This is a genomic window from Azospirillum sp. RU38E (genome assembly GCF_900188385.1).
Taxonomy (GTDB): domain Bacteria; phylum Pseudomonadota; class Alphaproteobacteria; order Azospirillales; family Azospirillaceae; genus Niveispirillum.
In genome coordinates this window covers 1-57671 of the sequence record NZ_FZOI01000024.1, presented here as the reverse complement: position 1 = coordinate 57671, position 57671 = coordinate 1, and the positions used below count along the sequence as shown (strand labels likewise).

The following is a 57671-nucleotide window of genomic DNA, read 5'->3' as shown; positions in this document are numbered from 1 at the left end:
GACCTTACCCGCATCCAGATAGGGTTTCAGCGTATTCTGTGCGATGTCGAAATGAACCTTGTCATAGCCAGTGCGTGCCTGGTTTGCGCGGTCAAAAAAGAAGTCGACATCAGGCTTGCCGACATAAACGGTGGCGTTCGTGAACACCGGCTGTCCACCTCTCACCAGCCCCCCTGCGTGGTCCGAATGGGCATGGGTGATGAGGATGTCGGTCACCTGTTCGGGCTGAAAGCCCATGGCCGACATGCTGCCGACGAGCTTGCCGCCATTGCCGGGACCGAACAGCTCACCGGAGCCGGTGTCGACGAGAATGAGATGCCCCGGCATTTCCAGCAGAAAGGCGTTGATCGATGCTTCCACGGGATTGGCCTGGAAGTTGCGCGTCAGGAGCGTATCGATGTTCTGCCGCGTCGTATGGCGCAGTAGCTTGTAAAGGTCTTGCGGGACACTGCCGTCAGTCAATGACGTGACCCTGACTTCACCGACACGGATGCTGTAGCCGCCGAGTTGCTGCGAAACAACGTGCTGCGGACCAGGGGCTTTGGCTTGCGCCGAAATGCTGACGGGGGAGGCTACCGCAAAAAGCATGGCGGCTGTAACGCGGGGGAGGAAAGCGTATTTCATCGACAGTCCTTTGATTGGAAGGCCGACATTATGACGTGCCCCAGGCAATCAATGGAGGGCACTCCCATAGATACCATCCATTCATGCCGTGGATTGCTTGTCGGTGTGACCGGGCGGCTAAATTCAGATATAAAAATTCTCTTACCGATTTTCTCGTGTCACGATGCCAGAACAAGGAATATTTCAGCGATAATTTTGTAGTTTTATCAGTTTAGCGTGAGATACTCAGCAGAAGAATGGCATTTTAAATTCTGTCAATTGGCTCGGCGGCTTTGATTTTGAGATCAAGGTTATCGCCAGAATTCCCGGCAAAGCCTGAGTTTGTTCGGAACGGCGGGTTGTCGCCGGCAGTGAGCGAGGAAGGCCGCCTTCTTCGCAAGCGGCCGATCATTTTCTGCCCCGTGCCCGCAATTTCGCGCAAGATCCCAACAGGTGGAGCAAAGGCCCGAGAGAATCCACGCTTACCGATCCCCAATTGCCCCTTGTCACGACCAAGCCGCCTTGCGGGCGGCGCTCAAGACAAGGAGAAAAGAAGATGGGCAATCTCATCGGAAAAATCGCTCTGGTTACCGGCGCATCCAGCGGCATTGGTGCCGCCACGGCTATGAAGCTTGCCGAAGCCGGTGCCAAGGTGGGCATTGCTGCCCGTCGTACCGGTAAGCTCAGTGATCTCAAGCAGCAGATCGAAACCCGCGGCGGCGACGCCCTCGTCCTGGAGATGGACGTGACAGACCAGACGTCTGTCGAGGCTGGTGTCAAAAAACTCGTCGACGCCCATGGCGCGATCAATATCCTGGTCAACAATGCCGGCGTGATGCCGCTTTCCGATATCGACCAGTTCAAGGTCGATGAATGGCACCGGATGGTGGACGTGAACGTCAAGGGACTCCTCAACACCACGGCCGCCGTCCTTCCGCAGATGATCGAGCAGCGTTCCGGGCATGTCTTCAACATTTCGTCGATCGCCGGTCGCAAGGTCTTCAAGGGCCTCTCGATTTATTGCGCCACCAAGCATGCGGTTGCGGCATTTTCCGACGGCCTGCGTATGGAGGTGGGACCGAAGCACAATATTCGCGTGACCTGCATCCAACCCGGCGCAGTTGCAACCGAACTTTATTCCCACATTACCGACCCGGGCTACTATCAGCAGATGGAGGATCTGTCCCGTCAAATGACGTTCCTCCAAGGTGAGGATATTGGCGACATGATCGTTTTCGCTGCCCAGGCCCCGGCGCATGTCGATATGGCCGAACTCTTTGTGCTGCCCGTGGAACAGGGCTGGTAACACCAAGCTGCGATCACCGCCGCGCGCCCCGTTTCGCATGTCGAAACGGGGCGCAATCAGCTGGCAATCGCGACCCAGCCACGGAATGAGAACGCGGCATAAAACAGCTTTGGTTCGATAAAACCGGCTTCCAGCAAAAGCGCCTCCTCTTCAGCCGGGGTGAGGAGGGGCAAGCGTTCAGCCATCGCTTTTGCTGAGTTCGCAGACTTTTGCGTGTTGGAGACGGTCTGATCGGCAAAGGTCGCAGAGCGCGCCAGCCAGGCCTCCGAATTGCCATCAGGAGAGGTATGATGCGCGATGACAAGTGCCCGGCCCGGCTTCATGCGGCCGCGGATTTCCCGCAAGGTGTGCAAGCGCTCCGATCTGTCCAGGAAATGCAGGGTGAGCAGACATACAGCACCGTCGAACGGGCCCCTCGGCACCTGGTCCACGGTGCCCAGCAAGAGCGTCGTTCGATCAGTATAGGACGCCACCGTTTCCCGAGCGATATCCAGCATCGCCGATGATGGATCGACACCGGTGAAGCACCAACCTGGTACCGCCTCGGCCATCGCTTTCAGTTCCAAACCGCCGCCTGCGCCAACGACAAGGATATGGGCGGCGGCTGGCGCGCGCTCTGCAAGTAGAATTGCCGTCATCCGATGGAGATCGGCAAGTCCAGGCACCTTTCTCGGTGTATCGTGAGTATAGGTCGCTACTGCGGCCGGATTCATAAATGGCGAGAGGTTGGCTGCCATTTCACTGCCTCCAATATTCTAACACCACGTTCCGATGGGTAGAGCTCGTTGCAACTTGGTACGGCGGCGACCGCCGTCGCGCTGCCCAAGCCGCCGGACATTGGGACACTTTTTCATGTAACTATAAAAGGTACATAACGGACAAGACCTCACGTATCAACATATATTGCGTAATTTTTTAGTCCCTGGTGATGATTTAACTGATTGAGCCAGACGGCCTATGAACAGCACGATATACAGATCCTGCAGCAGCTTCTTGTCCGACTGGTCGGATTGATCCGGTCAGATTTATCCGGTTTGGTGTTGGGCACCCTTTGTCTCCTTTGTCCCCGTCGGTCGGCCAGGATCACGGTCGGCAGCTGCCGGGGAAGGGCGCCAGGGCTGCAGCAGCCAGAATGCCATGCCCAGCAGGCTGGCATCGGTGAGCAGAACCGGGGGCCAGGCGGCCCCTGTCCAGGGCAACAGCCAATGCCGCCCGGCAATCAGCAGCATATAGGCTGCCGCCAGACCCCAGGACAAGGCGGGATGGCGCAACCAACCCGCCCACCTTGTGAGATTGAGCGCGACAAGGATCAGGATGGCACAGGCCATCAGCAGCCAGGGTGTGCAGCCGGCAACCAGATTGCCGGCCAGCAGCAGCAGGGGCAGAACCCCATAAAGCTGGTTGTTGGCCCGATAAAGGCGACGGGACACGCTGTCCGCCCCGTCACCGGCTTGGCGCAGCCACAGTAATTTCATGCCGCTGTCGATCGACCACAGACATAACAGGCTGAGCAGGATATAGGCTACCAGCACCGCGGTACTGTCGAAGCGGGCATAGTGGATGGGACGCAGCGCGCTTTCCAGCGCCCCCCAGATGCCACCGGAGGGGGCCGTCTGAATCAGCCGGACGGAACCGGCAGTCAGATCGCAAAGGGCGCGCACACTGCCCCCGCCTTCGCCCCACCATTGCAGGCTGCGCAGGCGCAGAAGCCTGATCTCCACCCGGTCGCCGCTCCGGTTGATTGCGGCAAAGCGTGTGTCCGGTGCGGCGGCCAAGGCGTCGCTGACGCAGCGATCCAACCTTGTCAGTTCCAGTGACCGGGTGAAGGTCGGCCTCTCCGGTACCTCCACGGCCACGCCCAAAGCCTGCGCGACCGGCGGTATGGCGATCTTTAACCCGAGAATGGCCCCTGTCAGGGCCATCAGCAGCAGGAACGGCGTCAACCAGAGCCCAACACGCTTGTGGCTTTCGCTGAGATCCAGCAACGGTGAACTGCGTCGCCAGCGCCAGGCATCGCGGATCTGCTTGCCATGGATGAACAGGCCGGTGCCCACCAGAATGGTGATCAGCGCCCCCGCCAGTCCCATGGCCAGCCGTCCCCAGGGTTTGGGTAGTAGCAGGTCCGTATGGATGCGACGGAACAACCCATCGGCTGCCAGGTTGTTCCACGGTTCCCGCAGCCCGGTTGCCGGATTGACCATCAGGACCTGTGGCGCCCCGCCGGGGGGAACGGGGCCGGCATAGACATGGAAAGGCCGGAGCGGCGTCGGGGCCAATAAATTCCAGCTCTCCCCCAAACTGCCGCCTTGCAGGATGAAGTCCAGCACCGCGGACGGTGAAGCTGCGGGGTTGTCGAATGCCGCCGCGACATCCGCCCGCAACCAGGGGCGTGCCAGATCAGCATAGACCGACAGGATGCCGGTCCAGATCGACCAGGAAATCAGCAACAGGAATACCAGGCTGATGGCCCCATGCATGGCCAGCAGCCGCTTGGCGATTTCCTTGCGGGTCATCGATCCTTTTCCTTCGCTATTTGCCACAAGGCGGCGAACAGCAGCACGATCCAGCCCAGATTGCCGGTGATCAGCACGGCAAAGCCCAGCGCGTCCCCCCGCAGCCCCGCCGTCCGCCCCAGCAGGGCGGCAAGTGCGATACAAACGGGCAGGCCCAGCACCAGGGCCAGTAAGGTGACGATCAGCGTGCGCATCAGCGCCGGTTCCCGCGATAAAGCCAACTGAGCAGCGTGCCACCGATGCCCAGCAGGAAGAGCGCCATGATGATACCGGGACCGGGGCCCAGCCGGGCAATGGCAACACCACCGGCCGCCAGTTCGAACAGGGCCAGCAGGCCCCAGGCCCGCGCCTGATCACGCACCGTCATGGTTCAGAACTCCGCCGCCAGACCGGCGAAGACGGTGCGTGGTGCCCCCACCGCGATACGGTAAGTGCCACCGGACGCCGTGTAATAGCGCTCATCCCACAGATTCTTGACCCCGCCCGTAAGGCGAACCTGTCGACCCGTGCCCAGCGGCAGATAATACCAAGCCGTTGCGTCGGCCACGATATAGTCACCGATTGAGAAACTGTGCTGGATATCGCCATAGCGCTTGGAGACATAGACGGCCCCCAGCCCCAGGCCCAGACCGCGCAGGGGGCTGTCCTCGTCCTTGATTTCATAGCTGACATAGGCGTTGGCGTTCCAGCGCGGCACATTGGTCGGCAGCTTGCCGTCGGTGGCGGTATCGCGGCTGACCACCTCCGCATCGGCATGCCCGACCCCGGCGCGGACATTCAATCCCCGCATGGGCGAGCCGATGACCGCCATTTCGACCCCGCGCGACGTTTGCCCACCCGACAGGAAGGGAACCCCGTTGGAAACCTCCACCAGATTGCTCTGCTTGATGTCGAAATAGGCGGCGGTCAGCAGCAGCCGGTTGCCGAACAGGGCTTTCTTGGCGCCAGCCTCATACATCCGGCCTTCCTGAGCGGGGAAAACCTGGGTGCTGTTCTCATAGAAATTCTGCGGCTGGAACGTGTCGGAATAATTGGCATAGAGCGTCCAGCTTTCCTCCGGCTTATAGGCCAGCGCGCCGGACTTGGTGAATTTGTAGCTGGTGGGATAGGAGAATGCCGTACGGCCCCCGCTGCCGACGATCACCTGATTGGCAAAGTTCCCCTTATAGGCTTCCCGCCGGGCGCCAAGGGTCAGGGTCAAGGGCTCGGCCAGTTGGATATCAGCCTGGACATAAGGCCCCCAATCCTCCTGCTTCACCGACCGCTGCGTCCGCTGCACCGGACTGGCCCCATCATTCACCAGTTTTTCCGATTGCGGATTGAAGGCGGTGCCGAAACTCTGGTTGGCGCCGACATAATTGATCCAGCTTTCCGTCTGCCGACGATATTCCACACCGGCCACCAGCTTGTAGGGTAGACCCAACTCCCCCTGACCGCGCATCTGCAGGCGACCGAACCGGGTTTCCAGGTCGCGGTCGTCATTGCCCTCTACCCGTCGCACCAGCGTGCCATTGCTGGCGATGGAGCGGACCTCGGTATGCACTTCGTCCGTCTTTTCCGTGTTGGACAACAGTTTCGCTTCCATCTGCCAATCCGGGGTCACCGGTATGGCCAGATCGGCTGATGCCAGATCGTAGCTTGAATCGCGTCGGGCAAAGGGAGCGTCAAGACGCTGCGAGCGGGGGAGGGAAGGCACCTCGCGCAGGCTGCCGCTGACAGGCAGGGTGATAGAGCCGCGATCCATCGGTCGATCGTCATCGCCATGCTCATAGGTTAGATTGGCGGTGGCGCCGCTGTCGCCGAACCAACTGAGGCTGCCATTGGCAAAGCTGCGCTTGGTCTTGCTGTCATTGCGGAATGTGTGGCCATTTTCGTAACTTCCGGTCAGCCGATAGGCGAAGCGGTCCCCGGCAAAGCCGCCGGTGATATCGGCATAGGCTTGGCGCTCCCCCTGATTGCCGGTATTCAGTTCAATCCGGCGGTATTCCTGCAACTGCGGCTTCTTGGTGATGATGTTGACCAACCCGCCCGGCGTCATCTGGCCGATGTCGGACGTGGGGCCTTTCAGGATTTCCACGCTGGCGACGGTGCTGGGATCGACGATGCTGTTAGTCTTCAGCCGCACGCCATCACGGTAGACATCATCGCGGCGGCGGAAACCACGGATAATGTAATCCTCCCGCGTGCCGCCATAGCCGTCATTGTTCACCACATTGACAGAATAGCGGTAGATCTCGCTCAACTCCCTTATATGCTGGTCGCGCAGCACCTGCTCCGGGATGGCATCGACCGAGCGGGGGGTGTCCAGGATGTCCTTTTCAATGCGGCTGCCGGCTTGTGGCGTGCGGCTGACATAGCGCGATTCCGGCGTGCCGATGACGACGATTTCCGTATCGGTTTCCGGGATCGAGCTGGCGATATTCCCACGGGTGGCAATGATGAAGCCACCGGTTCCATCTATTTTGGCTTGCCGGTCACTGCCGGCCAGCAACCGGTCCAGTGCGTCTGCCACGCTGTACCGACCGCGCAGCCCCTCGGTGCGGAGATTGCGCACCAGGGCGGGATCGACCGTTACCATCACGCCAGCCTGCCGCCCCAGGCGGGCGATGGCCGCCCCCAGGGAACTGGCGGGAATATTGAATTCCGTCATCGGCGCGGCGGCCACCCCTTCTGCCCCGGCAACGGGTGACACGGTACCGGCCAAGGCGATCATGGCAACGGCCCCGTGCAGGGTGGCTTTACGAAAACTGAACATCGGCATCGTCCTTGAAACTAACCCTCTCAGCAAGGGGGACGGACGAACCAGAAAAACGGCTCAGTTTTTTTGTGCAGCATTCCCTGGTCGAACAGCGACATGGCCATCGGTATCGCGGTCGACATGCAGACGGGCCGTGCGGGCCAGCCCCTGCAGCGCCTGATCCGTGTCGGTCAATGGGAAGCTGCCCGTCACCCGCAGGCCCCGCAGGGCAGACGGATCGAAACCGATGGGTTGATCCCGATAACGGTTCAACTCGATCAGTACATCCGCCACCTCCTGGTCATCTACCTCCAGCCATCCCTGTGTCCAGAGGGTGGCGCGGGCCGTATCCACGCGCTTTGGGGCCGTTACCATCCGGGCAGACAGATGCACGCTTTCCCCGGGACCGATATCGCGGCATGGCAGCACATGGGCCGGCGGTGCGGACGCACAGACCCGGACATGGGATTCCACCACTGTGACCAGCGTGCCACCCGCCTCCCGCCGCACAGTAAAGGACGTACCCAGGGCGGTTGCGGTGCCTTCCGGGGTTTCGACGATGAAGGGCCGGTCGCGGGCGGGGGCAACCTCTGCCAGGATTTGTCCCTGCCGCAATTGAACCAGGCGCTGCTTCTGCCCCAGTTCCACATCTATCGCACCATCCGTATCCAGCGTCAGGCGACTGCCGTCGGCCAGATCGACCACGCGCTGTTCGCCGGGGGCGGTGCGGTAATCGGCAAACAGGCTGTGTAGCGGCAGCACCTGCCATGCCGCCCAGATGCCGGCAACCAGCAGGGGAAGGGCGGCGGCACCAGCCAAGAGGGGCCGGCGTTGCCGCCGATGCAACAGCCGGTGCAATGCCGCCTTTTCAAATGGTGCTGCCGCCATCCGGTCGTTGAAACCCAGCATCCGGTCCAGAAGGGCCTGATGCTGCGGATCCGCCGCACACCAGGCCCGACAGGCGGCCATCTCGCTTTCCGTAACATCGCCGGCATCAATCATGGCAGCCCACTGGGCCGCCTGATGGATCAGGTCTGCCGATGGGGCGCCCGCCCCCGGCATGTTACGCCCCCTCCATGATCGACAGGCAACTTGCATAGGACAGGGCAATATGTCGCTTGACCGTGGCCAGTGATATGCCCAGCGCTGTCGCCACCTCCTGCTGGCTCAATCCCTCCACCCGGCGGAGCAGAAAGGCCGTGCGGGCCTGTTCCGGCAGGGTATCCAGCAGGCGGGCCACCATATCCAGGAACTGTGCTGCTTCTGCGATACGCTCCGGCGTCAGCAGATCGGCCTCTCCGTTCTGCAGGGCACAGATATCGGCAATGGCCCGCTCGATCTCCCGCCGGCGGATATCGTCGATCAGCAGACGGCGGGCCACCGTGACCAGATAGCCGCGCGGGCTGGCCAGTGGCGGCAGGCGGGGCTGTTCCAGCAGCCGGCAGAAAGTATCCTGTGTCAGATCGGCGGCCCGGCTGGCACAGCGTGTGCGCAGCCGCAGCCAGTCCTGCAGCCAATGGGCATGGGTGGTATAGAGTTTGCCGATCACCGCCGCCGCCGCGCCCTCCACCACCCCTCATCCCCATATCTACCGGAATCTACTGCCCTTCTGCTTAATGGAAATAGAAATTATTCGCAATATCGATGCGGTAGAGCTGACGGCTTTGCATAGCGCCAGCTCCAAAGGGAAATTGCCGTCAGGATAGCGTTCAATCACTGCTTAAACCCGCCAGCACACGTGAATTTTTCAGGTTAGGAGAGCAGGTCAGAGGCGGCTGACAGGTTATGAAGAAGTGTCAGCCATCATCCGCAATCCGCACCCGGATGCCGGCCAACTTTTCGGTCATCGGGATCTGGCAGGATAGTCTGGATCCGGCACTTCTATCGGGCGACCCCGCCAAGAGATCATCCTCATCAGGGCCAAGCTGGGGCAGGGCCCCCTCGACCGCCCCTTCCACATGCACATGGCAGGTCGCGCAGGACAGGCAGCCGCCGCACATGGCGATCAGGTCCTCAAATCCACTGTCATCGCGGACCACCTGCATCAGTGTCTTGCCGATCTCAGCGTCGACTTGCCGTTCCTCGCCGGTCCGGCTGATGACAATGATGGTGGGCATGGGGCTGGTTCCTCTTCATTTTGATTGGTGGGGAGCGGTGCTGTCGGCACCTCCATGTCGACGTGATTGCCGGTACAGACCGTGCCGGCAAGGGCAGGGTAGGTTTTGTCTAAACCGACCGCAGAACCGTGCCAAAACCCGCGATATTGCGCATTCCAAACCAAGTGCCCAGCGATCTAGCATAAGGGCACCTGATGCGGGTGAACCCGCCGGACAAAAATGACAGCCGCCCACCATTGCGACAGTGGCGGCGTTAGGGAGGTTACATGCGCTTTATCAAGATGAGCGCCAGCGCCATAGCGCTGGTGATGCCGACGGCTGGGCTGGCGCAGACCGCAGCACCTGCGGTCCTGGAAGAAATCATCGTGACGGCCCAGCGCCGTGAACAGACAATCACTGAGGTTCCGTTGGCGATTTCCGCCTTCACGGGCGACGCGCTGACTGAAAAGGGCGTGACCAATTCCGCCGATCTGGCCATGGCCGTGCCGAACCTGCAGGTCAACAGTCCCTATGGCAGCACGCAGCCGAATTTTGCCCTGCGCGGCATCAGCGTGGCCAATGAATATAATTCCAACCAGGCATCGCCCATCGGCGTCTATATCAACGATGTCTATCTGGCCAACCGCACCAGTCATGGCATGGGCCTGTTCGATCTGGAACGGGTGGAGGTGTTGCGCGGTCCGCAGGGTACCCTGTTCGGCCGCAACACCACCGGCGGTGCCATCAACTTCATCACCCGCGCCCCGCGCCTGAACGGCAATGATGGCTATGCGGAAATCGGATATGGCAATTTCAACACGCTGACGGCCCAAGGTGCGGCAGAGGCCACGCTGGCAGAGGATCATGTCGGCATGCGTGCCGCCGTGAACTACAAAAAGGGCGACGGCCAGATCAAGAATGTCTATCCCGGTGGCCGCGATCCCAACAGTACCGACACGCTGCAGGGCCGGTTCAGCCTGCGCGTCGTGCCCGGCGATGGGGATGTCGATATCAACCTCAAAGCCTATGCTGGCCGTGACCGGGGCACGCAGGCTGCCGTCCATGGCTTGTTGCCCTATCGGCAGGGGCTGGGCTTCTTCGAAGTGAATGAGGATAGTATCGGCGATAACAAGACGGATGCCTGGGGCACGTCTGCCAACATCGCCTGGAATGTCTCCGACAGCCTCAGCATCACCTCCATCACCTCCTATGATGGTGGCAAGCAGAACCTTCAGCAGGCGTCGGACGGATCGCCTCTGGTCGTCCTGAACATCAACTGGCAGTCCGACTACAAGCAGTTCAACCAGGAACTGCGTGCGAATTACGATGGTGACGGCTATACGCTGGTGGCCGGCGGCATCTATGGCCGCGACACGGTGGAAACCGACAATCTGTTCAATATCGGTTCCATGCTGGCGCCAGGTGTCGATGGCGGCTTCTTCCAGCATTACAAACAGGTCCGCAAATCCAAGGCCCTGTTCGGTCAGGTGGATTACGACCTGTCCGATCCCCTGACCCTGACCGTGGGGGCCCGCTATACCTGGGACACATCCCGTTATGAGGATGGTACCGCCTATCTGTTTGCCGGCAAGTTCCGTGGCACGCCCAGCCCGTTGGCCACCACCGTGCCGTGCGCCGGGGCGGCGGGTACCTGCGCCTATAACCCCAATGCCCGGTTCAATCTGGATGGTGATGGCAGCGCACTGACCGGCCGTGTGGCGCTCAGCTATAAGTTCGAGGACGGCACGCTGCTTTATGCCAGCTATAATCGCGGCTATCGGTCCGGCGCCTTCAATGGTGGCAGCTACACCTCCTCCAAAGGCATCAACTATGTCGATCCGGAGAAGGTGAACGCCTATGAGATCGGTGCCAAGGGCCGCTATCTGGATAACCGGCTGAGCCTGTCCGGCGCCCTGTTCTATTACGATTACCGCAATCAGCAGGTTCAGGATCTGCAGCCCGGCCCCACCAACATCCTGGTCAATGCGCCGAAATCGCGTGTGCTGGGGGCGGAGGCGGAGTTCAATCTGCGGGTCAGCGGCACTTTCTCCGTCAACGGTTCCATGGGTCTGCTGGATACGAAATACAAGGAACTGACGCTGCAGGGTGCCGATCTTAGTGGCAATGAACTGCCCTTCGCGCCGAAGGTCACGGCGCAGTTAGGTTTCGACTGGCAGGTGGCGGAACTGGCCGAGGGAGCCGTTACCTTCAGCCCCACCGCCAGCTATTTCAGCCGGCAATGGTTCTCGCCCTTCAATGATGTCAATCCGCTGGCAACCCAGGCGAACCAGGAATTGCAGCAGGGTGGCTACACGATGGTGAATGCCAATCTGGCCTGGGAGCGTGATGCCCTGCGCCTGTCGGTTTTCGCCAACAACCTGTTCAACACGAAGGCCTATGGCTACGGGCTCGACCTGCGCGGTGCAGGCTTCCCCTATCCCTTCCTGGTGCCCAAGTCGCCGCGCACCTTTGGTGCTTCCCTGCGTTACAGCTTCTGATCCAGGAGATATGCCATGGGCCATATCGGCAACGGATTTCCAGACCTGAAGGACCCCGACCTGTATGTTGAAGGGGTGCCGCATACGACATTTGCCCGGCTGCGCCGTGACTCCCCCGTCCATTGGAACCCGGAGGCCGATGGTACCGGCTTCTGGGCTGTCACCCGCTACAACGATATCGTGAGCGTTCTGGGCAAGCCCGAGCTGTTCTCGTCTGCGCGGGAGAATGGCGGGCACCGCATCTTCAACGAGAATGAGGTGGGCTTGACCAATTCGGGGGAGGCCGCCATCGGCACCCCCTTCATTTCCCAGGACCCGCCTGTCAGCACCCAATATCGCCGCGCCCTGATGCCCAGCCTGACGCCGAACCGGCTGGAGGATATCGAGGTGCGGATCAACAAACGCGTGTCCGACCTGCTGGAGCAGATCCCCAATGACAGTCCGGTGGATATGGTGCCCCTGCTGTCGGCACCGCTGCCGCTGCTGACGCTGGCGGAACTGCTGAACCTGCCCGGCGACATGTGGAAGCAGCTCTATCACTGGACCAACGCCTTCGTGGGGGAGGATGACCCCGATTTCCGGCAATCGCCCGAGGCGCTGGCCGCCACGATGGGGGAATTTCTGGCCTTTGCCCATGAGCTGTTCGTGGATCGCCGCGCCCGCCCGGGCAGCGATGTCGCCTCCCTGCTGGCCAATGCCAAGGTCGGCGACCAGCCGGTCAGCGAGGCGGATTTCGTCGGTAACCTGATCCTGGTGCTGGTCGGCGGCAATGAGACGACGCGCAATTCCCTGTCACATACCATCGCCGCCTTTGCCCAGTTTCCAGATGAATGGCGACGCCTGCGGGCCGATCCTGGCCTGATGAAGACAGCCGTGCGGGAGATGGTGCGTTACGCCACGCCGGTGATGCATATGCGTCGCACCGCCATGGCGGATACGGAGGTCGGCGGCCAGAAGATCGCCAAAGGCGACAAGATCGTCACCTGGTTCTCCGCCGCTAACCGTGATGAAAGCGAATTTGCCGACCCGGACCGGTTCGACATCACGCGCAGCAATATCCGCCATCTGGGCTTCGGCACGGGGCAGCATTCCTGCCTGGGTTTCCGGCTGGCGGAAATGCAGTTGCGGGTGGCTTTCGAACATCTGGCCCGCCGGGCGTCGGGGTTCGAAGTGGTTAGCAAACCGAAACGTTTCAGATCGAACTTTATCAACGGGCTGAAGGACCTTAATGTGGTGCTGCTGTCGTAATGGCGGCGGGGAGGTGCCCAATGAACCAGAATAAGATCCAGGGTAAGAAACTAACCTCAGAGGCCATCATTGCCGATCACCTGGGAAGGGGGCCCGACATGGTCCTTCAGCCGCCGGGTGACGGATGGTGTCTGTCGCGGTGGCGGCAGTTTGTCGGCAGCTATGACCTGCCGGCCCTGCCGACACCGTTATTCGTGGTCCATATAGGCGGCAAGCCACGGGTACGGACCTGGATGCAGGGCGGGTGGAGCGAGGCCTTCTCCGCCCCCAGTCAGGCCACCATCGTACCGGGTGGACTGCCCACGCGCTGGCTGGTCGATGGCGAACTGGACGTTGTGACCTTCAGCCCTGACATGAGCGCTATCCAGGGCACGCCTGGTCTGGAGAAGGCACGACGTATGCGTTTTGCCTTCTCCGACCCGCTGGGCACGGCGCTGACGCAGCAATTGCTGGCCGAATGCTATGAGGAGCGGACGCCGGAGCGGGCGATCTATATCGATACGCTGCTGGCGGCACTGAAGGCCCATGTCACCTATGGCTCGCGCCAGCGCCCGGCGGAAGCTATTCCGACGGCGGATTGCTCTGCCTATCGCGTGCATAATGTGATCAATTCCATCCAGCGCAATCCGGGTGCGGACCATTCGCTGGAGGATCTGGCGGCCCGTGCGGGGCTGACCTCATCGCATTTCTGCCGCGTCTTCAAGAAGGCGACGGGGGAGAGCCCGCATCAGTTCGTCATGCGGGTGCGCCTGGAACGGGCGCAGCAATTGCTGGTGCAGACCGATCTGGGCCTGGGCGAACTGTCCGATACGCTGGGTTTCGCCAGCCAGAGCCACTTCACCCGCATCTTCCGTCAGGCGACGGGCCGCACGCCCAGCGCTTATCGCCGGAACAAGGGGTCGGCGACGTTGCAGTAACCGCTTGCTGCTTGGATGGAAAAGGAACTGGCGGCAGGACATCCCTGCCGCCGGTTTCAGTTTGGGGGATTTTACCGCCCGATCCAGCGCGGCGGACGCTTTTCGGCAAAGGCGGCGGGGCCTTCGATGGCATCGGCTGACGCCAGCATGGTTTTCATGGCGGGATAATCCCATTCCTCCCGCATCCCCTGTTCGGTTGAAACCGTCAGGCCGCGTAGGATGGCTTCCTTGGTGGCGCGGACGGACAGGGGGCTGCAGGCCAGGATGTCCGCGGCCCAACGCCGGGCGGCCACCAGCACGTCGCCATCCGTGACCTCGTTGACGAAGCCAAGCGTCTGGCCCTCGCTGGCGGTGACGCGGCGGCCGGTCAGCATCATCCCCATGGCATGCTTCAAACCGACCTGACGCGGCAGGCGCTGCAATCCACCGGCCAGGGCGGCCAGCCCGACCCTGGGTTCCGGTAGGGCGAACACGGCCTTCGTATGGGCGACGATGATGTCGCAGGCCAGCGCCAGTTCGAACCCGCCACCCATGGCAACGCCGTTCACCGCCGCGATCACCGGCTTGTTCAGGTCGAACCGGCCGGTCAGCCCGCCAAAGCCGGTGGGCGGCGTGACCAGCCCGCCACCGGATGCCTGCTGTTTCAGGTCATGACCGGCGCAGAAGGCCTTTTCGCCGGCCCCGGTGATGATGGCGACCCATTGTTGTGGATCGGCGGCAAACCCGTCGAACACCGCCTGCAGCTCCTCATGCGCAGCGGCATTCAGGGCGTTGTGCGCATCCGGGCGGTTCAGGGTGATGATGGTCAGGGCGTCGTCGCGGTCGACCTTCACATAGCGATCGTCGTTCATCACGGGCCTTTTCAATGGACCAGTGCGGCCAGCCGGCCGCGGATGATGGTTTCCGCCTCGCCCACGATGCGGGCCAGCAACGCGGCGCAGGTGGGGATGTCGTGGATCAAACCCTGGACCTGTCCGGCCCAGATCAGGCCGGCATCCAGATCGCCCGTTTCCAGCGCCAGCCGCCCCTTGGCACCCGACACCAGATGCCGAATATCCTCGAACACCGCGTCGGGGCGGTTGGAAATGTCCACCACCTGATCCGACACGCTGTTGCGGGCGACACGACCGGTATTGTGGAATTTGCGGAAGATCAGGCGGGTGGCGCGTTCATCATTGGTCACGATGAATTGCTTCACCGCCTCATGGATGGGCGCTTCCACCGTGGCGCAGAAGCGGGTGCCCATATTGATGCCGTCGGCCCCCAGGGCCAAGGCTGCCGCCAGCCCGCGCCCGTCGCCAAAGCCGCCGCTGGCGATCATCGGCACGCGCACCTTGTCGGCAGCGGCAGGGATCAGGATCAGACCGGGGATGTCATCCTCTCCGGGATGGCCGGCACATTCGAACCCGTCGATGGAGATGGCATCCACGCCCATACGCTCGGCCGACAGGGCATGGCGCACGGCGGTGCATTTATGCAGGACGGTGATACCGTGGGCCTTGAAATCCTCCACATGTTCCTGCGGCTGGTGCCCCGCCGTCTCCACGATGCGCACACCGCTGTCGATGATGGCGCGGCGATATTCGGCATAGGGCGGCGGGTTGACGGACGGCAGGATGGTCAGGTTCACGCCGAAAGGCTTGTCGGTCATCGCCCGGCAGCGGTCGATCTCCCGCCGCAGATCGTCGGGCGTGGGCTGGGTCAGGGCGGTCAGGATGCCCAGGCCGCCGGCATTGGACACGGCGGCGGCCAGTTCCGCCCGCCCCACCCACATCATGCCGCCCTGCACGATGGGGTGTTCGATGCCCAGCAGATCCGTGATGCGGGTGCGGATGGCCATTACAGGGCCTCCAGGATCGTGACATTGGCGATGCCACCGCCCTCGCACATGGTCTGCAACCCATAGCGCAGGCCGCGCGCCCGCAGCGCATGGATCAGCGTGGCCATCAGTTTGGTGCCGCTGGCGCCCAGCGGGTGGCCCAGCGCGATGGCCCCGCCATTGACGTTCAGGCGATCCGGATCGGCCCCCAGCGCCTGGGTCCAGGCCAGCGGCACGGGTGCGAACGCCTCGTTCACCTCGTAAAGGTCGATATCGTCGATGGACAGGCCGGCGCGTTGCAGCGCCCGCCTTGTTGCGGGGATTGGCTCCTCCAGCATGATCACCGGATCGCCTGCCGTCACCGTCATGTTCACGATACGGGCGATGGGGGTCAAATTATGCTGCCGCAGGGCGCGTTCGCTGACCACCAGGGCGGCCGAGGCCCCGTCACAGACCTGGCTGGCATTGGCGGCGGAGATCACGCCGCCTTCCTGCAGCAGCTTCACCGAGGCGATGCCCTCCAGGCTGGCATCGAAGCGGATGCCTTCATCCACCCTATGCGGCACGCCATCCACGGACAGGGGCACGATCTCCAGCTCGAAGGCGCCGGCCTTGGTGGCGGCGGCGGCGCGGCGGTGGCTTTCCAGCGCGAACCGGTCCAGGTTCTCCCGGTCGAAACCATATTTGCGGGCGATCATCTCTGCGCCCTGGAACTGGCTGAAGGCCTTTACCCCGAACCGTTCCCGGATGCGCGGGCTGACGGGACCGGTGCCGATGCCTTCCTTCTCATGCAGCGACATGTTGGTGAACATGGGCACGCGCGTCATGCTCTCCGCCCCGGCGGCGATGACGATATCCTGTGTGCCCGACATCACGGCTTGCGCTGCGAACTGCACCGCCTGCTGGGAGGAGCCGCATTGCCGGTCGATGGTGACGGCCGGCACGCTCTGCGGCAGTTTGGAGGCCAGCACGGCGTTGCGGGCAAACGCGAAAGACTGCTCACCGGCCTGGGTGACGCAGCCGAGGATCACATCCTCCACCACCGCCGGGTCCAGCCCGGACCGGTCAAGGATGGCATTCAGCACCTCACCGGCCATATCGGCGGGATGCCAGCCGGCCAGCTTGCCATTGCGGCGACCGCCAGCGGTGCGCACGGCTTCGACGATATAAGCCTCTGCCATCTCAAGCTCCTGTGAAATCGGGTTTGCGGCGCGCGAGATAGGCGGCGACGCCCTCGCGGCAATCATGGGTGGCGCCGGATGCGGCGATGCGGCGGGTCTCGCGGTCCAGATGGGCCTCCAGCGGCCCATCAAAACTGTCCAGCAGCAGGTTGCGGGCGGCACCGACGGCGCGGGTGGGGCTGGCGGCCAGGGTGCGGGCGGCTTCATCGCCCGCCCCTGCCAGATCGGCATCCTCCACCATGCTGGTGACCAGACCGATGGAAGCGGCTTCCTGCGCCGATATGCGCTGGTTGGCGATGATCATCTGCTGCGCGCGGCGCATCCCCACCAGCCGGGGCAGCAGCCAGGACATGCCACCATCGGGCGACAGGCCGACGCTGCCATAGGCGGCGGTGAAATGGGCGGAGCGGGCGGCGATGACGATATCCCCGATCAGCGACAGCGACAGGCCCGCGCCCGCCGCCGGCCCATTGACCAGCACCAGCAGCGGCTTTGCCATGCGCTGCAACCGGCTGATGGCCATATGCAGCGTGCCCGCCAGCTCGCTGAGGAAGGCCGGCACCTGATCCCCCGCCGCTGCAAAGGCGGACAGGTCGCCACCGGCGCAGAACAGCCGCCCGGCCCCCGTCAGCACGACGCAGCGGATGCTCTCATCCTGGTCGCAGCGGATGGATGCCGTCAGCAGCGCCTGGGCCAGCGGCAGGTTGATGGCATTGCCGGCAGCGGGGCGGTTCAGGGTCAGGGTGGCGATGGCCCCGTTGATGGTAAACAGCAAGGGCGTGTCGGTCATCGGCACTTCTCCAATGACTGGCGGGCCAGGGATGCCAGACGCGGAAAGCTGGCGGCGCGATCGCGAGCATGGGCCGATGCGGCGGTGCCACGTGCCACGCGGCCTTTGATCCCGTGGAAGATGGCAGCCAGCCGGAAGAAATTGAACGCCACATAGAAATCCCAGGACGGGATGTCGCTACGCCCCGTGCGCCGGCAATAGGCCTGCACATAATCCGCCTCGACCGGGATGTTCAGCGCTGCCAGATCGGCGCCGGCCAGCCCGGCTACAATATCGGGCGGCATCTGGTACATCATGGCGTGATAGGCGAAATCGGCCAGCGGGTGGCCCAGGGTCGACAATTCCCAGTCCAGCACCGCTACCACGCGCGGTTCTGTGGGGTGGAAGATCATGTTGTCGCAACGGAAATCGCCATGGACGATGGCGCTTTCCTCTCCGGCCGGGATCAGGCCCGGCAACTGCTCCACCAGCATGTCCATGTCGGGATTGCGGCCCGCCGCCTCATCCTCCAGATATTGGCGTGACCAGCGGGCGATCTGGCGTTCGAAATAATTGCCGGCCCTGCCGTAATCGCCCAGCCCCAGCGCGTCGGCATCCAGCCGATGCAGCCGGGCCATGGTGTCGTTCATGGCATCGAAACAGGCGGGGCGTTCGGCGCGGTCCAGACCAGGGAAGGTGGCATCCCAGAAGATGCGGCCTTCCACCATCTCCATCACATAGAACCAACTGCCGATGACGCTATCGTCGGTACACATCCCATGCACATGGGGGACCGGAAATTCCGCACGGCCGAGGGCGGACAGCACGCGCGCCTCCCGCTCTACCGCGTGCGCGCCCTTCAGCAGGGGGCCGGGCGGCTTGCGCCGCATGACATAGCTACAACCAGGCGTCACCAGCTTGTAGGTCGGGTTGGATTGCCCGCCCTTGAACTGTTCCACCCGTAAGGGGCCCTTGAACCCATCGACGTTGGTTGCCATCCAGCGGGCCAGAGCCGGCTCATCGAAGCGCAAGCCCTCGCGCACCGCCGTGGTGCCGGCATTGGCATCCTGCCCCAGCGCGTTCATGATTGCCCCGCCTTCCAGTCGCGGCGGACCTTCTTGGCCAGGCTCCATTTATGCACCTCCGTCGGGCCGTCATAGATGCGGAAGGCGCGGACCTCGCGGAACACCTGTTCCACAATGCTGTCGCCGGTGACGCCCGACCCGCCCATCACCTGCACGCAGCGATCGGCCACGCGCATCAGCGCTTCCGATACGGCGACCTTGGCCATGGAGCTTTCGGCGACACCCAGGGAGCCCGTGTCCAGCACGCCGGCGCACCAGTCGATCATCAGTTCGGCCTGTTTCAGGTCGATCAGATTGTCGGCCAGTTGGAACCCCACGCCTTCATGCTCAATCAGCAGCTTGCCGAAGGCGTGGCGGCGGTTGGCATAGTCGGTGGCGATCTCGTTGGCGCGGATGCAGGCCCCCAGCCAACGCATGCAATGTGACAGGCGGGCGGGCGACAGGCGGACCTGGGCCAGGGTGAAGCCCTCACCGGGATTGCCCAGCATCTGGTCAGCGGGTACGCGCAGCCCCTCGATACGCACCACGGCATGGCCGCCGGGCATGGAACTGTCGATGGTGTTGGGCACACGCTCTATGCGGATCGCGGGGTCGGGCAGGTCGACCAGGAACATGCAGGCACCTTGCTCGGCCTTGGCCATGACGATGCCGATCTGCGCCCCCTGCGCCCCCGTGATGAAGGCCTTGCGCCCATCAATGACCCAATGATTGCCATCAGGCCGGCAGGTGGTGCGCATCATCGACGGGTCGGAGCCGGCCCCGTCATCTTCCGCCGGTTCGGTCATGAAGAAGGCGGAGCGCGCTCGACCCTGGATCAACGGTTCCAGGAACCGTTTCTTGATCTCCGGGCTGCCCACCTTGCCCAGAAGATACATGTTGCCCTCGTCCGGGGCCGCCGTGTTGCAGGCCAGCGGCCCCAGGGGCGACAGGCCTGTGCGGGCCAGCACGATGGCGGTTTCCCGCTGCGACAGGTGGCTGCCGTCGGGCAGGATATGCGGGGTCAGCACGCCTGCCGCCCGCGCCTTGTCCTTCAGGTCCGCCACCAGTTCTTCGGTGGGGCAGTCGTGGTGATCGCGCCGCGTATCCTGTTCATAGGGGACCACCACATCGCGGACGAACCGTTCCACCCGCGCGGCGATTTCCAGCGTTTTCGCCATGCCGACGCCGCTCATTTCGGGGCCATCCGGATGGCACCGTCCAGGCGGATGGTCTCGCCGTTCAGCATCGGGTTGCTGACGATGCTTTCCACCAGTTGCGCATATTCGTCCGGCTGACCCAGGCGTGAGGGGAAGGGAACCTGGCGGCCCAGCGATGCTTGCGCCTCTTCCGGCAGCGTGGCCAGCAGCGGGGTCCAGAAGATGCCGGGAGCAATGGTCATGACGCGGATGCCATAGCGGGCAAATTCGCGCGCAATCGGCAGGGTCATGCCGACGATGGCGCCCTTCGATGCCGAATAGGCGGCCTGACCGATCTGGCCGTCATAGGCGGCGACCGACGCGGTATTGATGATGACGCCGCGTTCTTCCGGTCCCACCGTGTCGGCATCATGAAGGCGGGCCGCAAACTTGGACAGGACGTTAAAGCTGCCATTCAGGTTGATATTCACGATTTTCGTGAAATCGGCCAGGGGGATGGCTTTGCCGTCGCGGCCGATCACCTTGGCCGGCGGACCGATACCGGCGCAGTTGACCAGGATGCGGGCCTTGCCATGCAGCCCCTCGGCTTCGGCCAGTGCTGCTTCAACCGCCGCTTCGTCGGTGACATCAACCTTGATGAAATGCCCGCCGATGGCGGCGGCATGGGCAGTCCCCAAATCGGCGTTCAGGTCGAAGATGGTAACCCTGGCCCCGGCCCTGGCCAGCCGCGCGGCGGTGCCGCCGCCCAGGCCCGATGCACCGCCCGTGACGATGGCGGCCTGTCCATTGATCTGCATGATTGGAAATTCCTTGATGCTGAGAGGCTTCAGGGCAGCAGCACGGCCTTGATGCAGCCACCACGATGCTGCGTGGCTACCGCCTCGTTGATGTCGGAAAGCGGGAAGGTTTGGATCAGCCGGTCGAAGGGGAAGCGGCCCTGGCGATGCAGGGTGATCAGTTCCGGGATGAACCGGTCGGGATCGCTGTCCCCTTCGATGATGCCGACGATGCGATGACCATAGGTGATCAGGGAGACGAGGTTGATGGACAGGCTGCTGTCCAGGCGCGGCGGCACGCCCACCAGGCCCAGCAAGCCATGGCTGGCCAGCGCCGCCAGGGCGGCGGCGACCACATCCTCCCGCCCGCTGGTCTCAAACCCGTAATCCACACCATCGGGCAGGATGGCGCGGATGGCGGCGGTGACATCGCCGGAGGCGGGATCGATGACATGCGTCGCCCCCAGTTCCAGCGCTATCTGCCGCCGGGCGGCCACGGGTTCCACCAGGATGATGGTGGCGCATTGCTGGATCACGGCACCCATCACGGCTGCCAGCCCCACTGGCCCGCCACCGAACACGGCGATGTTGCTGCCCGGATGGCAGGCCAGCGCGCGCATGACCCCGCCGGCCCCCGTCTGGAAGCCGCAGCCCAGGGGGCCCAGCAGTTCCAGCCGCAGGCCCGTTGCATCCACCTTCACGACATTGCGTTCATGGGCCAGCGCATGGCTGGCAAAGCTGGACTGGCCGAAGAAATGCGCGGAAAGCGGGCTGCCATCTTCCTGACTGAGGCCGCTGCTGCCATCGGGCCTTGTGCCCAGATAGTTCAGCATGGGGAAGTCGCGGCAATAGGAGGGCAGATCCTGACGACAGCGGGCGCAGGTGCCACAACTGTGGAAGCCCAGCACGACCGTATCACCCGGCCTCACCTTGGTGACCTCATCCCCCACCGCTTCCACCACGCCGGCCCCTTCATGGCCCAGCACAGCCGGCAGCGGGATGGGGATCAACTGGTCACGGGCGACAAGGTCGGTATGGCAAAGGCCGACGCCGGCGATGCGGACCCGCACTTCCTTGCCGCGCGGCTTTTCCATCCGCACGCGCTGCAGCCTGAAATCCGATTGCGGGGCGTGGGTGACGGCTGCTGTGATGTCCATGGGCGGCTCCTCAGGCAACGGTGTAGCCACCATCGGCGACGAATTCCGCGCCGGTGATGAAGGAGGCATTGTCGCTGGCCAGGAAGGCAATCAGCGGGGCGATGTCCCGCGCCTGTCCCAGCCGGCCCATCGGGATCATCGCCGCCCAGGCCGCCAGCGCCACATCCGGCGGGATCGGGGTGCCATCTGGCCCCTTCGGCGGTTCCCAGTCGGCACCCAGATTGGTCTGCACCGGCCCCGGCAGGACGCAATTGACGCGGATGCCGGTTTTCGCCAGTTCAAAGGCCACGGCACGCGACAGCGCCCGGACGGCCCCCTTGCTGGCGCTGTAGGCGGCGAACTGCGCGCCGGCGACCATGCCATAGACCGAGGCAATATTGATGATGGAAGCGCCCGCCGCGCCCGCCGCCAGCGCCTTGCGCATCAACGGCAGGGCCGTCTGCATACCGATATAGACGCTGTCGACATTGATCCGCTGCTGACGCTGCAACAGTTCCAGCGGTGCCAGTTCGAAGGGCCGCGACACCATGATACCGGCATTATTGACAAGGATATCCAGCCGGCCAAACCGTTCACCGATGCGGGCGGCACCGTCTGTCCATTGTTCCTGGCTGGTGACGTCATGAGCCAACATCAGATGGGGGCGGTCGCCCAGCAGCGAGGCCGTTTCCGCCAGTCCTGCGGGGTTGATATCGCTGACGACCAGGGCGGCCCCCTGGTCGGCCAATGTCAGGGCGGCGGTCCGGCCGATGCCCGATCCCGCCCCGGTGACCCAGGCGACCTTGCCGTCCAGTTGGAAAAGTCTGCTCATCATTCCTGTCCGATGTTGGAGCGCGGGTGCCGTTCGGCCGCCAGCACGGGCAGCCAGGGCAGGGCGGTGTCGCAATAGGCTTCGGCCATGGGCCGCCAGGGGGACGGATCGTCCAGCGTTCCCGCCTTGATGATGGTCAGGCCCGGCAGGATGCCGGCGACTGACAGGATGGGCGATCCGCAATGGGCGCAGAAATGGCGGTACACCGCCGCGCCGCTGTCGCCTTTGTCCTGGAAAACGCGGGTTTCACCCTGCTGCCGATACTGGTCATCCGTCACCACGCAGACCAGGGAAAAGGCGGTGCCGGATTGCCGTTGGCAATGCCGGCAATGGCAGGCCGCCACCATCAGCGGATCGCCGGTTAAATGATAGCGGACCCGGCCGCACAGACAGCCGCCGGAACGGGTCGGATCGTCGGTTGTGTGATCGGTCATAGCGCCACCACCACCGATTTGGGTTCCAGATAGGCATCCAGCACGGCGGCGCCGTTTTCCCGCCCCAGGCCGGATTTCTTCATCCCGCCGAAGGGCAGCGACGGGTCGGCCAGCAGCACGCAATTGACGAACACGGTTCCGGCCTGCAGGGCCGTACCCGCATGGTGGGCGGTGGCCAGATCGCGGGTGAAGATGTGCGCGGCCAGACCATATTCACTGTCATTGGCCAGCGCGATGGCCTCATCCAGATCGTCGAAGGCACTGGCGGCCAGCACGGGGCCGAACACCTCCTCCCGTGCCACCTCCGCATCCGGCGGCACATCGCGCAGCAGGGTGGGGGCGACATAATGGCCCTCGTCTGGAACGGGGATATCGGGGCCGACGGCATGGATACCGGCGGCGCGGGCCCGTTCCACGAAGCCGGCCACCTTTTCATGCTGACGGCGGCTGATCAGGGGGCCCAACTGGCTGGACCGGTCGCCGCTGGGGCCGATCTTCTGGCTGGCGGCGACGGCGGCGATACCGTCCAGCACCCGTTCATAGACGGAGCGGTGAACGTAAAGCCTTGTCCCGGCATAGCAAACCTGACCGGAATTGAAGAAACAGCCCATCGCCGCCTGCGGGATGGCGCGATCCAGATCGGCATCGGCGGTGATGATGGTGGGGGACTTGCCGCCCAGTTCCAGGGTCACCCGCTTGATGTCGGGAACAGAGGCTGCCAGGATCGCCTGACCGGTGCGGGTGGAACCGGTGAAGGCGACCTTGGCGATGCCCGGATGGGCGGCTAGCGCCGCGCCAGTGGCCCCATCGCCGGTGACGACGGAGAACACGCCCGGCGGCAGCCCCACCTCCCGCGCGATTTCCGCCAGGCGCAGGGCGGAAAGGGGTGTTTCCGCCGCCGGCTTCAGCACGATGGTGCAGCCGGCCGCCAGGGCCGGGGCAATCTTCCACATCGACAGCACGATGGGGAAGTTCCAGGGGGTGATGGCGGCGACCACGCCCACCGGCTCCCGCCGCGTGTAGGCATGGAACCGGCCCGGTGTGGCGGAAAGCGGGGCGGCATGGCCGGCGATCTTCGTCGGCCAGCCGGCATAGGTGCGCAACCAGCCAATCGCAGCGGGAATGTCGACAGCCTCGGCCAGGGTGACGGGCTTGCCGGTGTCCAGCGCCTCCAGTGCCGCCAGACGGGGCAGGTCGGCCTCAATAGCGTCGGCGAAACGGTGCAGCAGCCTTTCACGGGCCAGCGGCGTCAGGTCGCGCCATGCCGGGTCATGCAGCGCCCGGCTGGCCGCCTGCACAAAGGCATCGACGTCGGACGCGTCCGCCACGGGGATGGCGGTAAAGCTGTGACCCGTGCAAGGATCCTCGTCATCCAGCCAGTTCCGCACGGGCAGCAGGTCGGACCCCGCCATCAGCACAATTTCGGGCAGCCGGAGGCCGGTAAAGCCAGCCTGCATCGTCATCGGTTTCCTCCCTGACCTTGTCTCGGGCCTTTTGTCGGCCTCTGGTCACTGGAAGGTTGTACCGCGCCTACCCTTGAAAGGCTTTACACAGGCCTATCGCGCTTTTTGTCAATTCCTGCGCTTGCCTTGTCTTGGTCCCCTCCATCCGGTCAGGTGGCCCCAAGAACCGGGCCACAACCGCCCGGCAACAGGCAATATCCGGGAGGCTCAACGATCATGCATCCGCGCCATCACGCCCTGGCCACGCCAGCCAAACCCGCCTGCATCATGGCCGATCGTGGAGAGGTGCTTCACTATGACGAACTGGACCGGCGGGCCAATCAGGCCGCCCACCGGCTGCGGGCGCTGGGCCTGCACCGGGGCGACGTGCTGGCGGTGATGACCGACAATGAGGCGGCCTTGTTCCCGCTGGCCTGGGCGGCGCAGCGCACGGGGCTGTATTTGACCAGCATCTCCACCAAATCCAGCGTCGCGGACCTCGCCTATATCTTGGGCGATTGCGGCGCCAAGGTTCTAGTGGTGTCCGACCGGCTGGCCCCGGTCGCCGCGGCGGCAGTTGAGGCCTTGCCGCAGGTGCAGGCCTTCGCGGTTACCGGTACGGCCGACCTGCCATCCTGGGGGGAGGCCTGCGCGGCCCTGCCCGTGACCCCCGTCAAGGATGAAAGCCCGGGCACGGAAATGCTCTATTCATCGGGCACCACCGGACGGCCCAAAGGCGTGAAGCCGACGCTGCCCGCCGGTGCCATCGACCAGCCGACGCCGCTGGTCGGCATGGGGACCGCCCTTTATGGCATGGGCGCGGATATGGTCTATCTCTCCACCTCGCCGCTCTACCATGCCGCACCCCTGCGCTGGGCGATGAGTGTTCACCGGTTCGGCGGCACCGTGGTGATCATGGAGAGGTTCGATGCAGAGGAAGCGCTTGCCCTGATCGAGCGATACCGCATCACCCATTCCACCTGGGTACCGACGCATTTCGTGCGGTTGTTGCGCCTGCCGGAAGACGTGCGGGCGCGGTATGACCATTCCTCAATGCGGGCCGCGATCCACGCGGCTGCCCCCTGTCCCGTGCCGGTCAAGCAGGCGATGATCGACTGGTGGGGGCCTGTCATCTACGAATATTATTCAGGGACCGAGACATGTGGCATCACGGCCCTGTCGGCCCATGAATGGCTGGCAAAGCCAGGCTCTGTCGGCAAGGCGATCCTGGGGACGGTGAAGATCGTCGATGATGACGGCAATGAACTGCCCGTCGGGCAAGTTGGTAACGTCTATTTCGCGGACGGCCCCCGGTTCGAATATCACAATGATCCGGTCAAGACGGCCGCTGCCTATAATCATCGCGGCTGGGCGACGCTGGGTGATATCGGGCGGCTGGATGAGGACGGCTATCTCTACCTGACAGATCGCAAGAATTTCATGATCATTTCCGGCGGGGTGAATATCTATCCCCAAGAGATCGAAAACTGCCTGATCGAACATCCATCCGTTGCCGATTGCGCCGTGTTCGGCCTGCCCGACCTGGAAATGGGGCAGGTGGTGGTGGCCGTGGTGCAGCCATCGGAAGGGATGGCAGATGAAAAGGCGGCGGAAGCAACCCTGTCGGCCTTCCTGCGGGAACGGCTGGGCGGGGTCAAAGTGCCCCGCATCTTCCACTTCCGCCCGATCCTGCCGCGTGAACCAACGGGTAAATTACTGAAGCACAAGCTTGTCCGCGAATATCTGGACATGGTTGAAAAGGCGGGGTTTTAGATGGCCGCGCAGAACGACCCAGTTATCATTGTCGGGGCCGGTCAGGCCGGGGCACAAGCGGCGCAGTCTCTGCGCCAGGGCGGCTATGCGGGGCCGATCACCATGGTGGGGGAGGAAGCTTTCCTGCCCTATGAACGCCCGCCGCTGTCCAAGGATTATCTGGCTGGCAAGCGCGATGCGGAAAGACTGTTCCTGCGCAAGGCCGATTTCTGGACATCGCGCGGGGTGGAGGTGTTGACCGGTCGGCGGGTGGTCGCGGTGGATCGTCCGGCTGGTGCCGTCATGCTGGATGATGGCGCCCGCCTGTCCTATGGGCATCTGGTCTGGACAGCGGGTGGACGTCCGCGCCGTCTGGGCTGTAAAGGCGGCACATTGGAAGGTATCCACTACATCCGTTCCATCGCCGATATTGACCGATTGCGGGCGGAAGTGGAGGGCGGGGAACGTCGCATCGTCGTGATTGGCGGCGGCTATATCGGGTTGGAGATGGCGGCCGTCCTGCGCCTGTCCGGCCATGCGGTGACAGTGCTGGAGGCTCAGGACCGTCTGCTGGCCCGCGTCACATCTCCGCCGGTTTCAAGCTTCTTCCTGGCGATGCACCGGGCGCGCGGAGTCGATGTTCGCCTTAGTGCATCAGTCGCCGGCCTGGAAGAGGCCGGGGGCCGGGTTTGTGCCGTGCGGTTGGCCGGGGGTGAGGTATTTCCCACCGATCTGGTGATCGTCGGCATCGGCATCGTGCCGAACGTGCAGCCACTCGCCGATGCCGGCCTGCACTGTCCTGACGGGGTTGCCGTTGACGAATACTGCCGGACGGATGACCCACGCATCCTGGCTGCTGGAGATTGCGCCCTTCACCATAACCGCTTTGCGGACCGACCGATCCGCCTTGAATCCGTACAGAACGCCATCGACCAGTCCAAGATTTTGGCCGCAACGATCCTGGGAAATCCGGTACCCTATCGGGCCGTCCCCTGGTTCTGGTCCGACCAGTATGAGGTCAAGATCCAGTCGGTGGGGGTGTCCGGCGGCCACGACCGTGTGCTGCTGCGCGGGCGTCCGGAGGATGGCGCCTTCTCGGTTGCTTATCTCCGGGATGAAAGGCTTGTCGCGCTCGACTGCATCGGTGTCACGCGCGATTTCATCCAGGGTAAGGCCATTGTTGCGGCTGGGGGAAGGGTAGACCCTGTCAGGCTTCCGGACCCAGCGACGGAGTTGAGGGACGCTGTGATCGATTAGTCACGATTGAACCTGTTCAGGGTTGCGCAAGAGAGCTGGTCACCCGTGACCGGACAGTTTGATAAGCTTGGTTCGGCCTTTTTGAAGGACGAGCGACATGGCGGGACAGAGGAAGCGATATTCAGCTGATTTCAAGGCGAAGGTGGCGCTGGAGGCGATCCGTGGCGAGCGGTCGATGAGCGCCGGTCGGAGGCAGGAGATGGTGGATCGCTCCCATCCCGGCTTGTCGGTTGTGCGGCAATGCGCGCTGTTGTCGATCTGCCGGTCACTTTATTACGGGTCGGTACGGGGCAAGAGCGCGGAGAAACTGGCGCTGATACGGCTGATTGATGCCCAGTTCCTGGAGACACCCTGGTATGGCAGCTGGCAGATGTGTTCATCGAACGGCTCTGGCGGTCACTGAAATACGAATGTGTCTATCTCCACGCTTTCGAGACCGGCAGCGAGGCCAGGGCCGGGATCGGACGCTGGATCAATTACTACAATACCCAACGCCCACATTCCGCGCACGGGGGACAAACACCAGACGAGGCATACAGGCAAAGGGCGGACAGACTGTGTTGGGCGGCGTGAACTGAACAGGACCAAGCTTAATGCCGAACAAAAACTGTCCTGTCACGGGGGACCAGCTCTTCATCGGCGTCGGCCGCGTCACCGGCCCCGCCGTGCCGGCCAGCGGCTTATTTCTGCCGAACGATGCGGGCGAACCGGTGCCGGCGCTGGATGTGCTGACGGGTGCCGATTACCACCGGCACCTTGTCGATGATCTGGAAAAATGTGAATGGTTCGTGCCCATCGCCTGGGACGCCACGCTGCCGTTGAACCGCGCGGTGCGCGAAATCGGCTTGTTCGGCAACCAGAACACCGTTTGCCGCCCCACCACCCCGAAATGGCGCACCATGGTTGAACGGCTGAATCAGTCATTTAGAATGGTGATTTGTTGAATTTAATCATTCAATTTCAAACTTGCATCCCGCCATGTTGATGTTGCCCCAACACAAACCCCGGAAAACCGGGGAAATGGGGAGGTAAATATGAGATTGGGACGGCCGGATACGCCTGTGCCCTGAACCTCTGATGTCCCCCTTTGTGACAATGATCTCGAACCGCGCGCCCGCTGGCTGGCGCGTGCCGGGACAGTCTGCCCGCGTCGCGGGTCGATATGGGAGGCGGCTATGCGACACCTGTTTCATAATCTCTGGATTTTCGACGGCACCGGCACCCCGCGCTTTCAGGGTGAAGTGCTGGTGGAGGGCGATCGTATCGCCGCTGTGGCGCGGCTGGGCACCGACCCGGCCCTGCCGCGCGACGGCGCCATCCTGGTGGATGGTGGCGGGACCACCCTGATGCCGGGGCTGGTGGAAGCCCATGGCCATCTGACATGGCCGTCTTCCACCGAGCGCATCATCCATCATTTCGAATTGCCGCCGGAAGAAATGATGCTGGCGGCTGCGCGCAATGCGCGGGTGGTGCTGGATCATGGCTTCACCAGCGTCTATTCCGCTGGCGCTTTGGGTGAGCGGGTGGAAGTGGTGCTGCGCGATGAGATCAAGGGCGGCCACCTTCCGGGGCCGCGCCTGCGCGCCTCCACCATCGAACGCAGTCCGCCGGGTGCTGATGGGGTGGAAACCGGCCATGTTGACCATGGGCGCGGGGCCGAGGCGATGCGCGGCTTCATCGACCATTGCAAAGGGCTGGGCATCGACAGTGTGAAGCTGCTGCTGTCCGGCGAAGATGCGCTGCTGCCCGGTTCGTCGCAGCATATCCTTTATACGGATGCCGAGGTGCAGGCCGCCTGTCAGCGCGCCCGTGAACAGGGCCTGTGGGTCAATGCCCATACACAGGCATCGGACGCGGTGAAGATGGGCCTGCGCCATGGGGTGCGGGTGCTGTACCACTGCACCTATGCCGATGATGAAGCGGTGGACATGCTGGAGGCGGCCAAGGCCGACATCTTCATGGCCCCTGCCATCGGCATCATCGTGGCGACGCTGGAGGCCAAGCCGCCGCCGCATATCGATATGAGTTCGATGAAGGAAAGTGCGAAACCGGTCATCGAACGGGCCACCCGGCTGATCCCAGAACTGAAAAAGCGCGGGGTGCGGGTGCTGCCGGGGGGGGATTATGGTTTCCCCTTCAACCCCAATGGCCGCAACGGGCGCGATTTGGAACATTTCGTCACTCTGTTCGGCTATAGCCCGGCAGAGGCGCTGGCTGCCGCTACCGGGCTGGGCGGCCAGATCATGGATATGGAATTGGGGCTGGTGCGCGCCGGCTATCTAGCGGACCTGCTGCTGGTGACGGGTGATCCGACGCAGGATGTGCGCCTGTTGCAGGATAAGAACAATCTGGCCGCCATCATGCTGGGCGGGCGGTTCCACAAACAGCCGGCAGCATTGCGCGCGGTGGCGGCATGAGTGGGGAGTTGCTGACCTTCGGCCAGCATCCCGGCGGGCCGTTGGCGGGGCTGCTGTGGCGACCCACAACAGCGGGGCCGCATCCGGTGGTGCTGGCCGTGCCCGGCGGTGCCTGGCTGCGCGGGGACAAGGCAGCGCTTGCCGGTTGGGGGCGGTGGCTGGCGGGGCAGGGGATCGCCCTGTTTGCCGTGGATTACCGGCGGGCCACCCATGGCCCCGTCTTCCCCGGCAATGCGCAGGATGTACGGGCGGCGTTGCTGTTCCTGGCGGATCAGGCGGGTTCCCTGGGGCTGGATGCCGGCCGCATCGCCATCCTGGGCGCGTCCGCCGGGGCGCATCTGGCGGCGCTGGTGGCGCTGGCGGGTGATTGGGAGCCGTTGCGCGGGGCAGGGGAGCCGGCCCAGCCGCGCCTGCGCGCCCTGGTCGGCATCTATGGCGTCTATGATCTGTTCAGCCATTGGCAGGCCGATCTGGCCTTCAATGCCGGGCCTGGGCGGGATGCGGCCAGCCGGATGCTGGGCGCTGATCCGTTTGACGATCCGCCGCTTTATGCCGTCGCCTCGCCATTACGGCAGATCAGGCGATCGGGCAATGGGTTGCCGGTTCTGCTGTCCTGGGGCACGCATGATGCCGATGTGCTGCCGGCACAGAGCGAGGCTATGGCGCTGGCGCTGAAACAGGCCGGTTTCCATGTTCGCCAGCGCCCGGTGCTGGGGGCCACCCATTATTGGTTCAGCGATCAGGACCCGACGGAGCCCGGCAGCTTCAGCGCCGAACTGGCCCCGGACCTGCTGCGTTTCCTGCGGCTGCACTTACGCGGGGGAGAAGCATGACACAGCATTATGATGTTGCCATTGTCGGCTGCGGCCCGGTGGGCGCGCTGGCGGCCAATTTTCTGGGCCGGGCCGGTATCCGCACCCTGGTGATGGATCAGGCCGCCAGCCTGCACCCGCTGCCCCGCGCCGTGCATATCGATCATGAGATGATCCGCCTGTTCCAGGATGTGGGGCTGACCGACAGTATCCTGCCGCTGATGCGGGATACGGATGGGCATCTGCATGTCGGGGCCGATGGCGGGGTGATCCGCTATATGGGCACGGCGGGGCAGGCGCGGCGGTTCGGCTGGTCCAACGATTATTTCTTCTATCAGCCGGAACTGGAGGCCGCCTTGCGGGCCGGCTTTGCCCGTTTCCCGTCGGTTGAACTGCGGCTTGGCTGTCGCCTGACCGGGCTTTCCCAGGAAACGGGGCAGGCCCGCCTGACGCTGGCCACCGATACCGGCGAACAGACGGCGACAGCCCGTTACGTCATTGCCTGCGATGGGGCCAGCAGCCCCGTTCGCAAGCTGCTGGGCGTGCGGCTGGATGACCTGGATTTTGAGGAACCCTGGCTGGTGGTGGATGCGGAGGTCGATGGCCCCTTGTCCTTCCCGCCCATTGCCGGGTTGCCGCTGCAGGCCGACCTGCAGCGCCTGTCGGTGATGATGTGCGATCCCAAGCGCCCCGCCACCATTGTGCCGGGGCCGCGCAACCTGCGCCGCTGGGAATTCATGCTGCTGCCGGGCGAGGATGATCAGGCGATGATGCAGCCCGATCAGGTGGCCAAACTGCTGGCCCCCTGGGTGCAGGGGGTGCCGCATCGGATTGTGCGCGGGGCCACATATCGCTTCCATGGGCTGGTGGCGGAACGCTGGCGCGTCGGCAATGTGTTCCTGGCCGGTGATGCCGCGCACCAGACACCGCCCTTCTTCGGCCAAGGCATGTGCCATGGTTTCCGCGATGTGGCTAATCTGGTCTGGAAGCTGGATCTGGTGCTGCGCGGGCTGGCACCGGATCGGTTGCTGGACCTGTACCAGCCGGAACGCGAACCGCATGTGCGCGGTGTCATCGGCGCTGCGGTGGCGGCTGGTCGCTATATCTGCGTGCTGGACCCGGCGGAAGCGGCAGCGCGTGACCGGGAAATGCGGGCGCGCATGGCCGATGGCCCGCCCCGCACGGCGGCGGACCTGATCCCGGCAGTGGAAAGCGGCATTGTGCGGCCCGGTGCCGGGCAGCGCTTCATCCAGCCGCGTGTCGGCCTGCCGGACGGCACCACCGCGCTGCTGGATGACCTGACCGTTGCCGGCTGGCGGCTGATCCTGCGGCGCGATGTGGCCATCCCCGATCTGCCGACCTCATGGGCCACCCTGGGCGGGCGAGTCTGGGTGGAAGGGCAGGGCGGCACGACCGACCCGGATGGGCATCTGCGCGATTGGTTTGCCGGCAGTGGGGCCGCCGCCGTGCTGCTGCGGCCGGATTTCTACATCTATGGCACGGCCACCCATGCCGGCGATATCGCCCCGCTGGTGGGGGCGCTGACGGCGGACCTGGGATTGGTTGCAGCGGAGGGGACGACATGGGCAGCGTGACCGGTACGGCGGCGGCCTTGGGGCTGGCACAGGCGGAAATCATCATCCGCGTGGCCCTGGATCATGCGGCGGCGCAGAATATGGCCCCGCTGGCCGTGATCGTGCTGGATGCCGGCGGCCATCCGCTGGCCCTGGCGCGCCAGGATGGGGCCAGCCCCTTCCGCGTGGATATCGCAAGAGCCAAGGCGATGGGGGCCATCGGCATGGGCGTGGGGTCGCGCACGCTGGCCACCCGCGCCAGCCGCAACCCCACCTTCTTTGCGGCCTTGGGCCCGGTTCTGTCGGGTCAGCTGGTGCCGGCGGCGGGCGGTGTGCTGATCCGCACCGCCGATGGCGCGCTGCTGGGGGCCGTTGGGGTTTCCGGTGATACGTCCGATCTGGATGAAGCCTGTGCGCTGGCCGGGATCGCGGCGGCTGGCCTGTTGGCCGATCCCGGCGCTTGAATTTGATCAGGGGGCAAGACCCATGGAATTGCGCAGCATCGAACTGGAACTGCCGGACCCTGCCGGGGCGGCGGATTTCCTGACCGGGATCTGGGGATTGGGGGCGGTGGAAAGCGATGATGCCGACCGCCGCTATCTGCGGGGATCGGGGGATCAACCCTATCTGGTGGGGCTGTACCGGGCCGACCATACGCTGGTGCGGTCCGTTACCTTCCTGGCCGATGAAGCCGAACTGGCCGCCGTGGCGGCGCGGGCGGCGGCACAGGATATCGCGGTGATGCAAGTTGCCAGTGATGACCCGGGGGCGGGCCAGGGCCTGCTGGTTACGCTGCCCGACGGGGCGGTGATCCGGGTGCTGGTGGGGGCGACGCGGGTGGCCCCGGTCGCCGACCTGCCCGACCGCGCTGTGCGCCTGACCCATGTGGTGTTGAACGCTGTGGATGCGGAAGCAACGGCCCGCTTTGCCGAGGATATTCTGGGCTTCAAAGTGTCCGACCGGACCAAGGGCATGGTGTTTGTGCGCTGTAACCGCTCTCACCATTCCATTGCCTTTGCCCGCGCCGGCTTTGCCTCCCTGAACCATATCGCGTTTGAGATGAGCGATATCGATGCGGTGATGCGGGGCATCGGGCGGCTGCGCGATGTCGGCATGGTGCCGGCCTGGGGGCCGGGCCGACATGGGCCGGGGGCCAATGTCTTTGCCTATTTCATCGCGCCGTTCGGCGCGGTGGTGGAATTCTCCACGGCGGTGGAAGTGGTGGGCGAGGATTATCCCACGGGCGAACCCGATGATTGGACCTGGCCGCCCAACCGCATCGACCAATGGGGCATTTCCGGCAAGGACATGGCGGGACTGGGCGAGGCGGAGCGTACCTTCCGTTTCCGCCGCGCCTGAGGGATCAAGGGGTAATCCTATGAAATTGATCAGTTTTTTCTATGAAGGCGTGGCCCGTTTCGGTGCCCTGTTTGGCGACAAGGTGGCGGATTTCACAGCCCTGGCCCCGGCGGGCGTGGTTGACCTGAAATCGGCCATTGCCGCCGGTATTCTGGCCGATCTGGCGGCGAAGGCAACGCCATCGCTGCCGTTGGCAGAGGTGACGTTGCTGCCCGTGATCCCCAATCCGGGCAAGATCCTGTGCGTCGGGCATAATTACGAAAATCATCGCCAGGAAACCGGACGGGCCAAGGTGGCCAACCCGTCCATCTTCACCCGTTTTGCCGATACGCTGGTGGCAGCCGGTCAGCCCATCCTGCGGCCCCGCCATTCCACGCATCTGGATTTTGAGGGGGAACTGGCTGTTATCATCGGCAAGGGTGGGCGCGACATCCCGGCGGAACAGGCGTTGGACCATGTGGCGGGCTATGCCTGTTTCAACGATGCCTCTGTGCGTGACTGGCAATGGCATACGCAGCAATTCACGCCGGGGAAGAACTTTCCCGCCACCGGCGGCTTCGGCCCCGCCCTGGTGACGCCGGACGAGGTGGGCGATTACCGCGACACGTCCGTCACCACACGGCTGAACGGGCAGGTGGTGCAGAGCCAGCCGACGGCGGACATGATTTTTCCCATCGCCACCATCATCGCCTATGTCTCCGCCTTCACGCCGCTGTCGCCGGGGGATGTGATCGCCACCGGCACGCCGGGCGGCGTGGGGGCCAAGCGCGAACCACCGCTGTGGATGAAGCCGGGCGATGTGGTGGAGGTGGATATTCCCGGCATCGGCCTGCTGCGCAACATTATCGCCGACGCTGCTTAAAAACACAAAAGAATGGACGGGAGGAAAACATGAACAAGAAGGCTGTGCACCGCCGCACCTTGCTGGCCGCTGTACCGGCGGCCATGGCGCTGGCCGGGTTGCCGGGGCGCGGGTTTGCCGCATCGGCGGGCAACCCGTTTCCCAAAGGTTTCCTCTGGGGGGCGGCGATATCCGGCCATCAGACGGAAGGCAATAACAGCAACAGCGATACCTGGCTGCTGGAACAGTTGCAGCCCGGCCCCTTCCGGGAGAAATCCGGCATCGCCTGCGATTTTTTCAACCGTTACGCCGAGGATTTGGCCTTGGCGGCGCAACTCGGCTTCAATGCTTTTCGCTTCTCCCTGGAATGGGCGCGGATTGAGCCGGAGGAGGGGCGTTTCGATGACAAAGCCCTGGACCATTACCGCCGCGTCGCCGCCACCTGCCGGGAAAAGGGCCTGACACCGGCCATCACCTTCAACCATTTCTCGGCACCTATCTGGTTTGCCAAGCGCGGCGGATGGGAGGTAACGGGTTCCGCCGACAGTTTCGCACGCTTCTGTGAACGGGCGGTGAAGGCGGTTGGCGACCTTACCGGGATCGCCGTTACCCTGAATGAACCCAATCTGGGCCGGCTGCTGCATGTCATCGTGCCGCCGCCCATCCTGGCAGAGATGCCCAAGGCCATGCAGGGGGCGGCGGCATTGGCGGGGTCAAGCCGCTTTTCGGCCGCCCAGTTCGGTGATCAGGATGCCATGTTGCCCAACCTGCTGGAAGGGCACCGCAAAGCGGTGGCCGCCATCAAGGCAGGGCCGGGTGATTTCCCGGTCGGCGTCTCCCTGGCCCTGGTCGATGATCAGGCCGTGGGGGCAGATTCTGTCCGCGACAAGGTGCGTGACTATCTGAACGCAGCCTGGCTGGATGCGGCCAAGGCGGATGATTTCATCGGCGTGCAGACCTATGGCCGCAACCGCTTCGACGCCAAGGGCCTGATGCACCCGCCGGAGGGCGCGGAACTGACCCAGATGGGGGAGGAATTCTATCCCCAGGCATTGGGTGCCACCATCCGCTATGCCCATGCGGCCACGGGGCGGCCCGTCTATGTCACCGAAAATGGCATCGCCACCACCGATGACACACGCCGCATCGCCTATATCGATGGGGCCTTGGCGTCCGTAAAGGCTTGTCTGGCCGATGGCATTCCGGTGAAGGGCTATCTGCATTGGTCCTTCCTGGATAATTTTGAATGGATTGCCGGCTATGGTCCGAAATTCGGGCTGGTTGCCGTGGACCGGCAGACGCTGAAGCGCACGCCCAAGCCCAGTGCCGCCCATCTGGGTTCCATCGCTAAGCGTAACGGGGCCGTGGCATGAGCCGGGGGCTGATCGCGCGCGAAACCGCGATCAGCATGGCCATCAACAGCGCCTTGAACTATGGCTTCAGCCTGCTGGCCTTTGGCGGCACGGCAGAGGCCCCTGTTTGGGGCGTTGGTGGCCTGCTGTTCGATCTGGTGCCAACCTGTTTCATGATCACCTTGATGGGGTCGGTGGTGCCCAGCCTGATCAACCGGCGGCATCTGTCGCCCACCCCCAGCATCCGTTTCATCCTGTTGCACGGGCTGCTGCTGGCGTTGCTGGCCGTGCTGGTGCTGGTGCCGACGGTGGCGCTGCTGCTGCGCGGGACGGATGTTCTGTCCTTTGCGGCGGTCCTGTGGCTGAAACTGCCGCTGGGCGCGGTCCTGGCCTGCTGCGTCACCTTATGGTCGCTGCGCGGCCTGCTTCATCGGGGGCTTGTTCATGCGTAATGGTCGCACCGTAAGGGGGCTCGCGGCGGCGCTGCTGACGGCCTGTCTGCTTTCTGGCACCTCGGCCCTGGCGGCGGATGCGCTGCGCGACGGGTTCCAGGCCCCGCCGGCGGCAGCCAAGCCGCGCGTCTGGTGGCACTGGCTGGGCGGCAATGTCAGTGCCGATGGCATTGACAAGGATCTGGCCTGGATGAACCGCGTCGGCATTGGCGGTTTCCAGCTTTTCACCGGCAATCTGGAAACACCGCTGCTGTTGGAAAAGCCGGTCACGGTCTATTCGCCGGAATGGCGTTCCATGGTGCGGCGCGCGGCGGAACGGGCCGACGCGCTGGGGCTGGAAATGACCATGGCGGCGTCGGCGGGGTGGAGCGAGACGGGCGGCCCCTGGGTGAAGCCGGCGCAGGGCATGAAGAAACTGGTCTGGAGCGAAACGCTGCTGGAGGGGGGCAAGCCCTTCAAGGGCACCCTGGCATCCCCGCCGCGCAACAGCGGCCCGTTCCAGGACATGCCGCTGCCGCCTGAACTGCGCCTGCCGCCCCCGCCGCCGGTGCGCGGGGCCAAGCCACGCGCGGCTGCCGCCCCTGTGCCGACGCCCACCCATTATGCCGATGTGGCGGTGCTGGCCTATCGGCTGGCCGATGGGGTGACGCCGCTGACGGCCTTGAAGCCGCGGATCACCAGCAGTGCCGGGGATGCCGCCCTGCTGGCCGATGGGCGCTATGATCAGGTGCTGCATCTGGAACAGAAGACGCCGGATGGCGGTTTGGCCTGGGTGGAATATGCCTTTGACAAGCCGGTCAGCCTGCCGGCACTGACCCTGGCATCGGCCATTGAAGATCCGCTGAATGCGCTGTCGCCCGCCGGCGTGGTGGAAATTGCCGACGAAACGGGCGCGTTCCGGGAACTGGTGCGCGTACCCCCGCAGCAGGTGGTGGCCTTCCCCGCCTCCGCCCCTGTGCGCACCATTGCCCTGCCGGCAGCCAAGGCGCAGCGCTGGCGTTTCCGCTTCGACCCGCTGCCGCCACAGGCTGTCGCCCTACCGGGCATTCCCCCGCAGACGATCCATGCGGTGACGGAAGTGCGGTTCGAGACGGAAGCTTTGCTGGACCGCTGGCAGGCCAAGGCCGCCTATGACACGATGCGGGATTACAATACGGCCACCCCGCAGAACCGCGCCGCCGTGCCGCGCGATCAGGTGATCGACCTGACGGCGAAGCTGCGACCTGACGGCACGCTGGACTGGACGCCGCCGCCGGGTCGCTGGCAGGTGCTGCGCCTGGGTTATTCCCTGACCGGCACGAAAAACCACCCCGCCGACCCGGAAGGCACGGGGCTTGAGGTGGACAAGCTGGATGGCGCTGCTGTACGCGCCTATCTGGAGGGCTATTTCAATCAGGTTGATCAGGCGCTGGGCGAACTGCGCGGGGCCAATGGGCTGAAAAACCTGCTGACCGACAGTTGGGAGGCGGGGCAAGCCAACTGGACCCCGGCTTTGCCGGCGGAATTCAAGCGTCGTCGCGGCTATGATCTGCTGCCCTGGCTGCCGGTGTTGACGGGCCGTATCGTCGGATCGGTGGCGGATAGTGAGCGGTTCCTCTGGGATTTCCGCCGGACCATTGCCGATCTGCTGGCCGAGGCGCATTTCCGAACCATCCGCGACTTCGCCCATGAAAAGGGGTTGGGTTATTACGGGGAGGCGATGGGCACCCGTCTGCCCACCACGGGCGACGGGCTGCTGAACAAGCGCTTCACCGACATTCCCATGGGTGAATTCTGGCAGATGCCGCCCGGTGCGCCGTCCGATCCGGCCCATACGTCCGACATTGCTGAGGCGGCATCAGCGGCGCATTTCTATGGTCAGAATATCGTGGCGGCAGAGGCGTTAACCGCCTTGCCCTTCATCCCGCCCTTCACGGCGACGCCGGCAGCGCTGAAGCCCTTTGCCGATCGGTTCCTGGCGCGGGGTGTGAACCGTTTCGTCATCCATACATCCCCGCATCAACCGCTGGATGATCTGCGCCCCGGCATCACGCTGGGGCCGTTCGGGCAGTTTTTCACCCGGCATGAAACCTGGGCCGAACAGGCTGGCCCCTGGATGCAGTATCTGGCCCGGTCGTCCTTCCTGCAGCAGCAAGGGCGGAACGTGGCGGATGTCGCCTGGTTCTATGGGGAAGGGGCGGCGGTCGCCCCGCCGGACCCGGACCGGTTGCCGCTGGCCGTGCCTGCCGGGAACCGGTTGGATTTCGTGGGCCGGGATGCGGTGACGGAACTGCTGGCCGTGAAGGATGGGCAGTGGCTTGCCCCGTCGGGGGCCACCTACCGGTTGCTGGTCATCCCGCCGGGTGGTGACGGTCGCTTAAAACTGTCCCTGCCGGTACTGACGCGGCTGCGTGACCTGCTGGGGCAGGGCGGTGCTGTGCTGTCCCCCCGGCCCATCGGCAGCCCCAGCCTGGGCGATGATGCGGTCAAGGTGGCCGCGCTGATCCAGGAAATCTGGGGACCGGACGGGGCAAGCACGGCAGCGCGCCGGGTAGGGCAGGGGCGGCTTTATCCGGGCGCGGACATTGCCGCCGCACTGGCCGACCTGAATGTCGGGGCTGATCTGACGGTCGATGGTGCTGCTGATGCGGATATCGTCTGGTCGCACCGGCGGACGGAGGAGGCGGATATCTGGTTCATCGCCAACCAGAAGGACCGGGCCGAGACCGTTACCCTGTCCCTGCGCGGCGATGGCAAGGATGTCAGCCTGTGGCACGCCGACAGCGGCAAGGTGGAACCCGCCAGCTATCGCCAGCAGGATGGCCGCACGCTGGTGCCGCTGACCCTGTTGCCGCATCAGGCTGTGTTCATCGTGCAGCGTGGTGCGGCCCCGGCCCCCGCCCGCACGGTGTCAGCCCCGGTGGAGGTGGCAAGCCTGCCGCTGGCGGGTGGCTGGACGCTGCGCTTCCCCGCCGGGCAGGGTACGCCGGATCGGGTGGCGCTTCCGGCACTGGGCCTGTGGACGGAACGGGCCGAACCGGCTATCCGCCATTTTGCCGGTACAGCCACCTATGAAACCACGGTGACGGTCCCGGCCGACTGGAAGGGCAAGCCCGTGGAACTGGACCTGGGCACGGTCAAGGAACTGGCCAGCGTCAGCATCAATGGCCAGCCGGTGGGCACCGCATGGAAGCCCCCCTTCCGCCTGGAGGTGGGGGCGGCGTTGCAGCCGGGGGAAAACCGCATCAGCATCGCCGTCAGCAACCTGTGGCCCAACCGGATCGCCGGTGACGCGGCGGGGGTGGGGGGGCCAGTTACCGCCAATACCCATCCGCTGCTGCACCCCGATCCCAAGGCCCCCCTGCTGCCATCGGGTTTGGCTGGCCCGGTGCGTCTGGTTCGGATGGCGCCGCAGGGGGATCGCGGGTAGGGTAGCGCCATAAAAAACAAGACCCTAGGGATGGACCATGCGCTTCAACCGGCTTGACCTGAATCTCCTTGTCATTCTGGACAAGCTGCTGGCGGAAGAAAGCGTCAGCAAGGTGGCGCAGCAGTTGAACATGACGCAATCCGCCGTCAGCAACGCGCTGCGCCGCCTGCGTGAATATTTCGAGGATGAGCTGTTCGTGCAGGTGGGCCGCCGCATGGTGCCCACCCCCTTTGCCGAAATGCTGGGGGCGCAGGTGAGGGACACGCTGGTGGAGCTGGAACGCATCTCCGCCAGCCGTGCCGGCTTCGACCCGGCGGGGGAGGAACGGACCTTCACCCTGATCACGTCTGACTATGCTTTCCTGGTGTTCGTGGCGGAGGTGGTGCGGCGGTTACGTGAACGCGCGCCGGGCATCCGTATTCGTACCGTGCTGACCACGGAAAACGCGGCCGAACATCTGCGCCAGGGGGTGGCCGATTTCCTGATCGTGCCGGAAAAACGCACGGTGGAGGAATATCCCCGCGAGCCCTTGTTCAAGGATGATTTTGTCTGTGTCTGCTGGCAGGACAACCCGCTGATCGGGGACAGCATTTCCCTGGAACAATATCTGAACCTGGAACATGTCGGCACCAGCATGGGGCCGACAAAGGTGCCGCATATTGATGATGAGCTGCTGGCCGCGCGCGGCTTCCGCCGCAACATCACCATCTATGCCCCCAATTTCACCCTGGTGGCCGATGCCGTGATGGGCACTGACCGGATTGCCACCATGCACCGCCGGTCTGCCAATATCTGGGCCCGGCGGCTGCCGCTGCGGCTGCTGGAACTGCCCATCCAGTTGGGCGGGTTCACGCAAATGCTGCAATGGCATAAGCACCGGTCCAGTGACCCCGGCATGGCCTGGATGCGCACCTTCATGCGCGATGTGGCTGCCGATATCAGCAGTTCCAGTAAATGAGATTTCGTCCCAAACCATCATTTTGCGAAATACACATGATGTTGAATGAAAATGAACGGTTGGGGGACGGCTCTGTTATTGATGAACAATGAAAAGGTTCGGTGACGGTGCTGTTCGGCGGAACAGCCGTCACCGCCGACAAGCCCGCAAAAGCGGGCGGACAGGGGGAAACATGATCCGGTTGTCACTCAGGGTACCGCGCGTCTGACGACGGTGGGCCTGTTCTAAAAAAGCCAGACGGCAAATGCGTCATGACCCGGCGGCCCGGTTGATCCAGGGCCGCAATGGGATTGGCTTGCCGCGCAACAAAATCGCTTTCGGGAGGGAATAGACCATGAAGAAGGTCGTTCAACACGGCTGCCTGCGCAGCTATGCCGCCGCCATCGCCCTGCTGGTCGGGCTGGCGCCGCCAGCCCTGGCCCAACAGTCCGACGCCATCCTGCTGGATGAGGTGGTCGTCACCGCATCCCGCCGCCAGGAAAAGCTGCAGGATGTGCCGCTGGCCGTGACAGCGGTGAGTGCCGAGCAACTGGCCGCCACCGGCATCAAGGGCCTGACCGATATTCAATATACCACGCCGGGTGTGCAGTTCGGGTCCACCCCCAATGATGCCGGTTTCCGGCTGCGTGGTGTGGGCAATGCAGGCGGCTTTGCCAGTTCCTCTGAAAGCCCCGTCGGCGTGGTGGTGGATGGCGTCGTCGTCGGCTTTGGCAGCCCGGTGGAAAGCCTGGGCGATATTGAACGGCTGGAAGTGCTGAAAGGCCCCCAGGGCACCCAGTTCGGCAAGAACGCCTCTTCCGGGGTGATTTCCATCACCACGCGCCGGCCAGACATGAATGCCGTATCGGGTGATCTTTTCGCCTCCTACGCCTCGCTCAACGAAACGGATATTCATGGCAACCTGAATGTGCCCCTGGCCGAGAATGCGGCCATGGCCATCTATGCCTTTGATCGGCGCTATGACGGGTTCGTCAAGAATGTGGTGCGGAACGAGGAATGGGGCGGCACGACCCGCCAGGGCGTGCGCGGCAAGCTGTTGCTGGAGGCGTCGGACAATTTCACCGCCTATCTGATCGCCGATTATTCCCGCCGCAAGCAGAAGGGGCCGGGCCAGCTCTGGACCTTGAACAAGGTGCCCACGGGTGACCCCCGTTTCAATCCGCCAGGTGTCAATCTCGCCTCGCTGGGTGTCACCCCGTCCTATGACAATGAGAGTTCGGTTGAAAATGGCGCTGGTAACGAGGATGAGCGCAATTATGGCAGTTCACTGGAACTGAACTGGCTGCTGGGTGATTATGAACTGACATCCCTGTCAGCCTGGCGGGGACAGGATATGCGGCCCAGCACCTATGCCATTGATGCCGGCCCGCTTTCCACCTTTGAGGCACGGCGCAATAATACGGCGCGTTCCATGCTGTCGCAGGAAATCCGCCTGACCTCCCCCAAAAACGAGACGCTGGAATATGTGACGGGGATTTACCTGTCGCGCCAGAAGGTGGATCAGACGGGTGAAAGCGCCTTGCTGCGCCCGGCCTTGCCCTTTGCGCCGGTCACGCTTTCCATCACGGCGGGTTTGAACAGCGGGGAAACGACGACGGACAGTGCGGCCCTGTTCGGTGATGGCAAGCTGCATCTGGGGGACCAGTTCAGCCTGCTGGGGGGCCTGCGTATCTCCAAGGATTGGGTGGAGGCCAGCAACTGGTCGGTGCGTGATCCCGAGCTGCCGGCCAATGTCACCCCCTACACGCCGCGCCCCCGCTCCACCGGCAAGGTGAATGACAGCAGCCTGTCGGGCCGCATCGGTGCTGAATATAAGCCGGTCGATGATGTGCTGCTCTATGGCACCTATGCCCATGGCTATCTGGGGCCGACGGTCACCTTCTCCGCGCTGAGCGGGACGCGCACCCTGGTCAACCCGCAGACCGTGGATGATTTCACCATCGGGGCCAAGACCACCTTGCTGGATGGGCGGTTGACGCTGAACGGCAACCTTTTCCATGACAAGTACAAGAACCTGCAAACGGCCGTGCTGCGCGGTTCGGAATTCCTGACCGAAAACGCGGGCGGGCTGCGCAGCAAGGGGTTTGAGATTGAATCGAACCTGCAGGTGACCCATGAATTGCGGCTGAACGCCTCGCTTTCCTATTCTGATGCGGCCTTTACCGACTATCTCACGGCCTGCCCCAACAATATCCAGCAGCAGGGGGCGGCCGCCATTGCGGCACAGTGCAACGCCCCCGGCTCCACCAGCGCCAACCCGCTCTATCAGGCCAAGGGCGATCCGTTGGCCAATGCACCCAAGGTCAGCTACACGCTGGGGGCCAGCTATGAACGCGACATCTTCAATGGCCTGCTGTTCGATATGAATGTGAACTATGCCTGGCGGGACAAGACCTATAACGCCGTTGGCAACCCGGATACCCGGCACCCGGCCTATGGGGTGATGAATGTCTCCCTGGGACTGGGCGCGGAGGATGGGGCCTGGCGCGTCGGCCTGTTCGCCCGCAACCTGTTTGACGAGAACTTCAAAGCTGCGATTTTGGCTACACCGTTTGCCAATGTTGGCAATTATGTAAACTGGAATGTGCGTGAGGGGCGGCGTACTTTAGGCGTTTCATTGGAGACCCGGTTTTAAGACGATGAACTGAACCGTTCCGGGATTGTCGGCGGCTCCAACTCCTGAGAGGATGGGGCTACGATGTGCCGAGACAACGAACAAATTTTCAGCTGAGGTCCGCGAGCGTGCTGTTCGGCTGGTTCTGGATCACGAGAAGGATCACCCGTCACGATGGGCGGCAGTTTCATCCGTGGCATCCAAGATCGGCTGTTCAGCCCACACATTGAACGAGTGGGTCAAGCGTGCCGAGGTGGAAAGCGGCAGCCGCGCTGGCATTCCGTTGGATGTGCTGGAGAAGCTGAAGGCGCAGGAGCGGGAGATCCGGGAGTTGCGCCAGGCGAATGAGATCCTGCGCAAGGCCTCTGCATATTTCGCGATGGCGGAGCTCGACCGCCGACCGAAATGATGTTGGGCTTCGTGGAGGCCCACCGCCGGGAATACGGGGTCGAGCCAATCTGCAAGGTATTGCCGACTGCCCCGTCAACCGTGCGACAGCACACGGCACGCGCGGCTGATCCCGCCAAACTGTCGGCGCGTGCACAGCGCGATGTCGGCCTGAAGACCGATATCCGGCGGGTGTTCGATGAGAATTTCCAGGTCTATGGGGTGCGCAAGGTGTGGCGGCAGTTACAGCGCGAAGGCATCCAGGTGGCGCGCTGCACGGTCGCGCGGCTGATGCGGGAGATGGGCCTGCGGGGTGCCATCCGCGGCAAGCCTATAAAAACCACCATTGCCGACAAGGCCGTACCCTGTCCGCTGGATCGGGTGAACCGGCAATTCCGGGCCGACCGGCCCGATCAGCTCTGGTTGTCCGACTTCACGCATGTGTCTACCTGGAGCGGGTTCGTCTATGTGGCCTTCATCATCGACGCCTTTGCCCGGCGGATCGTCGGCTGGCGGGTGTCCCGCACGGCCGAAACCGTCAATGGCCTCTACAAGGCGGAGGTCATTCACAGGCGGGGACCATGGAAATCCTTTGAAGCCGTGGAATACGCAACCCTCAAATGGGTCGATTGGTTCAACAACCGACGCCTGCTCGAGCCCATCGGAAATATTCCACCAGCCGAGGCTGAACAACGCTACCATGACGCCGTGAGCGCTCAGAAATTGGCGGCGTGACTCACGAACTTCAGCCGCCGACAATCCCGGACCGGTTCACCGCCCGCATCGGTGCAAGGACCATTGACGACCTCTGGAGGGCCATTGGAAACATATGCGACCTCTACGACCAAGACGAATGCTGGAACTACTTCAAGGCCGCTGGGTATGCATCCGATTAAAAGCGCGATGCTCTAGTCCTACAGTTGCGTATGTAGGTTTACTGTGATTTTCTTTGCCTTCGGGACGTGGAGGCTGAGGCATGGGAGTATCGGACTGGTCTGGACCGTTGTTGGCGTGGGACGAAGCCTTGTCGGGCTTGAAGGATCGGTTGGGCCCCGTGCTTGGGCGGCTTGAGGTTCGGCAATCTGCGTCGGCTTTCATCGATGGGTTGCTGTCGGATGCGGAGCGCAAGACGGGCTGGCTGCTTTCGGAACAGGCGGGTCTTTCCCGGCCTTATCGGATGCAATCGCTGCTGGGTCGCTCGCGCTGGGATGCGGACGCGGTCTGCCGGACGGTTCGGGCCTATGTGCTTGAGGCGTTGGGTGGCGGGGAGGGCGTCCTTGTGGTGGATGAGACCGGCTTTGTGAAGAAGGGCGCGCATTCGGTCGGTGTCGGCCGTCAATATTCGGGCACGGCGGGCCGGATTGAGAATTGCCAGGTTGGTGTGTTCCTGGCCTATGCGGGACCGTGGGGCCAGGCACTGATCGACCGGCGGCTGTATCTGCCGAAGGATTGGGCCGGTGATGCGGCTCGCCGGGCGAAGGCTCAGGTGCCGGAAGACGTGACATTCGCGCCCAAGACGAAGATCGCTCGTGATCTGATCGCGACGGCGCTGGATGGTGGCGTGACCTGCGCCTGGGTGCTGGCCGATGCCCTGTACGGGTCGGACAGCGGCCTGCGCCGTATGTTGGAAGGGCGTCGACAGCCCTATGTGCTCGCCGTTTGTTCCAACCAGACCCTGCGGTTCTGCACAGAGGAAGGCCTGTTGCGGACCAACCCGCAGGCCATGGCTGATGACCTGCCGGCCGAAGCCTGGACCCGTCTGGCTGCCGGCGAAGGCGCCAAGGGCCTGCGGCTTTACGACTGGGCGCGTATCCCGCTGGCCTGGACCTGTGACGAAGGGTTCGAGCGCTGGGTCCTGATCCGCCGTAACCGGCATGATCCGGACAGGCGGGCCTATTATTTCGTCTTTTCACCCGCCGGCACCGCCCTGGCCGAACTTGCCGGGGCCGCCGGGCTGCGTTGGACCATTGAGGAGTGTTTCCAGCGCGCCAAGGACGACCTGGGCCTCGACCATTGCGAGGCCCGATCCTGGCACGGCTGGCACAGGCACATGACTTTGTGCATGGCCGCCGCCGCTTTCCTCGCTAAACTGGCTGCGGACCTGTGCCGCGATGCTGAAGCCAAACGGAACGAAAGGAGTCCGACAGGCCAAATCGCCGCCTGAACCGGCTCAACGCCCTCATCCCTTCCGTCCCCGAAATCAAGCGCCTCATCGCCCGCATCCGGTTGCCGACGGTCAGCGACATCAACGCCGTCCTGGATTGGTCACTCTGGAGGCGACGACACCAAGCACGCGCCGCTCTCGTCCACTATCGCACACAGCAAACGCAACTGTAGTGCTAGGTTATGGGGAAAAAATCGATCTGGCCCTGAGCTGGAATAGCAGATATTTTCTCATAAAGACTAACCAACGATATTAATCCGTTAACGTGCTTGGTTGGTCTTTGTATGTAATATGTTTAACTTCCGCTTTCCCTTTTGGGTTGGCGGATTTTGGCAATTTTGGTCGTGTAAAGGACAGGAAATGACCGGCAAGGTGCGCAGCGGCAATCCGAAGACGAAGATCATCTCCCAGCGGGAAAGCGCCGAAATTGCTATGCAGGCAACACCGGAACCGGCGAAAAAGGTGCGGCGCCGACGTCAGGAGCTCTCGCTGGAACCCCGCATCATGTTCGATGCTGCGGCGGTGGCCACTGCCGCCGACGCCCTGACCCTTGCCGCCGCCCAGCAGGTGACGGAGCCGCAGCAGAATCATGCTGCGGATGCCGCTAGCGCCTTGCCGGATATCGACAGTAAAGCGGCCCCTGCACACCATCCCGTCGCATCCCCCCCGTCGGCTGACCCCGCAGCCCCGTCCTTTGCCGGCACGCCTACCGCCCCACTGGCCACCAACGTGTCTGTTGACCCCACCACCGACCGTAAGGAGGTGGCGTTTATCGATACATCGGTCACTGATTGGCAAATCCTGCGTGCCGGCGTGAAGGATGGGGTGGACATCGTGCTGCTGGATGGCAGCCAGGACGGCTTGACCCAGATGGCCGCTTGGGCGGAGGGTAAGAGCGGTTATAGCGCCATTCATGTGCTGAGCCATGGTGCAGAAGGGCAAATCACGCTCGGCACGCTGACACTCGACTTTAGCACTACGCAGGCACGATCCGCAGATCTGGCGGCTTTGGGGTCTGTGCTGACAACAGATGGCGATCTTCTGCTGTATGGCTGCAATGTGGCGAGTGGGGAAGGCGAGGCATTTCTGGCGGCGATGGCCGACTTGACCGATGCCGATGTTGCAGCCTCTGACGATTTGACCGGTGCGGCAATATTGGGCGGCGATTGGGCGTTGGAACACCGTTCCGGCGCGGTGGAAGCCGATGAAATTGCTGTTGCAGCCTATGCTGAGGCCCTTACCGCAGATGCGCCCACGCTGGATACGGCCAACTCTGTTCCCGCCGATGGAGCGACGGCGGTTAGCGTTAGCGCCGATATCGTGCTCGATTTCAACGAACCCATTGCGTTCGGCGCGTCGGGCAAGATCACCCTCTATAATCTCACATCGCGCTTGAATACCGCGGTTTTTGACGTTTCCACGGCGGTTGGCGGCACGATCACATTGAGCGATGGGAGTACGCTGACCCTGAGCGGCGATAAAATTACCATCAATCCCAATGGTGTTTTGGCGTCAGCCAGTCAGTATACGGTTTTATTTACAGCGGGATCTATCACTGACCAAGAGTCGATCCCCAATCCGATTGCGGCCATTACAGATGGCAATGATTACAGCTTTACCACGGGCATTCGTGTGCTGTTCAATGGGTTTTCAAATGTTGTCGGCAGCGAAATATTTTATACTGATGGAACGACCGCTGGCACAGGCCTTTTAAAGGATATTTATGCCGGTGGTACGAATAGCTCTAACGCGCAGGCCTTCGCGTTCTTGCCAAACGGCAAAATGCTGTTCTCTGCCGATGATGGCACCAATGGCGCGGAATTGTGGATCACCGACGGCACTGAAGCCGGAACGGTGTTGGTCAAGGACATTAATAGCGGCAGTGTTGGTTCCAACCCCGGATGGATCACCGTATTGTCGGATGGTCGCATTTTATTCAGTACGGTAGATGCCACCAACGGAAATGAGCTGTGGATTACCGATGGTACCGCCGCCGGCACCAGTTTGCTGAAAGACATCAACCCCGGTACGGCGGGCGCATCCCTGACGTCGTTTCTGGCACTGAATAATGGCAAGATGTTGTTTGTGGCCAATGATGGCACCAATGGCTCCGAACTGTGGATCACGGACGGCACCGCCGACGGTACAACCCTGTTGAAGGATATCGCTAGCGGCAGCACGGGATCCTCGGTTTCTAAACTCACTAAATTAGCCAATGGCTCGGTGTTGTTCTCCGCCAATGACGGCACCAACGGCGCAGAATTGTGGATTACGGATGGTACTGCCAATGGAACGGTGTTGTTGAAAGACATTAACACTTCGGCTAACGCTGGATCTAATATTACAGCCTTTGTTGTTCTTCCAAACGGCAAGGCATTATTCGGGGCATCGGACGGTAGCACCAATAGTGGCAACGAACTGTGGATCACCGATGGCACCGCCAACGGTACAGTTCTGTTGAAAGATATTGCCGCAGGCACGGCAAACTCTTCCCCTCAAAATTTTGCTTTACTGCCAAACGGCAAAGTCTTGTTTTCAGCCTCTACCAATGAAGATGGTACCGAACTGTGGGTTACCGACGGAACGGCAGATGGCACGGTGTTGGTCAAGAATATCAACACCAACGGAACAAGCGGGTCCAGCCCTTCTAAAATCACCGTAATGCCAAACGGCAAGGCCGTTTTTGCCGCAACGACCAGTGGCGATGGCAACGAGCTTTGGGTCACGGATGGTACGGCCGACGGTACGAGTTTGCTTAAGGATATCAGAAGCGGCAGTTCTGGCTCATCATCGGCAACATTCACCCTGCTGGCCGACGGAAAGGTGATGTTTGTTGCCAACAATAACCTCGTCGGGGCTGAACCCTGGATTACCGATGGAACGACCGCCGGCACCTATTTGCTGAAGGATATCAATGATTCTGGTACTTTGGGCAGTACCCCGACTTATATCACATCGTTCCAACCGCTGCCGGTGAACCAGTTGCCGGTGATTGGTAATTTGGCCGGCGATACAGTGGTCATGCGTCCGAGTGATGGCCCAACGGTGATCGACCAGGGCACGGCAGCCAGCGCGACGGATACCGATACGACGGTTTTTACCGATGGAACCCTGACGGTTGCCATCACGACCGGTCGGGATGATGGCGCAGATTCGTTGGCAGTCCGCAATCAGGGCACCAGCGCCGGGCAAATTGGTGTGTCCGGAAGCACCATCACCTATGGCGGAACGACCATTGGCAGCTTCGCCGGCGGCACCGGCAGCAGTGACCTGGTGATCAGCTTTAACAGCAATGCCACCCATGCGGCCGTGTCGGCCCTGCTGCAAAACATCACATTCGGCACCAGTAGCAACAATTCGAGCGCCCGCATCGTGGGCTTTACCCTGGCCGATGGCATGGGGGCGACCTCGGCCACGGCCAGTGCCACCATCACCGTTAACGCCAACACGGCCCCCGATGCCGGCGGTGCAGTGACGGTGACGGACATTGCGGGCAGTGCGGTGTCGGTAGCTGAAGATGCCACCCCGACCAGTGCCAATATCCGCCTGACACCCACCACGAATAACGACACCGAAGATGGGGCAGGCGCGATCACCCGGGTCCGCATCCTGTCGGTGACCGGCGGCACGCTGACCCAGGCCGATGGCACCAGCATCAGCCTGGGTGCCGCCGGCACGCTGTTGACCCTTAGCAGCGGCTCGGTGGATTTACGCTTCACCCCCACGGCAAACCGCGACACCGATGCCAGCTTTGAATATGTAATGGTGGATAATGCGGCTACCAACTCCGCCGCTTCCACCGCAACAATCAGTATTACAGCAGCCAACGATGCCCCGACGGTCAGCGGTACACCCACCGTTACCATAACGGAAGACACTGCTTACAGCTTCACGACGGGCGACTTTAATTTCAACGACGTTGATACGGGCGATACACTCGCCTCTGTCACCATCGCCACGCTGCCGAGTGTTGGCACTTTGTGGCTGGACAATGCCACCAGTGCCGACAACACCTATTCTTCGGCCGATGACACGTTGGTCACGGCTGGCATGCAGATCAGCGCTGCCGACATCACCCGCTTGCGCTATCAGCCAGCGCAGGATGGCAACGGCACCGCCTATGCCAGCTTCACCTATAGAGTGAATGACGGCGCAGCCAATTCCAGTACCGCCACCATGACCATCGATGTCACGGCGGTGAATGATGCGCCGGTGCTGAATAATCTCAATGCGACGACAGTGGCGGTTGGTGTCAGCGCAGGGCCAGTGGTGTTGAACCCGGCTGCCAATGCCAGCGTGACCGACGTTGATGCTGTGCCGCTGAATACCGGCACGCTGACTGTGGCTTTTACCGCCAATGCGGTGACGGTGGAGGATGTGCTGGGCATCCGCCACCAGGGCAACGGAACTGGGCAGATTGGCGTATCTGGCAGTGATGTGAGCTATGAAGGCACCGTTATCGGCAGTTTTGCCGGCGGCAGCACTGGCAATAATCTGGTCATCACGTTTAACGACCATGCCACGCTAACGGCCGTTTCGGCACTATTGCGCAATATCACCTATGACAATGTCAATAATGCCAACCCAAGTACCACAAGCCGGTCTGTCGGCTTTACGCTGACCGATGGGCAGGGCGGCACGTCCGCCTTGTCTACCGTTACGGTCCATTTCAACCAACCGCCGACGCTGAATGATCTTCATGGCGATGGAAAGCCGGCAACAACTTCAGCCAACAGCGTCGCATTCCTTGACTCATTCGGTGGCGCCGATGTTGCGGCGACCGTCAGCGACCCCGAAAACGACAGCGCTGGCTGGGCGAATGCTACCCTGACTGTTCAGCGGTCGGGCACGGCTGGCACGGCTAACGGGGCTTGGGCTGCCGATATACTGGGCCTGCAAGGCCTATCCTATTTCAGCATTGATGCTGGTAATGGCGCGACCACCGGGGTTTTTGGCAATAGCAGTGGCCGCCTGATCACCGGGACGCCCGCCACGGAATTTGGAACCTTTACCATTGAAGATGGTGTGTTAAGCGTCACCTTCAACGCCGCTGCAACATCCAGTTTGGTTGGCAGGGTGATCAATGGCCTGACGCATTACAACACCACCCCGGCGGGTAACGCCGACTTTACCGTTAGCCTGAATGATGGGGCGGGCAACATCGCCATCGCCACGACGGCGCTGACCAGCAATACCATTACCGTGACCAATGCCACGGATTCATCGACCATTGATGTCACCGACGGTGTCAGCTTCTCCGAGGCGATTGCCATAGCGGCCGAGATGGGCGGCAATCAGACCATTGCGTTTAGCAGCGCGTTGGCCGGACAGACAGTGAATGTCAACGGCACAGTGTCGATTGCCGAGAATATGCTGGTCGATTTTTCGGGCGCGAATGGTGTGACCCTTTCCGGCGGCGCGTTGTCCGTGGGATCGGGCAGCACGATACAGTTCCATACCGATACATCGGTGGCGGCCACCATCCAAACCTGGCTTGAAGGGGCCGGTGTGGTGGAGAAAACCGGGGCCGGCAATATCACCCTGTCTGGTACCAACACCCGCAGCGGCGCTACCACCATTACCGCCGGCACGCTGACGGCCGGTGGGGCGGACACCCTGTCCGACAGCTCTGCCATTACCATAGCCAGCGGTGCCACCCTGGCATTGGCCGGTGATGAAACGGTCGGGTCGATCACCGGCGCAGGTGATGTTGCGCTGGGGAGCCATACCCTGACCGTTGGCGCCGATGGCAGCACGATGAGCGTTGCCGGCACCATCTCCGGTACTGGTGGGCTGATCAAGGCGGGCGCTGGTTCGCTTACCCTTACCGGTACCAGCAATAGCAGCGGTTGGAGCGGGGCGCTGACGGTTTCTGCCGGCACGCTCAGCGTGGGGGCCGACAGCCAATTGACCAGCGGCAGGCTGGTGCTGGCCGGTGGCACGCTTCAAGTGACCGGAACGGATACCGGCACCACCCCGATTGACAATAGAATTGACGTAACCGCAGCGAGTACCGTCGACGTTGCCGACACGCTGAACTTAACCGGTGTGCTGGCCGGTGCCGGCGCGTTGACCAAGGTTGGGGCCGGTACCCTGACTGTCGGCGGTAGCGAAGCGAACACGATTTCTGGGAACCTGATCGTCAATGCCGGCTATCTGGTGGCTGGCAAGACTGGTGCGTTAGGCAGCAGTGCAATCACCATTGCCGATGGTGCCTCGCTGCATTTCACCACGGCCTATAGCACCACGGCCAACGTTACGGTCGCCGGTACGGGGGTGGACACCAACGGCGCCATTCGCGCGCTGGGGGGCAATGTCACCCTCAACGGTGTTATCACGCTGACCGGTCACACCACGATCAGCACCAATCAGGCCAACGATGTCCTGACCCTGTCAGGCACGGTGACTGACGGGGCGAGCAGTTACAAACTGACCAGCAAGGGGAACCTGACCCTGAGCGGGGTCGGCGCGTGGAATGACGGTCTGCTTGCCACCGACGGCACTTTGTTGATTGATAAGGCCTCGGCGGTGGGCGCCGGCAAGATTACGCTGAGCAATGCCTCGCTGGGCAATGTCGGCTCAGACATTACGTTAAGCCAGGAAATTCAAATCGGCACAGGCGGCAGTGACGGGGGTACCATCACAGCGGCCACGGACACAACCTTCACCGTTTCCGGGGTCATTTCCGGCAGTGGCGCATTGGTGAAAAACGGGCTGGGCACGTTACTTTCAAGCGGAACCAATAGTTTTACCGGGACCACCCGGGTTGATGCGGGGACGCTCAGTGTCGCCGGTACCTTCAACGCCACGGGCAGCGGGGATGTCACGGTTGCGGCTGGCACATTGGCCGGTACGGGAACCCTCAACAGCAAGGTGATTGTTGCCAGTGGCGCCACGCTGGCCCCCGGCGTTGTGGGGCGCAATAGCGGCATCGGTACCTTGACCGTCAAGGAATTGACCCTGCAGGCCGGCGCCACCTTGGCCATGCAGATCAACAGCGCCGTCAATTATGATCGCCTGATCGTGCAGGGTGCGGCTGATCTGGGCAGCGCCACCTTGGCGTTGACGGGCACTTATACACCGATCAGAAGTGCGACTGCCGATAGCTTCACCCTGGTTTCCCGTACCGACACGACCGCCCTGACCGGCACCTTTAATGGTCTGACGGGGACCGCAACTTTGGGCAGCGTTACGCTCACCGCAACCTATACGGGGGGGACGGATTCCAATGATTTCGTGCTGACCGGCCCGGTCAATGCCGCCCCCGTGTTGGCTGGCACCTTCACCACCGCCGGCACGGTGGATGATAACGCCACCATTACGCCCTTTAGCGGTGTTACCGTGACGGATGCGGATGACAGCACCGGCACCTTTACGCTGCGCATCACTTACACCGGCGCAAACGGCACCTTGTCCAGTGCCGGCGGTGGGCTGACGGGTGGGGTGGGGGATTATGTGCTGTCGGCCAGCACACCGGCAGCGTTGCAAACCTTGTTGCAGGCGTTGGTATTCACCCCCACAGCCAGCCAGGTTGCGGCAGGCAACACGGTACAAACCACCTTCTCGCTGACCGCCAGCGATGGGTTGAGCAGCGGAACGGCCAATACCAGCACGGTGGTCACCGCCACCTCCATCAACAATGCGCCGACGGCAGTTGCGCTGTCCGACAATTTTATCCCTTACGCTGTTGAAGTGACCAACTACGTGGTCGGTACCCTGTCGGCAACCGACAGCGATTCCACCAGCTTTACCTACACGCTGGTGAGTGGTGACGGCGATACCGATAACGCCAAGTTCAACATCAATGGCACCAGCCTGCGCGCCAACGACACGTTGGAGTTTGGCCAGGGTGAAAGCTATTCCGTGCGTGTGCGGGTGAGTGACGGCAGTGCGACCTATGAACAGGTGCTGACCATCATCTGCAATGCCGAACTGGTTGTGACCACGACGACGGTCACCGGGGATGATGCCAGCGCCGGCAGCTTCAGCAATATCACCGAGGCGGTGACCGCTATCAGTACGCAAGCCAGCGACGGCAGCGGCCTTAGCCTGATTGAGGCGACGGAGATCGCCAATTATCTGCTGACCTCAAATCTGTTTGATGGCGCCCCCATCCGCATCCGCTTTGCCGACACCCTTGCCGGCACCATCACCCTGTCCAGCGCGTTGACCGTCTCGGACAATATTACCCTGGTCATGGACAGCGATACCGATGCACGGTCATTGACCATCACTGGCTCATCGCTGCTGCTCGGCGCCAATTTCGGTACGAAGGTGGGCACGGGTGACAGCCTGACCATCAGCACGAACCTGACGGATTCCGGCACATCCGCTTCAACCCTGACCAAAAGCGGGGGGGGCACCCTGGTCCTGGGCGGCACCAACAACACCACCAGCACGGGGCTGGATTATCTGCGCGTGGAAGCCGGCACGCTGTCGGTGGGCGCTGTCACGACCCTCGGGCTTGACACCATCACCTTGGCCGGCGGTACGTTGTCGTTCAGTAGTATCGTCACAGTCACCAATAACATTGTGCTGGAAAAGGACAGCACAATCCATATAGCCGACGCGATCACCTTAAGCGGAAACATATCCGGAGCCGGCGGCTTCACCAAAACGGGCTCCGGAGGGTTGGTACTGTCGCCAACGGGGGAAAGTACATTCACCGGCAAAGTGGTGATCGCCGCGGGTACAGTGCGGGCAACGAAGAATTCTGCCTTTGGGTCGTCGGCGGGTGGCATCGAAGTTCTCAGCGGCGCGGCACTTAACCTCACCACGGTCACGATTGCTGATGATCTGACCATCGGTGGATCGGGGGCCGGCGGCACCGGTGCTTTGCTCAGCACTTCGGCTACGTCCAGCACCCTCAGCGGACGTGTCACGCTGTCCTCAAACTTGGTGATGGCAGTGGGATCGTCAACAACCATCACCATGTCCGGTCTGGTCACCGATAATCAAAACAGTTACAGCCTGACCCTGAATTCCGTGGGGACCGTTGTCCTTTCCGGGACGGGTGACTTCGATGGCGGTCTGTCGGTTTCTGCCGGTAAAGTGACTTTGCAGGGTGGTGCCGCGATCAAGGACACGGCGACAGTCACACTGTCGTCTTCAGGCACATTACAGCTTGATGCCAGCGAAACCATCGGCGGGCTTGATGGTGCCAGCACCATCAGCCTGGGCAGCAACACGCTGACCGTGGCCACTGCCGCAAGTACGACCTATTCTGGGGTAATAGGCGGCACTGGCGCTCTGATCAAGGCCGGCCTTGGCACGCTGACCCTAAGCGGTAATAATACCCTTACAGGTGGCGTAACGATCAGTAGCGGCACGTTGGTCGTTAATCGCAGTGGCGGGGCGCTTCCGAATCAAGGCGCCGTGTCCGTTGCCGCCGGGGCTACCTTGAGCTTCAATTTCAGCGATACGGTTGGGGCTGTGTCGGGGGCCGGCACGATTATTTTGAACGCCGCAACCTTGACCTCCACCGTTGCATCCGGCCAGCCAGTCGAGTTCTCCGGCGTGATCAAGGATGGTACGGGCAACGGCTCCATCACAAAAACGGGGGCAGGTATCTGGACCCTGTCCGGCAATAACAGCTATTCCGGCGTAACCACGGTCCAGGCAGGGGTTTTGGTGGTAGCGCATGACAATGCGCTCGGCAATACGTCTGGAAGCACAACCGTAGGCAGTGGCGCGGGACTGTGGATCAGTGCCGGGTTGACAGTCGCCGAGAATATATCCATCACGGGCAATGGTGTACAAGTTACAGAAGGCACCAAGACATATTCAAGCGGCGCCATCAGGGGCTATAACCCGACCAACACGACTGTCAGCGGCTCCACCCTGACCGGCACAGTGACACTCACCGGCTCAGCCACCTTGTATACCGATACGGGCACAAGTTTGACGGTGGCGAATGGGATTGCCCAATCGGGGTCAACCCGCGGCGTCACCAAGGGCGGTGCGGGAACTCTTGTCCTGGCTGGGGACAATTTATTCACCGGTGCCCTGGCAATGTTGGGCGGCGGCGGCACTTTGGTTCTGTCCGGCAGCAATTCTGTCACCAATGTCTCGGCGGCAAACAGCACCAAATTGGTCGTCAATGGCACGTTGGCCGCGTCTGGTACCTTCAATGTCAACGAAACGGGTATTCTAGCCGGCACTGGCTCGATCACCACCGCTACTGTCACCATATCAGGATCGGCATCATCAGCGTCCACCCTCGCCCCCGGTGACCAGGCCGATGGCAGCCATGTCGGTACGTTAACCATCAATGGCAATCTGGCACTGAATGGCACGCTGGCCGCCAATTTTGCCGGTACGGTTGCCGGCACTGGTTACGATCAAGTGTTGGTTACGGGCACGGTGACGTTGGGGGCTGATAGTCTACTCGATATCACCACCCTCAACGGCTATACGCCGACGAACAACGACACTTTTACCCTCATTGACAATACTGGCAGCTCGGCGGTCAGTGGAACATTCAAAAATCTGGCTCAGGGCAGCAGCTTGTCGATTGCCGGGGTCAGCTATTTCATAGGATATGCTGCCGGGGCGGGCAGCAATAATGTCATGCTCACGGTTCCACCGACCATCACCAATTTGAATGGCAATACGGTAAGCTGGGCCGGTGTGGGGCAAACGGTTAAGCTGGATGCCGGTGCAAATGCGATTGTCAGCGATCTTGCCGCCGCGCAGTCGAACAACGGCAATGGCAACTGGTCGGGTTACAGCCTGACGGTAAAGCGCCAAGGCACCGCGCTCGCCATCGATCAATTTGGCGTGAATGCTGACGGGCTGGGCTTTACGGTCAGTGGCAGCAATCTGCTGGTCGGGAGCAATGTGTTTGGCACGTTCACCAGCGCGAATGGTGTACTGACCATCACCTTCGACGACAGTGACATTACTCCCACCACGGCCCTGGTGAATGATGTGATCCGGGCAATCACATATCACAATGATACGCCAACCGGTGATACGACGGTCAGCATACAACTGACTGACGGCACCAATGTGGCCCTGGCTGAAGTCGTCGTTGAATCCGATACGATTTTTGTTACCACATCGACGGCAGCCACAACCATTGATCTGTCTGATGGGGTGAGCTTTGGCGAGGCCATCGCCATTGCAGCGGCTGATATCACCGGCTCGCAAACCATCGTCATCGGCACGGCAACGGTCACCGGCTCTGACGTGACTTTGAGCGAAAGCCTCACATTGCAATTTGGCGATGGCGGCAGCCTGAATACTGGCACCCTCACCCTGGATACCGGCGCCGTTCTGAGCCTGAAGTCGTCTGTAAATGCGTCGGCTACCCTGTCGATGGTCTTGGGTGGCACGGGGTCGGTACGCAAGTCCGAAGCCGGCAGCATCACCTTGTCGGGCAGCAACAGCTATACCGGTGCGACCTCCATTTTTGATGGCACGCTGAGCATCGCCGGTGATGGCAATATCGGCACGGGTGGTGTCACCCTTGACGGCGGCACGCTGTTGGTGAGCAGTACGACGACGATTGACAATGCCATCGCGCTGGGTTCGGGGGGCGGTACGATTAATGTCTCCAGTGGTGTCTCCACCCTGTCGGGTGTGATCAGCGGCACGGGCGCGCTGACCAAGACCGGGACAGGCAGCCTGACCATCGGGGGCAGTGACGCCAACAGCTTCAGCGGGGCGGTCACCATCAGTGCCGGTACGGTCACGGCAGCCAAGGACAGTGCATTTGGCACCTCAGCGGGCGGGGTGACGATCGCCGCCGACGCTTCGCTGGCGCTCAGTGACGGGGTCACTATCGCCGATGC

General features: G+C 62.7%; 41 protein-coding genes, 2 pseudogenes and 1 other annotated feature (1 of these 44 running past the window's edge). Of the genes and pseudogenes, 23 read left to right on the top strand and 20 right to left on the bottom strand.

From position 1 onward, the window contains the following. Positions 1-624: the 5' portion of an MBL fold metallo-hydrolase gene (locus tag CHB97_RS23475; protein WP_089290410.1), read on the bottom strand. The gene continues 360 nt to the left of window position 1, outside the view; 624 of the gene's 984 nt are visible here — the first part of the coding sequence; its start codon is at positions 622-624; its stop codon lies beyond the left edge, outside the window. 535 nt (positions 625-1159) lie between these two features. Here CHB97_RS23475 and CHB97_RS23470 point away from each other — a divergent pair. Next, positions 1160-1909 (top strand): SDR family oxidoreductase, encoded by a 750-nt coding sequence (locus tag CHB97_RS23470; protein WP_089290409.1) that lies wholly within the window; start codon positions 1160-1162, stop codon positions 1907-1909. A 56-nt stretch (positions 1910-1965) separates the two neighbouring features. On the opposite strand, the gene CHB97_RS23465 is transcribed toward CHB97_RS23470, so the two are convergent. The 8 genes from CHB97_RS23465 to CHB97_RS23435 form a co-directional block, all read right to left on the bottom strand. Further along, positions 1966-2646: a class I SAM-dependent methyltransferase gene (locus tag CHB97_RS23465; RefSeq protein ID WP_089290408.1), complete on the bottom strand. Its 681-nt coding sequence runs from the start codon at positions 2644-2646 to the stop codon at positions 1966-1968. A gap of 288 nt (positions 2647-2934) precedes the next feature. After that, positions 2935-4422 carry a PepSY domain-containing protein gene (locus CHB97_RS23460; protein ID WP_089290407.1) on the bottom strand — a complete coding sequence of 496 codons (1488 nt, stop codon included), beginning with the start codon at positions 4420-4422 and terminating at the stop codon, positions 2935-2937. After that, positions 4419-4616: a hypothetical protein gene (locus CHB97_RS23455; RefSeq protein ID WP_089290406.1), complete on the bottom strand. Its 198-nt coding sequence runs from the start codon at positions 4614-4616 to the stop codon at positions 4419-4421. Before CHB97_RS23455 ends, CHB97_RS23460 begins: the two co-directional genes overlap by 4 nt. Next, the gene (locus CHB97_RS26555) at positions 4616-4789 is read right to left on the bottom strand and encodes a hypothetical protein (RefSeq protein ID WP_160106204.1); all 174 of its coding nucleotides are present in this window, start codon (positions 4787-4789) and stop codon (positions 4616-4618) included. Before CHB97_RS26555 ends, CHB97_RS23455 begins: the two co-directional genes overlap by 1 nt. 3 nt (positions 4790-4792) lie before the next feature. Continuing rightward, complete coding sequence (locus CHB97_RS23450; RefSeq protein WP_160106202.1) at positions 4793-7177, bottom strand: TonB-dependent receptor; 2385 nt, start codon at positions 7175-7177, stop codon at positions 4793-4795. A 60-nt stretch (positions 7178-7237) separates the two neighbouring features. Beyond that, the gene (locus tag CHB97_RS23445; protein WP_160106200.1) at positions 7238-8221 is read right to left on the bottom strand and encodes a FecR family protein; all 984 of its coding nucleotides are present in this window, start codon (positions 8219-8221) and stop codon (positions 7238-7240) included. Between the two features lies 1 nt (position 8222). Further along, on the bottom strand, positions 8223-8732 hold the full coding sequence (locus tag CHB97_RS23440) for a sigma-70 family RNA polymerase sigma factor (protein ID WP_200820095.1): 510 nt from the start codon (positions 8730-8732) through the stop codon (positions 8223-8225). A gap of 223 nt (positions 8733-8955) precedes the next feature. Beyond that, positions 8956-9276: a 2Fe-2S iron-sulfur cluster-binding protein gene (locus CHB97_RS23435; RefSeq protein ID WP_089290403.1), complete on the bottom strand. Its 321-nt coding sequence runs from the start codon at positions 9274-9276 to the stop codon at positions 8956-8958. Between the two features lie 266 nt (positions 9277-9542). Here CHB97_RS23435 and CHB97_RS23430 point away from each other — a divergent pair, with 266 nt between their 5' ends. The 3 genes from CHB97_RS23430 to CHB97_RS23420 are packed head-to-tail and all read left to right on the top strand — an operon-like array spanning position 9543 to position 13918. After that, positions 9543-11753 carry a TonB-dependent receptor gene (locus CHB97_RS23430; protein ID WP_089290402.1) on the top strand — a complete coding sequence of 737 codons (2211 nt, stop codon included), beginning with the start codon at positions 9543-9545 and terminating at the stop codon, positions 11751-11753. A 15-nt stretch (positions 11754-11768) separates the two neighbouring features. Then, positions 11769-13001: a cytochrome P450 gene (locus CHB97_RS23425; RefSeq protein ID WP_089290401.1), complete on the top strand. Its 1233-nt coding sequence runs from the start codon at positions 11769-11771 to the stop codon at positions 12999-13001. A 20-nt stretch (positions 13002-13021) separates the two neighbouring features. Beyond that, positions 13022-13918: a helix-turn-helix domain-containing protein gene (locus tag CHB97_RS23420; RefSeq protein WP_089290400.1), complete on the top strand. Its 897-nt coding sequence runs from the start codon at positions 13022-13024 to the stop codon at positions 13916-13918. Positions 13919-13989: 71 nt separating this feature from the next. On the opposite strand, the gene CHB97_RS23415 is transcribed toward CHB97_RS23420, so the two are convergent. Genes CHB97_RS23415 through CHB97_RS23365 form a run of 11 tightly spaced genes read right to left on the bottom strand, consistent with a single transcriptional unit; the run spans position 13990 to position 24549 of the window. Next, positions 13990-14769 (bottom strand): enoyl-CoA hydratase-related protein, encoded by a 780-nt coding sequence (locus tag CHB97_RS23415; protein ID WP_089290399.1) that lies wholly within the window; start codon positions 14767-14769, stop codon positions 13990-13992. An 11-nt stretch (positions 14770-14780) separates the two neighbouring features. Further along, positions 14781-15758, bottom strand: a complete 978-nt coding sequence (locus CHB97_RS23410) for a nitronate monooxygenase family protein (protein WP_089290398.1) — start codon at positions 15756-15758, stop codon at positions 14781-14783. After that, positions 15758-16918 (bottom strand): acetyl-CoA C-acetyltransferase, encoded by a 1161-nt coding sequence (locus tag CHB97_RS23405; protein ID WP_089290397.1) that lies wholly within the window; start codon positions 16916-16918, stop codon positions 15758-15760. Before CHB97_RS23405 ends, CHB97_RS23410 begins: the two co-directional genes overlap by 1 nt. A 1-nt stretch (position 16919) precedes the next feature. Further along, complete coding sequence (locus CHB97_RS23400) at positions 16920-17708, bottom strand: enoyl-CoA hydratase/isomerase family protein (protein ID WP_089290396.1); 789 nt, start codon at positions 17706-17708, stop codon at positions 16920-16922. Beyond that, on the bottom strand, positions 17705-18772 hold the full coding sequence (locus CHB97_RS23395; protein WP_200820094.1) for a phosphotransferase: 1068 nt from the start codon (positions 18770-18772) through the stop codon (positions 17705-17707). The genes CHB97_RS23400 and CHB97_RS23395 overlap by 4 nt, the downstream gene beginning before the upstream one ends. Next, positions 18769-19944, bottom strand: a complete 1176-nt coding sequence (locus CHB97_RS23390) for an acyl-CoA dehydrogenase family protein (protein WP_089290395.1) — start codon at positions 19942-19944, stop codon at positions 18769-18771. Before CHB97_RS23390 ends, CHB97_RS23395 begins: the two co-directional genes overlap by 4 nt. After that, entirely contained in the window at positions 19941-20705 is a 765-nt protein-coding gene (locus CHB97_RS23385; protein ID WP_089290394.1) for an SDR family NAD(P)-dependent oxidoreductase, read from the bottom strand. The genes CHB97_RS23390 and CHB97_RS23385 overlap by 4 nt, the downstream gene beginning before the upstream one ends. 29 nt (positions 20706-20734) lie before the next feature. Then, positions 20735-21841, bottom strand: coding sequence for an NAD(P)-dependent alcohol dehydrogenase (locus tag CHB97_RS23380; protein WP_089290393.1), 1107 nt, complete (start codon positions 21839-21841; stop codon positions 20735-20737). A gap of 10 nt (positions 21842-21851) precedes the next feature. Beyond that, a complete protein-coding gene (locus CHB97_RS23375) occupies positions 21852-22655 on the bottom strand; it encodes an SDR family NAD(P)-dependent oxidoreductase (RefSeq protein WP_089290392.1) in 804 nt (267 codons plus the stop codon). After that, entirely contained in the window at positions 22652-23086 is a 435-nt protein-coding gene (locus tag CHB97_RS23370; RefSeq protein ID WP_089290391.1) for a GFA family protein, read from the bottom strand. The genes CHB97_RS23375 and CHB97_RS23370 overlap by 4 nt, the downstream gene beginning before the upstream one ends. Then, positions 23083-24549 carry an aldehyde dehydrogenase gene (locus tag CHB97_RS23365; RefSeq protein ID WP_200820093.1) on the bottom strand — a complete coding sequence of 489 codons (1467 nt, stop codon included), beginning with the start codon at positions 24547-24549 and terminating at the stop codon, positions 23083-23085. The genes CHB97_RS23370 and CHB97_RS23365 overlap by 4 nt, the downstream gene beginning before the upstream one ends. Positions 24550-24765: 216 nt before the next feature. On the opposite strand from CHB97_RS23365, the gene CHB97_RS23360 reads away from it, so the two are divergent. From CHB97_RS23360 to CHB97_RS23275, 19 genes and pseudogenes are all read left to right on the top strand, one after another. Then, entirely contained in the window at positions 24766-26301 is a 1536-nt protein-coding gene (locus tag CHB97_RS23360) for an acyl-CoA synthetase (RefSeq protein WP_089290389.1), read from the top strand. Further along, positions 26302-27537 (top strand): NAD(P)/FAD-dependent oxidoreductase, encoded by a 1236-nt coding sequence (locus tag CHB97_RS23355; protein ID WP_089290388.1) that lies wholly within the window; start codon positions 26302-26304, stop codon positions 27535-27537. A gap of 97 nt (positions 27538-27634) precedes the next feature. After that, positions 27635-27940, top strand: coding sequence for a hypothetical protein (locus CHB97_RS27135; RefSeq protein WP_371333135.1), 306 nt, complete (start codon positions 27635-27637; stop codon positions 27938-27940). Beyond that, a pseudogene (locus tag CHB97_RS27130) lies at positions 27907-28110 on the top strand (integrase core domain-containing protein); the annotation flags it as partial. The gene CHB97_RS27135 and the pseudogene CHB97_RS27130, both read left to right, overlap by 34 nt. 20 nt (positions 28111-28130) lie before the next feature. Next, positions 28131-28481 carry a hypothetical protein gene (locus CHB97_RS23345; protein ID WP_089290387.1) on the top strand — a complete coding sequence of 117 codons (351 nt, stop codon included), beginning with the start codon at positions 28131-28133 and terminating at the stop codon, positions 28479-28481. 231 nt (positions 28482-28712) lie between these two features. Further along, positions 28713-29954, top strand: coding sequence for an amidohydrolase family protein (locus CHB97_RS23340; protein ID WP_089290386.1), 1242 nt, complete (start codon positions 28713-28715; stop codon positions 29952-29954). Then, positions 29951-30787 carry an alpha/beta hydrolase gene (locus CHB97_RS23335; protein ID WP_089290385.1) on the top strand — a complete coding sequence of 279 codons (837 nt, stop codon included), beginning with the start codon at positions 29951-29953 and terminating at the stop codon, positions 30785-30787. The genes CHB97_RS23340 and CHB97_RS23335 overlap by 4 nt, the downstream gene beginning before the upstream one ends. After that, positions 30784-32361, top strand: a complete 1578-nt coding sequence (locus CHB97_RS23330; RefSeq protein ID WP_089290384.1) for a bifunctional 3-(3-hydroxy-phenyl)propionate/3-hydroxycinnamic acid hydroxylase — start codon at positions 30784-30786, stop codon at positions 32359-32361. Before CHB97_RS23335 ends, CHB97_RS23330 begins: the two co-directional genes overlap by 4 nt. After that, positions 32349-32804, top strand: coding sequence for a heme-binding protein (locus CHB97_RS23325; protein WP_089290383.1), 456 nt, complete (start codon positions 32349-32351; stop codon positions 32802-32804). Before CHB97_RS23330 ends, CHB97_RS23325 begins: the two co-directional genes overlap by 13 nt. 22 nt (positions 32805-32826) lie before the next feature. Continuing rightward, complete coding sequence (locus CHB97_RS23320) at positions 32827-33699, top strand: VOC family protein (protein ID WP_089290382.1); 873 nt, start codon at positions 32827-32829, stop codon at positions 33697-33699. A gap of 19 nt (positions 33700-33718) precedes the next feature. Beyond that, the gene (locus CHB97_RS23315) at positions 33719-34561 is read left to right on the top strand and encodes a fumarylacetoacetate hydrolase family protein (RefSeq protein WP_089290381.1); all 843 of its coding nucleotides are present in this window, start codon (positions 33719-33721) and stop codon (positions 34559-34561) included. Positions 34562-34590: 29 nt separating this feature from the next. Continuing rightward, positions 34591-35913, top strand: coding sequence for a glycoside hydrolase family 1 protein (locus tag CHB97_RS23310; protein ID WP_200820092.1), 1323 nt, complete (start codon positions 34591-34593; stop codon positions 35911-35913). Next, positions 35910-36344 carry a hypothetical protein gene (locus tag CHB97_RS23305; RefSeq protein WP_089290380.1) on the top strand — a complete coding sequence of 145 codons (435 nt, stop codon included), beginning with the start codon at positions 35910-35912 and terminating at the stop codon, positions 36342-36344. The genes CHB97_RS23310 and CHB97_RS23305 overlap by 4 nt, the downstream gene beginning before the upstream one ends. Beyond that, on the top strand, positions 36337-39753 hold the full coding sequence (locus CHB97_RS23300; RefSeq protein WP_089290379.1) for a glycosyl hydrolase: 3417 nt from the start codon (positions 36337-36339) through the stop codon (positions 39751-39753). Before CHB97_RS23305 ends, CHB97_RS23300 begins: the two co-directional genes overlap by 8 nt. Positions 39754-39790: 37 nt before the next feature. Next, a complete protein-coding gene (locus CHB97_RS23295) occupies positions 39791-40711 on the top strand; it encodes a LysR family transcriptional regulator (RefSeq protein ID WP_089290378.1) in 921 nt (306 codons plus the stop codon). 334 nt (positions 40712-41045) lie between these two features. Beyond that, positions 41046-43346 (top strand): TonB-dependent receptor, encoded by a 2301-nt coding sequence (locus tag CHB97_RS23290; RefSeq protein ID WP_089290377.1) that lies wholly within the window; start codon positions 41046-41048, stop codon positions 43344-43346. A gap of 52 nt (positions 43347-43398) precedes the next feature. After that, a pseudogene (locus CHB97_RS23285) lies at positions 43399-44447 on the top strand (IS3 family transposase). Continuing rightward, positions 43692-43808: a sequence feature (AL1L pseudoknot), on the top strand. It overlaps the preceding pseudogene by 117 nt. A gap of 241 nt (positions 44448-44688) precedes the next feature. Further along, the gene (locus tag CHB97_RS23280) at positions 44689-45876 is read left to right on the top strand and encodes an IS701 family transposase (protein WP_089290376.1); all 1188 of its coding nucleotides are present in this window, start codon (positions 44689-44691) and stop codon (positions 45874-45876) included. A gap of 360 nt (positions 45877-46236) precedes the next feature. Further along, on the top strand, positions 46237-57671 hold an 11435-nt coding region (locus tag CHB97_RS23275), incomplete at its 3' end, for an ELWxxDGT repeat protein (RefSeq protein ID WP_089367510.1).

Excerpts from the sequence above, each read along its gene's own strand:
- CHB97_RS23385 (WP_089290394.1), bottom strand. The coding sequence starts at position 20,705 with ATGCAGATCAATGGACAGGCCGCCATCGTCACGGGCGGTGCATCGGGC.
- CHB97_RS23360 (WP_089290389.1), top strand. The coding sequence starts at position 24,766 with ATGCATCCGCGCCATCACGCCCTGGCCACGCCAGCCAAACCCGCCTGC.
- CHB97_RS23325 (WP_089290383.1), top strand. The coding sequence starts at position 32,349 with ATGGGCAGCGTGACCGGTACGGCGGCGGCCTTGGGGCTGGCACAGGCG.
- CHB97_RS23405 (WP_089290397.1), bottom strand. The coding sequence starts at position 16,918 with ATGGCAGAGGCTTATATCGTCGAAGCCGTGCGCACCGCTGGCGGTCGC.
- CHB97_RS23340 (WP_089290386.1), top strand. The coding sequence starts at position 28,713 with ATGCGACACCTGTTTCATAATCTCTGGATTTTCGACGGCACCGGCACC.
- CHB97_RS23425 (WP_089290401.1), top strand. The coding sequence starts at position 11,769 with ATGGGCCATATCGGCAACGGATTTCCAGACCTGAAGGACCCCGACCTG.
- CHB97_RS23395 (WP_200820094.1), bottom strand. The coding sequence starts at position 18,772 with ATGAACGCGCTGGGGCAGGATGCCAATGCCGGCACCACGGCGGTGCGC.
- CHB97_RS26555 (WP_160106204.1), bottom strand. The coding sequence starts at position 4,789 with ATGACGGTGCGTGATCAGGCGCGGGCCTGGGGCCTGCTGGCCCTGTTC.
- CHB97_RS23430 (WP_089290402.1), top strand. The coding sequence starts at position 9,543 with ATGCGCTTTATCAAGATGAGCGCCAGCGCCATAGCGCTGGTGATGCCG.
- CHB97_RS23280 (WP_089290376.1), top strand. The coding sequence starts at position 44,689 with ATGGGAGTATCGGACTGGTCTGGACCGTTGTTGGCGTGGGACGAAGCC.
- CHB97_RS23450 (WP_160106202.1), bottom strand. The coding sequence starts at position 7,177 with ATGTTCAGTTTTCGTAAAGCCACCCTGCACGGGGCCGTTGCCATGATC.
- CHB97_RS23290 (WP_089290377.1), top strand. The coding sequence starts at position 41,046 with ATGAAGAAGGTCGTTCAACACGGCTGCCTGCGCAGCTATGCCGCCGCC.
- CHB97_RS23460 (WP_089290407.1), bottom strand. The coding sequence starts at position 4,422 with ATGACCCGCAAGGAAATCGCCAAGCGGCTGCTGGCCATGCATGGGGCC.
- CHB97_RS23375 (WP_089290392.1), bottom strand. The coding sequence starts at position 22,655 with ATGATGAGCAGACTTTTCCAACTGGACGGCAAGGTCGCCTGGGTCACC.
- CHB97_RS23410 (WP_089290398.1), bottom strand. The coding sequence starts at position 15,758 with ATGGCCATCCGCACCCGCATCACGGATCTGCTGGGCATCGAACACCCC.
- CHB97_RS23465 (WP_089290408.1), bottom strand. The coding sequence starts at position 2,646 with ATGGCAGCCAACCTCTCGCCATTTATGAATCCGGCCGCAGTAGCGACC.
- CHB97_RS23390 (WP_089290395.1), bottom strand. The coding sequence starts at position 19,944 with ATGAGCGGCGTCGGCATGGCGAAAACGCTGGAAATCGCCGCGCGGGTG.
- CHB97_RS27135 (WP_371333135.1), top strand. The coding sequence starts at position 27,635 with ATGGCGGGACAGAGGAAGCGATATTCAGCTGATTTCAAGGCGAAGGTG.
- CHB97_RS23310 (WP_200820092.1), top strand. The coding sequence starts at position 34,591 with ATGAACAAGAAGGCTGTGCACCGCCGCACCTTGCTGGCCGCTGTACCG.
- CHB97_RS23355 (WP_089290388.1), top strand. The coding sequence starts at position 26,302 with ATGGCCGCGCAGAACGACCCAGTTATCATTGTCGGGGCCGGTCAGGCC.
- CHB97_RS23345 (WP_089290387.1), top strand. The coding sequence starts at position 28,131 with ATGCCGAACAAAAACTGTCCTGTCACGGGGGACCAGCTCTTCATCGGC.
- CHB97_RS23445 (WP_160106200.1), bottom strand. The coding sequence starts at position 8,221 with ATGCCGGGGGCGGGCGCCCCATCGGCAGACCTGATCCATCAGGCGGCC.
- CHB97_RS23330 (WP_089290384.1), top strand. The coding sequence starts at position 30,784 with ATGACACAGCATTATGATGTTGCCATTGTCGGCTGCGGCCCGGTGGGC.
- CHB97_RS23380 (WP_089290393.1), bottom strand. The coding sequence starts at position 21,841 with ATGGACATCACAGCAGCCGTCACCCACGCCCCGCAATCGGATTTCAGG.
- CHB97_RS23435 (WP_089290403.1), bottom strand. The coding sequence starts at position 9,276 with ATGCCCACCATCATTGTCATCAGCCGGACCGGCGAGGAACGGCAAGTC.
- CHB97_RS23300 (WP_089290379.1), top strand. The coding sequence starts at position 36,337 with ATGCGTAATGGTCGCACCGTAAGGGGGCTCGCGGCGGCGCTGCTGACG.
- CHB97_RS23455 (WP_089290406.1), bottom strand. The coding sequence starts at position 4,616 with ATGCGCACGCTGATCGTCACCTTACTGGCCCTGGTGCTGGGCCTGCCC.
- CHB97_RS23370 (WP_089290391.1), bottom strand. The coding sequence starts at position 23,086 with ATGACCGATCACACAACCGACGATCCGACCCGTTCCGGCGGCTGTCTG.
- CHB97_RS23470 (WP_089290409.1), top strand. The coding sequence starts at position 1,160 with ATGGGCAATCTCATCGGAAAAATCGCTCTGGTTACCGGCGCATCCAGC.
- CHB97_RS23415 (WP_089290399.1), bottom strand. The coding sequence starts at position 14,769 with ATGAACGACGATCGCTATGTGAAGGTCGACCGCGACGACGCCCTGACC.
- CHB97_RS23305 (WP_089290380.1), top strand. The coding sequence starts at position 35,910 with ATGAGCCGGGGGCTGATCGCGCGCGAAACCGCGATCAGCATGGCCATC.
- CHB97_RS23400 (WP_089290396.1), bottom strand. The coding sequence starts at position 17,708 with ATGACCGACACGCCCTTGCTGTTTACCATCAACGGGGCCATCGCCACC.
- CHB97_RS23320 (WP_089290382.1), top strand. The coding sequence starts at position 32,827 with ATGGAATTGCGCAGCATCGAACTGGAACTGCCGGACCCTGCCGGGGCG.
- CHB97_RS23420 (WP_089290400.1), top strand. The coding sequence starts at position 13,022 with ATGAACCAGAATAAGATCCAGGGTAAGAAACTAACCTCAGAGGCCATC.
- CHB97_RS23365 (WP_200820093.1), bottom strand. The coding sequence starts at position 24,549 with ATGACGATGCAGGCTGGCTTTACCGGCCTCCGGCTGCCCGAAATTGTG.
- CHB97_RS23315 (WP_089290381.1), top strand. The coding sequence starts at position 33,719 with ATGAAATTGATCAGTTTTTTCTATGAAGGCGTGGCCCGTTTCGGTGCC.
- CHB97_RS23295 (WP_089290378.1), top strand. The coding sequence starts at position 39,791 with ATGCGCTTCAACCGGCTTGACCTGAATCTCCTTGTCATTCTGGACAAG.
- CHB97_RS23335 (WP_089290385.1), top strand. The coding sequence starts at position 29,951 with ATGAGTGGGGAGTTGCTGACCTTCGGCCAGCATCCCGGCGGGCCGTTG.